Source organism: Streptomyces sp. NPDC017225 (assembly GCF_044331465.1).
Classification (GTDB): Bacteria; Actinomycetota; Actinomycetes; order Streptomycetales; family Streptomycetaceae; genus Streptomyces.
In genome coordinates this window covers 181915-237697 of record NZ_JBIRNE010000010.1, presented here as the reverse complement: position 1 = coordinate 237697, position 55783 = coordinate 181915, and the positions used below count along the sequence as shown (strand labels likewise).

General features: G+C 72.0%; 51 protein-coding genes and 1 tRNA gene (1 of these 52 cut by a window edge). 22 read left to right on the top strand and 30 right to left on the bottom strand.

From position 1 onward, the window contains the following. Positions 1-20: 20 nt before the first annotated feature. Positions 21-1481 carry a GH1 family beta-glucosidase gene (locus tag ACH4NX_RS22960; protein ID WP_351396639.1) on the top strand — a complete coding sequence of 487 codons (1461 nt, stop codon included), beginning with the start codon at positions 21-23 and terminating at the stop codon, positions 1479-1481. Between the two features lie 180 nt (positions 1482-1661). After that, the gene (locus ACH4NX_RS22955) at positions 1662-2720 is read left to right on the top strand and encodes a LacI family DNA-binding transcriptional regulator (RefSeq protein WP_351396642.1); all 1059 of its coding nucleotides are present in this window, start codon (positions 1662-1664) and stop codon (positions 2718-2720) included. A gap of 143 nt (positions 2721-2863) precedes the next feature. Here ACH4NX_RS22955 and ACH4NX_RS22950 read toward each other — a convergent pair whose 3' ends face one another. Next, on the bottom strand, positions 2864-4645 hold the full coding sequence (locus tag ACH4NX_RS22950) for a siderophore-interacting protein (protein ID WP_398128586.1): 1782 nt from the start codon (positions 4643-4645) through the stop codon (positions 2864-2866). Next, positions 4645-5631, bottom strand: a complete 987-nt coding sequence (locus ACH4NX_RS22945) for an ABC transporter substrate-binding protein (protein WP_398128587.1) — start codon at positions 5629-5631, stop codon at positions 4645-4647. Before ACH4NX_RS22945 ends, ACH4NX_RS22950 begins: the two co-directional genes overlap by 1 nt. A 138-nt stretch (positions 5632-5769) precedes the next feature. On the opposite strand from ACH4NX_RS22945, the gene ACH4NX_RS22940 reads away from it, so the two are divergent. From ACH4NX_RS22940 to ACH4NX_RS22930, 3 genes are all read left to right on the top strand, one after another. Further along, positions 5770-6516: a helix-turn-helix domain-containing protein gene (locus ACH4NX_RS22940; RefSeq protein WP_351396651.1), complete on the top strand. Its 747-nt coding sequence runs from the start codon at positions 5770-5772 to the stop codon at positions 6514-6516. Between the two features lie 100 nt (positions 6517-6616). Next, entirely contained in the window at positions 6617-7666 is a 1050-nt protein-coding gene (locus tag ACH4NX_RS22935) for an iron chelate uptake ABC transporter family permease subunit (RefSeq protein ID WP_351396654.1), read from the top strand. Then, a complete protein-coding gene (locus tag ACH4NX_RS22930; protein WP_398128588.1) occupies positions 7663-8697 on the top strand; it encodes a FecCD family ABC transporter permease in 1035 nt (344 codons plus the stop codon). Before ACH4NX_RS22935 ends, ACH4NX_RS22930 begins: the two co-directional genes overlap by 4 nt. 109 nt (positions 8698-8806) lie before the next feature. On the opposite strand, the gene ACH4NX_RS22925 is transcribed toward ACH4NX_RS22930, so the two are convergent. The 4 genes from ACH4NX_RS22925 to ACH4NX_RS22910 form a co-directional block, all read right to left on the bottom strand. Further along, a tRNA-His gene (locus ACH4NX_RS22925) sits at positions 8807-8879 on the bottom strand. An 88-nt stretch (positions 8880-8967) separates the two neighbouring features. Continuing rightward, positions 8968-9570, bottom strand: a complete 603-nt coding sequence (gene orn / locus ACH4NX_RS22920; RefSeq protein ID WP_351396661.1) for an oligoribonuclease — start codon at positions 9568-9570, stop codon at positions 8968-8970. 153 nt (positions 9571-9723) lie between these two features. Then, on the bottom strand, positions 9724-10911 hold the full coding sequence (locus ACH4NX_RS22915) for a helix-turn-helix domain-containing protein (RefSeq protein ID WP_351396664.1): 1188 nt from the start codon (positions 10909-10911) through the stop codon (positions 9724-9726). Between the two features lie 387 nt (positions 10912-11298). Beyond that, complete coding sequence (locus tag ACH4NX_RS22910; RefSeq protein ID WP_398128589.1) at positions 11299-11697, bottom strand: hypothetical protein; 399 nt, start codon at positions 11695-11697, stop codon at positions 11299-11301. A 294-nt stretch (positions 11698-11991) separates the two neighbouring features. On the opposite strand from ACH4NX_RS22910, the gene ACH4NX_RS22905 reads away from it, so the two are divergent. Then, complete coding sequence (locus ACH4NX_RS22905; RefSeq protein ID WP_279559544.1) at positions 11992-12519, top strand: universal stress protein; 528 nt, start codon at positions 11992-11994, stop codon at positions 12517-12519. Positions 12520-12595: 76 nt separating this feature from the next. Here the strand turns inward: ACH4NX_RS22905 and glmS are convergent, their stop codons facing one another. The 3 genes from glmS to ACH4NX_RS22890 form a co-directional block, all read right to left on the bottom strand. Further along, a complete protein-coding gene (gene glmS, locus ACH4NX_RS22900) occupies positions 12596-14413 on the bottom strand; it encodes a glutamine--fructose-6-phosphate transaminase (isomerizing) (RefSeq protein ID WP_398128590.1) in 1818 nt (605 codons plus the stop codon). 32 nt (positions 14414-14445) lie between these two features. After that, positions 14446-14703: a hypothetical protein gene (locus ACH4NX_RS22895; protein WP_279559542.1), complete on the bottom strand. Its 258-nt coding sequence runs from the start codon at positions 14701-14703 to the stop codon at positions 14446-14448. 88 nt (positions 14704-14791) lie between these two features. Then, on the bottom strand, positions 14792-15706 hold the full coding sequence (locus ACH4NX_RS22890; protein WP_398128591.1) for a DUF4429 domain-containing protein: 915 nt from the start codon (positions 15704-15706) through the stop codon (positions 14792-14794). A 117-nt stretch (positions 15707-15823) separates the two neighbouring features. On the opposite strand from ACH4NX_RS22890, the gene ACH4NX_RS22885 reads away from it, so the two are divergent. Next, positions 15824-17434, top strand: a complete 1611-nt coding sequence (locus tag ACH4NX_RS22885) for a beta-N-acetylhexosaminidase (protein ID WP_398128592.1) — start codon at positions 15824-15826, stop codon at positions 17432-17434. 64 nt (positions 17435-17498) lie between these two features. On the opposite strand, the gene ACH4NX_RS22880 is transcribed toward ACH4NX_RS22885, so the two are convergent. The 10 genes from ACH4NX_RS22880 to ACH4NX_RS22835 all read right to left on the bottom strand — a co-directional run bounded on the left by ACH4NX_RS22880 (position 17499) and on the right by ACH4NX_RS22835 (position 30508). Then, entirely contained in the window at positions 17499-19271 is a 1773-nt protein-coding gene (locus ACH4NX_RS22880) for an IucA/IucC family protein (RefSeq protein WP_398128593.1), read from the bottom strand. Continuing rightward, complete coding sequence (locus ACH4NX_RS22875) at positions 19268-19798, bottom strand: GNAT family N-acetyltransferase (protein WP_351396682.1); 531 nt, start codon at positions 19796-19798, stop codon at positions 19268-19270. The genes ACH4NX_RS22880 and ACH4NX_RS22875 overlap by 4 nt, the downstream gene beginning before the upstream one ends. Continuing rightward, the gene (locus ACH4NX_RS22870) at positions 19795-21075 is read right to left on the bottom strand and encodes a lysine N(6)-hydroxylase/L-ornithine N(5)-oxygenase family protein (protein ID WP_351396685.1); all 1281 of its coding nucleotides are present in this window, start codon (positions 21073-21075) and stop codon (positions 19795-19797) included. Before ACH4NX_RS22870 ends, ACH4NX_RS22875 begins: the two co-directional genes overlap by 4 nt. Next, the gene (gene desA, locus ACH4NX_RS22865) at positions 21059-22501 is read right to left on the bottom strand and encodes a lysine decarboxylase DesA (RefSeq protein WP_398128594.1); all 1443 of its coding nucleotides are present in this window, start codon (positions 22499-22501) and stop codon (positions 21059-21061) included. The genes ACH4NX_RS22870 and desA overlap by 17 nt, the downstream gene beginning before the upstream one ends. A gap of 188 nt (positions 22502-22689) precedes the next feature. Continuing rightward, entirely contained in the window at positions 22690-23553 is an 864-nt protein-coding gene (locus ACH4NX_RS22860; RefSeq protein WP_351396691.1) for a siderophore-interacting protein, read from the bottom strand. Positions 23554-23579: 26 nt separating this feature from the next. Continuing rightward, a complete protein-coding gene (locus tag ACH4NX_RS22855; protein WP_398128595.1) occupies positions 23580-24626 on the bottom strand; it encodes an ABC transporter substrate-binding protein in 1047 nt (348 codons plus the stop codon). Positions 24627-24788: 162 nt separating this feature from the next. Next, a complete protein-coding gene (locus ACH4NX_RS22850) occupies positions 24789-25949 on the bottom strand; it encodes an acyl-CoA dehydrogenase family protein (RefSeq protein WP_351396697.1) in 1161 nt (386 codons plus the stop codon). 5 nt (positions 25950-25954) lie between these two features. Further along, positions 25955-26920, bottom strand: a complete 966-nt coding sequence (locus ACH4NX_RS22845; RefSeq protein WP_398128596.1) for a hydroxymethylglutaryl-CoA lyase — start codon at positions 26918-26920, stop codon at positions 25955-25957. Next, entirely contained in the window at positions 26917-28854 is a 1938-nt protein-coding gene (locus ACH4NX_RS22840; RefSeq protein WP_398128672.1) for an acetyl/propionyl/methylcrotonyl-CoA carboxylase subunit alpha, read from the bottom strand. Before ACH4NX_RS22840 ends, ACH4NX_RS22845 begins: the two co-directional genes overlap by 4 nt. 37 nt (positions 28855-28891) lie before the next feature. Beyond that, positions 28892-30508: a carboxyl transferase domain-containing protein gene (locus ACH4NX_RS22835; RefSeq protein ID WP_351396702.1), complete on the bottom strand. Its 1617-nt coding sequence runs from the start codon at positions 30506-30508 to the stop codon at positions 28892-28894. Positions 30509-30621: 113 nt separating this feature from the next. On the opposite strand from ACH4NX_RS22835, the gene ACH4NX_RS22830 reads away from it, so the two are divergent. The 4 genes from ACH4NX_RS22830 to ACH4NX_RS22815 all read left to right on the top strand — a co-directional run bounded on the left by ACH4NX_RS22830 (position 30622) and on the right by ACH4NX_RS22815 (position 34393). Next, the gene (locus ACH4NX_RS22830) at positions 30622-31257 is read left to right on the top strand and encodes a TetR/AcrR family transcriptional regulator (RefSeq protein WP_351396705.1); all 636 of its coding nucleotides are present in this window, start codon (positions 30622-30624) and stop codon (positions 31255-31257) included. A 97-nt stretch (positions 31258-31354) separates the two neighbouring features. Then, positions 31355-32512: an acyl-CoA dehydrogenase family protein gene (locus ACH4NX_RS22825; RefSeq protein ID WP_351396708.1), complete on the top strand. Its 1158-nt coding sequence runs from the start codon at positions 31355-31357 to the stop codon at positions 32510-32512. 10 nt (positions 32513-32522) lie between these two features. After that, on the top strand, positions 32523-33395 hold the full coding sequence (locus ACH4NX_RS22820; RefSeq protein WP_398128597.1) for an acyl-CoA thioesterase: 873 nt from the start codon (positions 32523-32525) through the stop codon (positions 33393-33395). A gap of 5 nt (positions 33396-33400) precedes the next feature. Further along, positions 33401-34393 (top strand): cation diffusion facilitator family transporter, encoded by a 993-nt coding sequence (locus ACH4NX_RS22815; protein WP_398128598.1) that lies wholly within the window; start codon positions 33401-33403, stop codon positions 34391-34393. A gap of 13 nt (positions 34394-34406) precedes the next feature. Here the strand turns inward: ACH4NX_RS22815 and ACH4NX_RS22810 are convergent, their stop codons facing one another. Next, positions 34407-35195 (bottom strand): phosphatase, encoded by a 789-nt coding sequence (locus ACH4NX_RS22810; RefSeq protein ID WP_351396716.1) that lies wholly within the window; start codon positions 35193-35195, stop codon positions 34407-34409. Positions 35196-35480: 285 nt separating this feature from the next. On the opposite strand from ACH4NX_RS22810, the gene speB reads away from it, so the two are divergent. The 3 genes from speB (at position 35481) to ACH4NX_RS22795 (ending at position 38512) form a co-directional block, all read left to right on the top strand. Next, entirely contained in the window at positions 35481-36452 is a 972-nt protein-coding gene (gene speB / locus ACH4NX_RS22805; protein WP_351396719.1) for an agmatinase, read from the top strand. Further along, entirely contained in the window at positions 36449-38134 is a 1686-nt protein-coding gene (locus tag ACH4NX_RS22800; RefSeq protein ID WP_351396721.1) for a thiamine pyrophosphate-binding protein, read from the top strand. Before speB ends, ACH4NX_RS22800 begins: the two co-directional genes overlap by 4 nt. A gap of 123 nt (positions 38135-38257) precedes the next feature. Beyond that, on the top strand, positions 38258-38512 hold the full coding sequence (locus tag ACH4NX_RS22795; protein WP_351396724.1) for a sortase domain-bontaining protein: 255 nt from the start codon (positions 38258-38260) through the stop codon (positions 38510-38512). Positions 38513-38516: 4 nt separating this feature from the next. On the opposite strand, the gene ACH4NX_RS22790 is transcribed toward ACH4NX_RS22795, so the two are convergent. From ACH4NX_RS22790 to ACH4NX_RS22770, 5 genes are all read right to left on the bottom strand, one after another. Further along, a complete protein-coding gene (locus tag ACH4NX_RS22790) occupies positions 38517-39341 on the bottom strand; it encodes an endonuclease (RefSeq protein WP_351396727.1) in 825 nt (274 codons plus the stop codon). A gap of 168 nt (positions 39342-39509) precedes the next feature. Continuing rightward, entirely contained in the window at positions 39510-39731 is a 222-nt protein-coding gene (locus ACH4NX_RS22785) for a hypothetical protein (RefSeq protein WP_351396730.1), read from the bottom strand. 9 nt (positions 39732-39740) lie between these two features. Continuing rightward, the gene (locus tag ACH4NX_RS22780) at positions 39741-40346 is read right to left on the bottom strand and encodes a hypothetical protein (RefSeq protein ID WP_351396733.1); all 606 of its coding nucleotides are present in this window, start codon (positions 40344-40346) and stop codon (positions 39741-39743) included. A gap of 91 nt (positions 40347-40437) precedes the next feature. Next, entirely contained in the window at positions 40438-40629 is a 192-nt protein-coding gene (locus tag ACH4NX_RS22775) for a DUF397 domain-containing protein (RefSeq protein WP_398153364.1), read from the bottom strand. Between the two features lie 28 nt (positions 40630-40657). Next, positions 40658-41194 carry a Scr1 family TA system antitoxin-like transcriptional regulator gene (locus tag ACH4NX_RS22770; protein WP_398128600.1) on the bottom strand — a complete coding sequence of 179 codons (537 nt, stop codon included), beginning with the start codon at positions 41192-41194 and terminating at the stop codon, positions 40658-40660. Between the two features lie 117 nt (positions 41195-41311). Between ACH4NX_RS22770 and ACH4NX_RS22765 the strand changes: the two genes are divergently transcribed. The 3 genes from ACH4NX_RS22765 to ACH4NX_RS22755 all read left to right on the top strand — a co-directional run bounded on the left by ACH4NX_RS22765 (position 41312) and on the right by ACH4NX_RS22755 (position 43143). Beyond that, complete coding sequence (locus tag ACH4NX_RS22765) at positions 41312-41665, top strand: hypothetical protein (RefSeq protein WP_398128601.1); 354 nt, start codon at positions 41312-41314, stop codon at positions 41663-41665. Beyond that, the gene (locus ACH4NX_RS22760; RefSeq protein WP_398128602.1) at positions 41662-41943 is read left to right on the top strand and encodes a hypothetical protein; all 282 of its coding nucleotides are present in this window, start codon (positions 41662-41664) and stop codon (positions 41941-41943) included. The genes ACH4NX_RS22765 and ACH4NX_RS22760 overlap by 4 nt, the downstream gene beginning before the upstream one ends. A gap of 171 nt (positions 41944-42114) precedes the next feature. Beyond that, a complete protein-coding gene (locus tag ACH4NX_RS22755) occupies positions 42115-43143 on the top strand; it encodes an esterase-like activity of phytase family protein (protein ID WP_398128603.1) in 1029 nt (342 codons plus the stop codon). Here the strand turns inward: ACH4NX_RS22755 and ACH4NX_RS22750 are convergent. Then, entirely contained in the window at positions 43136-43492 is a 357-nt protein-coding gene (locus ACH4NX_RS22750; RefSeq protein ID WP_351396745.1) for a hypothetical protein, read from the bottom strand. The two genes, ACH4NX_RS22755 and ACH4NX_RS22750, sit on opposite strands and share 8 nt — an antisense overlap. 201 nt (positions 43493-43693) lie before the next feature. Here ACH4NX_RS22750 and ACH4NX_RS22745 point away from each other — a divergent pair, with 201 nt between their 5' ends. The 3 genes from ACH4NX_RS22745 to ACH4NX_RS22735 all read left to right on the top strand — a co-directional run bounded on the left by ACH4NX_RS22745 (position 43694) and on the right by ACH4NX_RS22735 (position 49456). Further along, on the top strand, positions 43694-47431 hold the full coding sequence (locus ACH4NX_RS22745) for an ABC transporter ATP-binding protein (protein ID WP_398128604.1): 3738 nt from the start codon (positions 43694-43696) through the stop codon (positions 47429-47431). Between the two features lie 137 nt (positions 47432-47568). After that, positions 47569-47913 carry a hypothetical protein gene (locus tag ACH4NX_RS22740; protein ID WP_351396903.1) on the top strand — a complete coding sequence of 115 codons (345 nt, stop codon included), beginning with the start codon at positions 47569-47571 and terminating at the stop codon, positions 47911-47913. Positions 47914-48031: 118 nt separating this feature from the next. Beyond that, positions 48032-49456: a S28 family serine protease gene (locus ACH4NX_RS22735; RefSeq protein WP_351396749.1), complete on the top strand. Its 1425-nt coding sequence runs from the start codon at positions 48032-48034 to the stop codon at positions 49454-49456. A gap of 47 nt (positions 49457-49503) precedes the next feature. Here ACH4NX_RS22735 and ACH4NX_RS22730 read toward each other — a convergent pair whose 3' ends face one another. Together ACH4NX_RS22730 and ACH4NX_RS22725 are read right to left on the bottom strand one after the other, a co-directional pair. Beyond that, positions 49504-50187, bottom strand: a complete 684-nt coding sequence (locus ACH4NX_RS22730) for a hypothetical protein (RefSeq protein WP_398128605.1) — start codon at positions 50185-50187, stop codon at positions 49504-49506. Between the two features lie 180 nt (positions 50188-50367). Beyond that, entirely contained in the window at positions 50368-52215 is a 1848-nt protein-coding gene (locus ACH4NX_RS22725; protein WP_398128606.1) for a glycoside hydrolase family 3 protein, read from the bottom strand. A 488-nt stretch (positions 52216-52703) separates the two neighbouring features. On the opposite strand from ACH4NX_RS22725, the gene ACH4NX_RS22720 reads away from it, so the two are divergent. Continuing rightward, positions 52704-53366, top strand: coding sequence for a GNAT family protein (locus ACH4NX_RS22720; RefSeq protein ID WP_351396758.1), 663 nt, complete (start codon positions 52704-52706; stop codon positions 53364-53366). Here the strand turns inward: ACH4NX_RS22720 and ACH4NX_RS22715 are convergent. Both ACH4NX_RS22715 and ACH4NX_RS22710 read right to left on the bottom strand, forming a co-directional pair. Then, complete coding sequence (locus tag ACH4NX_RS22715) at positions 53350-54150, bottom strand: sugar phosphate isomerase/epimerase family protein (RefSeq protein WP_351396761.1); 801 nt, start codon at positions 54148-54150, stop codon at positions 53350-53352. The two genes, ACH4NX_RS22720 and ACH4NX_RS22715, sit on opposite strands and share 17 nt — an antisense overlap. 218 nt (positions 54151-54368) lie before the next feature. Then, entirely contained in the window at positions 54369-55415 is a 1047-nt protein-coding gene (locus tag ACH4NX_RS22710) for a LacI family DNA-binding transcriptional regulator (protein ID WP_398128607.1), read from the bottom strand. A gap of 300 nt (positions 55416-55715) precedes the next feature. On the opposite strand from ACH4NX_RS22710, the gene ACH4NX_RS22705 reads away from it, so the two are divergent. Continuing rightward, a protein-coding gene (locus ACH4NX_RS22705; protein ID WP_351396767.1) for a Gfo/Idh/MocA family oxidoreductase crosses the window boundary here: on the top strand, positions 55716-55783 show its beginning. It continues 1084 nt past the right edge of the window; only the first 68 of its 1152 coding nucleotides appear in the window; the start codon lies at positions 55716-55718; its stop codon lies beyond the right edge, outside the window.

The following is a 55783-nucleotide window of genomic DNA, read 5'->3' as shown; positions in this document are numbered from 1 at the left end:
CATTTGGGAGCGTTCTCACCATGACCGCCGTACGACCCGAGACCACTGCCCAGTCGGCCTCCGACACCTCCTTCCCGACAGGTTTCGTCTGGGGCACCGCCACCGCCGCCTACCAGGTGGAGGGCGCCGCCGCCGAGGACGGCCGCACGCCCTCCATCTGGGACACCTTCAGCCACACCCCCGGCAAGGTCCGCAACGGCGACACCGGTGACATCGCCGCCGACCACTACCACCGGTACCGCGACGACGTGGCGCTGATGAAGGACCTCGGCCTGAAGGCGTACCGCTTCTCCGTCTCCTGGTCCCGGGTCCAGCCCACCGGCCGGGGCCCCGCCGTCGAACGCGGCCTGGACTTCTACCGCCGCCTGACCGACGAGCTTCTGGAGGCGGGGATCACCCCCGTCGCCACCCTCTACCACTGGGACCTGCCCCAGGAGCTGGAGGACGCCGGCGGCTGGCCGCACCGCGACACCGCCGACCGGTTCGCCGACTACGCCGGCATCATGGCCCGCGCCCTCGGCGACCGCGTCGGCGTGTGGACCACCCTCAACGAGCCGTGGTGCAGCGCCTTCCTCGGCTATGGCTCCGGCGTGCACGCCCCCGGCCGCACCGACCCCGCCGCCACCCTGCGCGCCGCCCACCACCTCAACCTGGCCCACGGCCGCGCGGTCGGCGCGCTGCGCACGATCCTGCCGGCGTCCGCCCAGACCTCCATCACGCTCAACCTGCACCAGGTCCGCCCCCTCACCGACGCCCCCGGGGACATCGAGGCGGCCCGCCGGATCGACGCGGTCGGCAACCGGGTCTTCACCGGCCCGATCCTCGACGGCGCCTACCCCGAGGACCTGATCGCCGACACGTCGCACCTCGTCGACTGGAACGAGCTGGTCCGCGACGGCGACCTGGCCGAGATCTCCCGGCCCATCGACGTGCTCGGCGTCAACTACTACTCGCCGACCGTGGTCTCCCGGCCTGCGGACGGCGCCGGCGCCACCCACAACGACGGCCACGGCGCCAGCGACCACACCCCGTGGACCGGTGCCAAGGACGTCGCCTTCCACCTCGCCAACGACGACGTCACCGCGATGAACTGGGCCATCGACGCGGACGGGCTGCACACCCTGCTGACCGGCCTGGCGAAGTCCCACCCGGGTCTGCCGCTGATGGTCACCGAGAACGGTGCCGCCTTCGACGACTACATCTCCCCCGAGGGCCGGGTGAACGACCCGCAGCGCGTCGCCTACCTCCACTCCCACCTGGACGCCGTCCGGCGGGCCATCGCCGACGGGGCGGACGTCCGCGGGTACTTCCTGTGGTCCCTGCTGGACAACTTCGAGTGGTCGTACGGCTATTCCAAGCGCTTCGGTGCCGTCTACGTCGACTACTCCACCCAGCGCCGCATCCCCAAGACGAGCGCCCACTGGTACGCCGACGTGATCCGGCACAACGCGCTGCCGGCCGCGGCCGGCGGCAAGGGCTGACGCTCTGGTCCGCCTCCGCCGGGGGGAGCGCCGCCGCTGGCCGGCCGCGCCCCCTCGTCCGCCACCGGCACGGCGGGGGAGGACCGTCCCGGCCCCGGCACGGAACCAACGGGGTCGGGGAGGGCAGCGCCGGGGCTGTTACATTCCAGGCCTGACAGCTGCGAAGGGAAGGCGACGACCATGGCGGTCAAGGGTGGGGGGAGCCGGGGCGTCAGACGTCCGACCCTGGAGGAGGTCGCCGCCCGGGCCGGTGTCGGCCGTGGCACCGTCTCCCGGGTGATCAACGGCTCGCCCCGGGTCAGCGACACGACCCGGGCGGCCGTCGAGGCGGCCGTCGCCGAACTCGGCTACGTCCCGAACACCGCCGCCCGTGCCCTGGCCGCCAACCGCACCAACGCGATCGCGCTGGTGGTCCCCGAGCCGGAGACCCGCTTCTTCGCCGAGCCGTACTTCTCGGACATGCTGCGGGGCGTCGGCGCGGAGATCTCCGACACCGACATGCAGCTGCTGCTGATCTTCGCGGGCAGCGACCGGGAGCGGCAACGGCTCGCCCAGTACCTGGCCGCGCACCGCGTGGACGGCGTCCTGCTGGTGTCGGTGCACGCCGACGACCCGCTGCCCGACATGCTGGCCCAGCTGGAGATCCCCGCGGTCATCAGCGGCCCGCGCTCGGCCCGGGAACCGCTGGCGTCGGTGGACTCGGACAACTACGGCGGCGCCCGCTCGGCCGTCGAGCACCTGCTGTCCCGCGGACGGCGCCAGATCGCGCACATCACCGGACGCCTCGACGTCTACGGTGCCCAGCGGCGCGCCGACGGCTACCGCGCGGCCCTGCGCGACGCCGGCCACCCGGCGGACGAACAGCTCATCGAGGCGGGGGACTTCAGCGAGGAGGGCGGGCGCCGCGCGATGGCGGAACTGCTGCGCCGCCGGCCCGACGTGGACGCGGTCTTCGCCGCCTCGGACGTCACCGCGGCCGGCGCCCGTCAGGCCCTGCGCGAGGCGGGCCGGCGCATCCCGGACGACGTGGCGCTGGTCGGCTACGACGACTCGGCCATCGCCCGCCACATGGAGCCGCCGCTCACCAGCGTGCGGCAGCCCATCGAGGAGATGGGCCGCGCGATGACGGACCTGCTGCTGACCGAGATCGCGGACCGCCGTCCGGCGGCCTCGCGGGGGCCGGAGCAGCGGCACCAGACGGTGCTGGCGACGGAGTTGGTGGAGCGGGCGTCGTCGTGACGCCGCCCGGACCGAGGACGGGGCGCGGACCGTCCTGACAGGGCCGGCGCCCAGGGCGGAACCTCTCGGCCGGTGACCTCTGGCGAGGACACCGGCTGACGTGTGGGTGGCCGAGTGGGCAGGAGGGTCGGGCTCGCGGGGCGTCAGGCGCGGCGCAGCACCGTGGCCTCCGTGCCCCAGCCGAGGGCGACGACACGGTCGACGTACCAGCCCGTCCGCTCCGCGAGAGCGGCGATCGCGGCGGAGTCGCGCAAGGGAGCGCCGGTCGCGGCGTACGCCTGAAGGGCCGCCTCGGCCGCGTGCGGGCTCAGGCCGTCGGGGCGGGAGGCCTCGACGACGACCGCCGTCGCCGCCCAGCCGGCCAGCTCCGTGAGCAGGAGCGCGGCCTCGTGATCGGTCCGGTACGCGAGGGCCTTCGCGGCGACGGCGACGTCGGCGGGCCCCGCCGTCCAGTCGATCCGCTCCGGTGCCTGGACGGCCTCGCGCAGGACCGCCGCGGGCACGTCACCTTCCGCGACACGCAGCCGTGGCCGGCGTCCGGCGTCGTCGAGGGCGGCGGCGACGGACGCGCTGCCCGGCCCGGTGAGCAGACAGGTGTCGACGCCCTCCCAGAGGGGGTCGGCCGTGAGGCCGGTCAGGAGGAAGAGCAACTGCTCGCACTCCTCGACCAGTTCACCGTAGCGGTCCGCGTCCTGGGCCACGGCGTCGCGCAGGGTCGTGTGCGAGGCCTCCCGCCAGGACGAGGTGCCGTTTCGCAGCGCGGGGGCCAACCGGGCCAGCGAGAGCAGCAGTTCTGCCTCCTGGCCCGCGTACTCCTCGCGCTCGTGGTCGTCGAGCAGCTCCTCGCCCGCCGGGCCGAGCCGCAGCCCGGTCTCGTCGCCGACGACCACGCCGTGCGCGGTGAGCAGGGGCAGCAGCGCGCCGACACCCGCCGCGGGCACGCCCACGTGGGACGCGAGCGCCCCGAGCGTGACGCCCGGCGCGTCGGCGACCGCGTCGATCACGCCGAGCTGCACCGCGGCCCGCGTGACCAGCCACGGCAGCGGTGACGGAATACGCGCCGGTACTTCCGCGACAACCTTCCCCGCGTCTCCCGAAGTCCCCGCTGCCCCCGGTTCCGCCGTGCCGGGCTCCTCGTGGTGCCAGTAGCCCGTGATGTTCAGGCGGTCCTTGGCGAGTTTACGCTCGCGTCGCAGGTAGCGGCGTACCGGCAGCAGCGCCCGGCTCTCCGCCGCCGCCCAGGCGTACCCCTCGCCCGCCGGAACCGGCAGCGCGCGCACGGCGGCCTCCAGCGCCGCCGCGTCACCGGGCTCGGCGGTCACCCAGGTGACCGTGTCGCCGTCCCGCAGGGCCGGCTCCTGGCGCGCTGAGTCGTCCGGGACGGTCACCAGGACGTGGGCCGGCGCGTCGAGCGGACGCTCGTCGAGGAAGCGGCCGATCGCGGGCAGCGCGGTCTCGTCCCCGATCAGCCAGATCCAGTCCAGCCGCTCCGGCAGCCGCAGCGACGACTTCGGCCCCACGAACCACAGTTCGTCGCCGACCCGCGCCGACGCCGCCCAGGCCGACGCGGGGCCGTCGCCGTGCGCCACGAAGTCGAGGTCGAACTCGCCCGCCTCCACGTCCACCCGCCGGGGCGTGTAGTCGCGGGTCAGCCGGTTCCCGGCCGGTGTCCACTCGATGCCGTGCGGCAACTGGGCGGGCAGCGCCGCCCGGACGTCCCCGTCCGAGGCCAGGATCACCTTGATGTGATCGTCGAACCCGGGCGCCGCGAAGGCCGGGTGCTCGATCCCGTCCCGGGTGAACGAAGCGAGCTGGTCGCCGCCGAGGACGACGCGCCGCATCCGGGGCGTCACCTCCTGGACGCGGCGGACCGTGACCCGGCGCAGGACGAGCGGATGCGTCGTGTACGCGCGTTGGGCGGCCATCAGGCGAACCGCTTCTCGATGATGTCGAGCAGGGCCATCGACTCGTCGTAGTCGCCGCGCAGCACCCAGTACGGCAGGTCGTAGGCGTGGTGCGACCTGAAGGCGGGCAGCGCGCCGTAGACCGGGTTCTTCCTGAGCGTGGCGACGTCGGTCGTGTCGCCGTTGAAGCCCATCACGAACACGGACGGCTGGGTGATGGTCTGCCCGGCCTTCTCCGTCGACAGCTCGAACATGTCGCCGCCCCCGCCGTACACCTCGAAGCCGCCCTCGGCGAAGACCGGCGCCGGCTCGATGCCGACCTTCTCGAACTCGCTCGGCAGGCCCACGTTCTCCACCAGGCCGTAGGCGGTGCCGTCCCCGGTGAAGGCCAGGAAGGACACGGGGCCGGGCGGCGGTGTGATCGCCGCCTTCACCTCGGTGACCCGCTCGTCGTAGGCGGCCAGGTGCCGGTCGTAGACGTCGACCTTGCCGAACACGTCGTCGGCGAGGAAGGAGAACTGACTCCGCCAGTCGCCGAGCTTCTTGCCGACCAGCACCGTCGGAGCGATGTCGGAGAGGTCGTCGTACACCTTCTCCGCCTGGAACAGCGGGAAGCCGATACCACCGCCGACGATGAGGTCGGGGTCAAGGGCGAGGATCGCCTCCAGGTCGAAGCCGTCGACGCTCCACGGCAGGAACGTCGTACCGTCCTCCTTGGCCTCCCTGGCCCAGTGCGGGGAGAACTCGCCCTTGCCGTCGGCGTCCTCGGGGATCGTGGCCCGCACCGGTACGTCGAGGTCGTAGAGGTATCCGGCGAGCGCGTGGTTCAGGACGACCACCCGCTCCGGCTCGGTGGGCACCTTCACCTCGCCGTAGTCGGTCCTGACCGTACGGGTCTTCGCGGCGGACGCCTTGTCCCCGTCGCCCGAGGAGTCGGAGGCGGCGCAGCCGGTGAGGGCCAGCGCGGCGACGAGGGCGACGGCGAGCAGGCGGGCAGGAGCAAGCATGGGACCTCACGTGGCTGGGCAGGAGCGACTGTTGAGCTGTTGGGTAAGGTGAGGCTAACCTCGCTGGGTCCGTGGCGTCGATCCGAGTGCGACATCGCCGGTGACGGACACGACACATCGCAGGTACGGGAGGCACGCTTGCCGGTGACATCGCTCGGCACCGTGGTCGCCGAGAACGCCATCCGCTTCCTCGGCCACGACACGCACCAGCACGACGAGCCGCACCTCGTCTACGTCGTGACCGGGACCGCCCTCCTGCTGGCCGACGGCGAGGAGTGGCGGCTCGGGCGCCAGGAGGCCGTGTGGATCGCTCCCCGCGTGCCGCACGCGCTGCGCATCGACGGCGGCGGCATGGCGCTCGGCCCCACCCTCACCCCCGACGACCGGCCACGATGCCGTGTGCAACCGCTCGGGGTGGTCCCCGCGATCATCGAGATCATGACCACCGCGCTCGGCGCCGCGCCGGCCACGACGGAGGAGGTACGGCCGTTCCGCCAGGCCATCGGCCATGTGCTGCGGGGTATCTCCCGGCAGTACTTCCCGGTGGTCCTGCCCACCCATCCCGCGGTGCGCGCACTCGCCCGGGAGGCCCTGCGCACCCCCTCCCTGACGCTCGAGCGGCTCGCCGCACAGCACCGGATGAGCCCTCGTCAGGTACAGCGCGTCCTCCTCGACGAGACCGGGCTTCCCTTCACACGGTGGCGCAACCGGGCCAGGATGAACGCCGCCGTCGAGCACATACTCGGCGGTGGCGAGCTGACGGCGGCTGCCAGGGCGGCCGGCTACGCGACCCGGGCCGGGCTGCTGCGCGCGCTGAGCCGCGAGTCCGGCGTCCCGGTGAGCGCGCTCACGGCGGACGCGGTGGGGGCGCTCGGCGGCCGCTGAAGCGGGATCAGGTCCAGATGTTGTGCGATTTTCCAGTGTGTCGCGCGTGTTCTCCAGTAGTCCGGGCTGTCCGGATCACCGAGCGGATCAAGGAGGTCGGATGGCACAGGTGCTCGCGACGAAGGCCGCGCGTCCGCCGGCCCGGTCGTCGCGCCCCACGGCACGCCGCTTCCTCGGCCTGGGCGCCGCCGTCGGCGTGCTCCTGGCGGCGGTGCTGCTCAGCGTGGCGATCGGCTCGGCGATGCTCCCCCCGGACGTGGTGTGGCAGGCCCTCACCGACCCGGACGGCTCCGCGTCCCACGCCACCGTCAGCGACGCCCGCGTGGACCGCACCGTGCTCGGCGTCCTCGTCGGGGTCTCCCTGGGCGTGGCGGGGGCGCTCATCCAGGCGCTCACCCGCAACCCGCTCGCCGACCCCGGAGTCCTCGGAGTCAACGCGGGCGCCGGCTTCGCCGTCACCCTGGGCGTGGCCGTCTTCGGGGTCACCCGCATCGAGCAGTACCTGCCGTTCGCGTTCGCCGGGGCGATCGCCGGTGCGGCGGTGGTCCACCTCGCCGCGAGCGGCGGACGGGGCGGCCTCTCGCCCCTGCGGCTCATCCTCGTCGGGGTGGCCTTCACGGCGGTGCTGTCCGGCATCTCCGAGACCCTCGCACTGATCGACACGGAGACCTTCGACCGCATGAGGTTCTGGGGAGCGGGCACCATCACCGACCGCCCGACGGGCACCGCCGCGGCGGTCGCGCCCTTCGTCCTGGCCGGCCTGCTGGCCGCCGTCTGCTGCGCGCGCCCGCTCAACGCGATCGCGCTCGGCGACGACGCCGCGCGAGCCGTCGGACTGCGGGTCGGCGCGACCCGGTCCGGCGTCGTGATCGCGGTGACCCTGCTGTGCGGGGCGGCGACGGCCGCGGCGGGCCCCCTGCTGTTCGTCGGCCTGATGGTGCCGCACGCCGTGCGGTGGCTCACCGGGCCCGACTGGCGCTGGATCCTCGCCTACTCCGCCGTCCTCGCCCCGGCGATCGTGCTGGTCGCCGACGTCCTGGGCCGGCTGATCGTGAGCCCCGCCGAACTGCCGGTCGGCGTGATGATGCCGCTGATCGGCGCGCCCGTACTGGTCATGCTGGTGCGCACGAGCCGGGCGAGGGGACTGTGAGCGGGATGTTCGTCCTCAGAGCGGGCCCGCTGAGCCTGCGGGTGGCGCGCCGCGCGGTCGTGGTGTGCGCGGTGCTGGGGCTCGTACTGATCGCGCTGGCCCTGTGGGCCTTCACCCTGGGCAGTTATCCCCTGAGCCTCGGCGACCTGGCCTCCGTCCTCACGGGGACCGCGGACCGCGGTGTCCGCACGGTCGTCCTGGAGTGGCGGGCGCCGCGCATCGCCGCCGCCGTGCTCTTCGGGGCCGCCCTCGCCGTGGGCGGCGCGGTCTTCCAGTCCCTCACCCGCAACCCGCTCGGCAGCCCCGACGTGATCGGCTTCACCACCGGCTCGTACACGGGGGTGGTCGTCGGCCTGCTGGCCGGGGCGACCAGCTACTCGGTGCTGGCGGCGGGGGCGCTCGCCGGGGGCCTGATCACCGCCTTCGCCGTGTATCTGCTGGCGTTCCGGCGGGGTGTGCAGGGCTTCAGGCTCATCATCGTGGGCATCGCGGTGGGCGCGCTGCTCCACTCGCTCAACACCTGGTTCCTGGTGAAGGCCGACGTCGACACGGCACTGCGCGCCGCGGTGTGGGGCGCCGGCTCGCTGAACGCCGTCGGCTGGCCCGCCATCGCCGTGGCGGCCCTCGTGCTGGCGGCGGTCGCGGCAGCGGCCCCGGTGGCGCAGCGCAGGATGCGGCGGCTCGAACTCGGCGACGACACGGCGGCGATGCTCGGCGTACCGGTCGAGCGTACGAAGGTGCTGCTGGTCGTCCTCGGTGTGGTCGCGACGGCCGCGGTGACCGCCGCGGCGGGCCCCATCGCGTTCGTCGCGCTGGCGGCACCGCAGATCGCCCGCCGCCTCACCGGTCACGGCACCTCCGTGGACCTCGCCGGTTCGGCGCTCGTCGGCGCGGTGCTGCTGCTCGCCGCCGACCTCGCGGCGCAGCACGCGATCCCGGACGTGCTCCTCCCGACCGGCTCGGTCACCGTGTGTGTCGGCGGTGCGTATCTGCTGGTGCTGCTGGCGCGGGAGAGCCGGCGCGGGTTCTAGGGCCGGTCCGACGGGCTCTGGCCCGTCTCCTGCCGGAAGGGGGTGGCGGGGCGCCCCCACAACGCCGTCAGCCGGTGGCCTCTCGCGAGGCCACCGGCTGACGTGTCAGGGTGAGTGACGGGACTTGAACCCGCGGCCACCTGGACCACAACCAGGTGCTCTACCAACTGAGCTACACCCACCAAGGCCGGTACTGGAATCCCGCGAGGCGGTTCCCCGACCGGCTGAGAAAAAGTGTACAGGGTCCGAAGGGGTGCTTGCGCACGCCTTTTACCGGGCGGTCACGACGTGCTTCGCGGCGATCGCCTTCGCGGTGTCGGTGTCGGGTCCGGGCTGCGGGACGAAGACCGCTTCCCGGTAGTAGCGCAGTTCGGCGATGGACTCGCGGATGTCGGCGAGCGCGCGGTGGTTGCCGTTCTTCTCGGGGCTGTTGAAGTACGCCCGCGGGTACCACCGGCGGGCCAGCTCCTTGACCGAGGAGACGTCGACGATCCGGTAGTGGAGGTAGCCCTCCAGGGTCGCCATGTCCCTCAGCAGGAAGCCGCGGTCGGTGCCGACCGAGTTGCCGCACAGCGGGGCCCTGCCCGGCTCCTTCACGTGCTCCCGCACATACGCCAGGACCTGCGCCTCGGCGTCCGCCAGCGTCGTGCCGCCGTCGAGCTCCGCGAGCAGGCCGGACGCGGTGTGCATCTGACGCACCACCTCCGGCATCGTCTCAAGGGCCCGCTCCGGCGGACGGATGACGATGTCGACACCCTCGCCGAGGATGTTCAGCTCGGAGTCGGTGACGAGGGCGGCAACCTCGATGAGCGCGTCGTCGGACAGCGAGAGGCCGGTCATCTCGCAGTCGATCCACACCATGCGATCGTTCATGCGGACAGCCTACGGCTGACGTCGGCCGTCCGGTCCCCCGGCGCCGGTGTGGGCCTCGCCGGGGGCTGCCGCCCCCGGGCCCCCGCTTCGGCCCGGACGGCCTCGTCCTCAAACGCCGGACGGGCTGAAATGCCCGTCCGGCGTTTCACGGATTCAGGGCGCGCCGCGCTGCCCCGGCAGGCTCGCCGCCGCGGCGGGCAGCGGTGCCGCGGTGCGGCGGGACTGGAACGGGACCGCGTTCTCCGCCGACAGCGGGACCGGCTCCGGCGGTGCGCTGTGCCGTGGGCCACCGGACGACTCCGGGTCCACCGCGCGGTCGCCCTGCGGACGGCGGGCCCGGTACGCGGCCCGGTAGGCGGCCGGGGACGAGCCGAGCTGGCGCCGGAAGTGGCCGCGCAGCGCCACCGGCGAACGGAAGCCGCAGCGGCCCGCGACCTCGTCCACCGAGTAGTCGGACGTCTCCAGCAGACGCTGCGCCTGGAGCACCCGCTGGGTGATCAGCCACTGCAGCGGCGCGCTGCCCGTCAGCGAGCGGAAGCGGCGGTCGAAGGTGCGGCGGCTCATGTACGCGCGGGCCGCCAGCGTCTCCACGTCGAACTGCTCGTGGAGGTGCTCCAGCGCCCAGGCGACGACCTCGGCGAGCGGGTCGGCGCCGATCTCCTCCGGTAAAGACCGGTCGAGGTAGCGCTCCTGACCGCCCGAGCGGCGCGGCGGGACCACCAGGCGGCGGGCCAGCGCGCCGGCCGCCTCGTTGCCGTGGTCCGTGCGCACGATGTGCAGGCACAGGTCGATGCCGGCCGCCGTGCCCGCCGACGTCAGCACGTCGCCGTCGTCCACGAACAGCTCGCGCGGATCGACGTGCACCGACGGATAGCGCTTGGCCAGCGTCGGCGCGTACATCCAGTGGGTGGTGGCGGGGCGGCCGTCCAGCAGCCCGGCCGCCGCGAGCACGAAGGCGCCGGTGCACAGCCCGACTATGCGGGCACCCTCCTCGTGCGCCCGGCGCAGTGCGTCGAGCGCGTCCTCCGGTGGCGGAGAGGTGATCGACCGCCAGGCGGGCACCACGACGGTGCCGGCCCGTGAGATCGCCTCCAGGCCCTGGGGCGCGGTGAGTTCCAGGCCCCCGGTGGTGCGCAGCGGGCCGTCCTCGCCGGCGCACACCAGCAGCCGGTAGCGCGGCACGCCGGCGTCCTGGCGGTCGATCCCGAACACCGACAGCGGTATGGAACTCTCGAAGATGGGGCCGCCGCTGAACAGCAGCACCGCGACGATCTCCTTGCGGCGTCGCCCGGTGAGCTTCCGGGCCGTGGTTTCCGGCGCGGCGGTGGAGTCGTGGCTCATAACCGCTAAGCCCCCCTCGGTGGTCGCGGCGCCCTGTTCCCTTCGGGTCTGTCGCTCCAACACGTTTCCCCTCGGTCCTGCACGAGTCCCCCGCCGTAGACAGTCAAGATCGAATCTACTGCGTCCCGTCGAGCCGAGGTGGCCGGTTCGGCACTTGGGACATTATCGACATGGCAACTTGGCGTGAAGCAGTCGATCACGAAGCGTTGCACTCTGGGGCGCCCCAGGGAAGTGCGCCTTGTGTCAGTGGCCAATCCCCGTAGGGTGCGCGGGGCCCTCGGGACCCTTTCCGTGCAGGTGAAACGGTGTTTTGGGGGTAGTGGGGGCCAGGGATGAGCCACCGGTGGAAGTTGGCTGAAAAGAAGCGGACGCGTGCGCGGAAACCGGTCAGTCGACCGGTGTCTTTCGCCCCGCGTGCCGTCCGCGCCCGCGGGCCGGCCGTCCGGCCCGGTGCCGGCGCCCGGCCCGTCCCGTGCGATGGTCGCCGGCCGGCCGGGCCGCGCCGCGCTCGGACCGGCGCAGCAGCAGCCGGCAGGCGCCGGTGACGGCGGCCAGGCCGAGGGCGGTGCCGGCGGTGCCGGCGAAGGAGGTGCCGTACCAGAGGAGCACGACCGGGACGAGGAAACAGCTGAAGGCCGCCCAGCGGACGAGGTCGGTGACGCCGTCCCGGAGCGGCGCGGTCGGTTCCGGGCCGTCGGGAGCGGCAGGGGCGGCAGGGGCGGCGGGGTCGCGGGGTGTGCGAGGGGTGCCGGACGGCGGCTCGACGGGCTGGTGCGGTCCGGACATGCGGGCTCCCTGGGCTGACGGCATGGGGATCAACGCCCGTGCGACGCGTCGGTCACGACTGATCACGGACAGTTGAATCCCGTGCAAACCGCCTGTACAACGCAGCAACCATTGCGTTACGGGCGCCCCCTCGGGCATGCTCCGGGGAACCCGCGGCGGACCCTGCGCGGGATCTGGGCGAAGGAGGCGTGGCGCCGTACCCTTGGGGGTATGGGCTTGGGAAGATGATTCCCGGACACACAGATCCGCCGCACACTGTTGTCCCCCATAGAGGATAAAAACGCCGAGACAGCCATGGCCGGTCACGAATTCTTCGAACCCGCGGACCGCAAGCGGCCCGTCGCCGAACCTACGGCGGCCGAGCCCCTGGCGGCCGAAGAGCCACGCCAGTCGTGCGACCCAGCCTTCAAGCACGGTGTCGTCGTCGGCTTCGACGGCTCCACTTCCAGTGAGCGTGCCCTCGCGTACGCCATCGGCATGGCACGCCGGCTCGGCTCGGGCCTGGTCATCGTGCATGTCGCCAACCGGCTGCCCACCACCGTGTGGGCGGGCTGCGAGCCCCCCGTCTTCGTCGACGTACCGGACCACCGCACCGAGGTGCTGGGTCTGGAGCTGGCGTGCGCGGACTACCTCACCGAGGTGCCCTGGATCCTGGTCGAGCGCGGTGGCGACATCTGCCACGAACTCGAGGAGGTGGGGCGGGAGTACGAGGCGGACGCCATCGTCGTCGGCTCCAGCCACGGCCTGGTGGGCCGTCTCTTCGGCTCCGTCGCCGGCCGGCTCGCCAAGCGCGCGAAGCGGCCCGTGGTGGTCATTCCCTGACGCGCCCGGCGTACCGGAGCGGCCCCCGTGTGCCGGGGGCCGCTCCGGTGGGTCCTGCGGAAGAGGACGCCCCGCCCTACTCCACCGTCACCGACTTGGCGAGGTTGCGGGGCTTGTCGATGTCCCGGCCGAGCGCCAGCGCCGTGTGGTAGGCGAGGAGTTGGAGCGGGATGCCCATCAGGATGGGGTCGAGTTCGTCCTCGTTCTTCGGGACGACGATGGTGTGGTCGGCCTTCTCCTGCTCCTGGTGGGCGACGGCGAGGATCTGGCCGCTGCGGGCCTTGATCTCCTCCATGGCCGCGCGGTTCTTCTCCAGCAGGTCGTCGTCCGGCACGATCGCGACCGTCGGCAGGGCCGGCTCGATCAGGGCGAGCGGGCCGTGCTTCAGCTCGGAGGCCGGGTAGGCCTCGGCGTGGATGTAGGAGACCTCCTTCAGCTTCAGGGAGGCCTCGCGGGCGACCGGGTAGCCCCGCACGCGGCCGATGAAGAGCATCGAGCGGGCGTCGGCGTACTGCGCGGCCAGCTTCTTGACGTTCTCCTCCTGCTCCAGCATCTCGGCGATCTGCGCGGGCAGCTTGCGCAGGCCCTCGATGATCCGCTTGCCGTCGCGCACGGACAGGTCGCGGGTGCGGCCCAGGTGCAGGGCCAGCAGCGCGAAGGCGACGCAGGTGTTGGTGAAGCACTTGGTGGAGACGACGCAGACCTCGGGGCCGGCGTGCACGTACATGCCGCCGTCGGCCTCGCGGGCGATCGCCGAGCCGACCACGTTGACGATGCCCAGGACGCGGGCGCCCTTGCGCTTCAGCTCCTGCACGGCGGCCAGCACGTCGTACGTCTCACCGGACTGGGAGACGGCGATGTACAGGGTGTCGGGGTCGACGACCGCGTTGCGGTAGCGGAACTCGGAGGCGGGCTCGGCGTCCGCGGGGATGCGGGCCAGCTCCTCGATCATCTGGGCGCCGATCTGGCCCGCGTGGTACGAGGTGCCGCAGCCGAGGATCTTCACCCGGCGCACGGCACGCGCGTCGCGGGCGTCCAGGTTCAGGCCGCCGAGGTGCACGGTGGAGAAGCGGTCGTCGATCCGGCCGCGCAGCACGCGGTCCACGGCCTCGGCCTGCTCGTGGATCTCCTTGTGCATGTAGGTGTCGTGGCCGCCCATGTCGTAGGAGGCGGCCTCCCACTCCACGGTGGTGGGCTCCGAGGTGGTACGGGTGCCCTCGGTGGTGTACGTACGGAAGTCGTCGGCCTTGAGGGTGGCCATCTCGCCGTCGTCGAGGGTGACTATCTGGCGGGTGTGGGTGACCAGCGCGGCGATGTCCGAGGCGACGAACATCTCCTTCTCGCCGATGCCGAGGACGACCGGCGAGCCGTTGCGGGCGACGACGATGCGCTCGGGGAAGTCGGCGTGCATCACGGCGATGCCGTACGTGCCCTCGATCACCCGGAGGGTCTCGCGGACCTTGTCCTCGAGCTTGACGGCCTCGGAGCGGGCGATGAGGTGGACGAGGACCTCGGTGTCGGTCTCGGAGAGGAACTCGACGCCGTCCGCCTCCAGTTTGCGGCGCAGGTCGGCGGCGTTGTCGATGATGCCGTTGTGCACGACGGCGACCTTGTGGTCGGCCGACATGTGCGGGTGGGCGTTCTCGTCGGACGGGGCGCCGTGGGTGGCCCAGCGGGTGTGGGCGATGCCGGTGGTGCCCTTGAAGCGTGCCGGGACCCTGGCCTCCAGGTCACGGACCCGGCCCTTGGCCTTGACCATCTTCAGGCCGGCCGCCTTCGGGGACGTGACGACGATGCCCGCCGAGTCGTAGCCGCGGTACTCCAGGCGCTGGAGGCCCTCCAGCAGCAGGGGCGCGACGTCACGCTTGCCGATGTATCCGACGATTCCGCACATGTATACGTAAACCTCGTGTCCTCTTCGGCTTCTCAGCCGTAGACGATGCGGCGCAGCTGGCGGAGCGACAGCTCCGGCGGTGCGACCGCCCGGTATTTCAGGTCCGCCTCGATCTGTTCGAAGATCACCGCGTTCACCAGGCCCTGGGCCTGGAGCTCGCGGTGGCGGCGACGGACGAATTCCTCGGTCGTCTCGTCGAAGTAGGCGAGCACGTCCTGGATCACGCGCAGTGCCTCGCCCCGGTTCAGGGGAGTGGACCGCGTCAGGTGATCAACGAGTTCGTCGTGCACTCGGTAGATCCTGAGGTACGGGGGAGGGTTTCGCAAGAATCCTGCCCGATTTCGGGCAGGCGGGCCGGATGCGGGTCGACCGGTATGTCTACATGCGCTTCAGGACCGCCTGTTTGGCCAGGGCGAACTCCTCGTCCGTCAGTACTCCGGAGCGGTGCAGGTCGCCCAGTTCACGCAGCCGCCGCAGCAGCGCGTCGTGATCGTCCTCGGCGGGGGCGGCGGGGGACGCGGGAGCGGCGGGCACCGGAGCGGGCGCGTCCCCGGGCGGCGGGGCGTCGCCCAGGGCGGCGGGGGCGGCCGGTGCGGACGGGTGCGGGAGACGGGCCTGCACGGCCGCGGCCACCAGCGCCATCAGCGGGTCCCTCTTGAAGCCCCACAGCTCCACCGCGTTCGGGTCGTACTTGGGCGGCGCCTTGGTCGGCGCCGCCCGCACGGTGAAGCGGAGGTGGCCGTTCTCCAGCCCGACCGTCGGCTGCCACTCCACCGCGGCGATGTCCGACAGGGGCAGGGTGCGCGGGCCCCCGGCCGACTTGGCCTCCTCCGCCTGCCACTTCCACTCCAGGCGCACCCGCTCACCGTCGAAACTGGCGACCCCGTCCCCGGCGGACACCGACAGCGGGACCGAGGGGCCGGGCAGCAGGTAGGCGTCCACCGGGCCGGACGGGACCTGGTCGAGGAGCAGGGCGTTGCGCACCTCGTCCACGAAGTACTCGGCGACCCCGTACCGGTCGGAGTCCACGGTCAGCCGGTAGGGGTCGTGCGGCTCGGCCAGCCGGCCGGCGGTCGCGTGCAGCAAGGGGTCGGCGCCGTCCCGCAGGCGCAGCCGCAGCCGCCCCGACTTCTTGCCCTGTTCGAAGGATATGCCCGCCAACGCCGACAGGGGGACGAGCAGTTCACCCAGTTCCTTGCGCAGCAGGCTGACGTTCTTGTCCCGTCCGGGAGTCAGCCGCAGGGTGTCGCCGTCGAAGACCCACGTTCCGTCCTTCTGGATGATTTCCGCCATGCGGGGATTGTTCCACCGCTTCTGCGTACGGCGGTTGTGAGGGAAAGTGGTCCTGCCCACCGCCCGCACCCGCCCACCGCCCACACCCATCCGCGCACCATCGTGAAGGGAGCGCCCGTGACACCTCACCGACGGCACCACAGAACGGCTCCCCGCCTGCCCCGGCTGCTGGGGTCGCTGCTGCTGGTGGCGACGGTCGGCGCCATGACCACCGGCGCCGGACCGGTCCGGAAGACGGCCGCGACCCCCCTGGACCGGGTGATCCCGGCCCCCGCCTCGGTCGACCCGGGCGGTGCCCCGTACCGCGTCACCCGCTCCACCCGGATCCGTGTCGACGACTCCAGCGAGGTCCGCCGGGTCGGCGACTACCTCGCCGAGATCCTGCGGCCCTCCACCGGCTACCGGCTCCCCGTCACCTCCGACGGCCACGGCGGCATCCGGCTGCGCCTGGCCGAGGGCCCGTACGGCGACGAGGGCTACCGCCTCGACAGCGGGAGCGACGGCGTCACCATCACCGCCCGCGAGGCCGCCGGTCTCTTCCACGGCGTCCAGACCCTCCGCCAGCTCCTGCCCGCCACCGTCGAGAAGGACTCCGTGCAGAGCGGCCCCTGGCTGGTCGCGGGCGGCACCATCGAGGACACCCCGCGCTACGGCTGGCGCGGCGCCATGCTCGACGTCTCCCGGCACTTCTTCACCGTCGACGAGGTCAAGCGCTACATCGACCGGGTCGCCCTCTACAAGTACAACAAGCTCCACCTGCACCTCAGCGACGACCAGGGCTGGCGCATCGCCATCGACTCCTGGCCGCGCCTGGCGACGTACGGCGGCTCCACCCAGGCCGGCGGCGGCCCAGGCGGCCATTACACCAAGGACGACTACAGGGAGATCGTCCGCTACGCCGCCTCCCGCCACCTGGAGGTCGTCCCCGAGATCGACATGCCGGGCCACACCAACGCGGCCCTCGCCTCCTACGCAGAACTGAACTGCGACGGCGCGGCGCCGCCGCTGTACACCGGCATCGAGGTCGGCTTCTCCACGCTGTGCGTGGACAAGGACGTCACGTACGACTTCGTCGACGACGTCGTGCGCGAACTCGCCGCGCTCACCCCGGGCCGCCACCTCCACATCGGCGGCGACGAGGCGCACTCCACCCCGCCCGAGGACTTCGCGGCGTTCATGGACCGGGTGCAGCCGATCGTCGCCGAGTACGGCAAGACGGTCATCGGCTGGCACCAGCTGGCCGCGGCGGGCCCGGCCAAGGGCGCGCTCGTCCAGTACTGGGGCCTGGACGGCACCAGTGCCGAGGAGAAGGCCCGGGTCGCCGAGGCCGCGCGGAACGGGACCGGGCTGATCCTGTCCCCGGCCGACCGGACGTACCTGGACATGAAGTACACCGAGGACACCCCGCTGGGCCTGGACTGGGCGGGCCACGTGGAGGTGCGGCGGTCCTACGACTGGGATCCGGCCGCCTATCTGCCGGGCGCCCCGGACTCCGCGGTCCGGGGTGTCGAGGCGCCGATGTGGACGGAGACCCTCGCGACCCCGGACCAGCTCGACTTCATGGCCTTCCCCCGGCTGCCGGGCGTCGCCGAACTGGGCTGGTCCCCGGCGAGGACGCACGACTGGGACACCTACAAGGTGCGGCTCGCCGAGCAGGCGCCGCGCTGGGAGGCGCTCGGGATCGACTACTACCGGTCGCCGCAGGTGCCCTGGGCGCCTGAGGCGTAGAAACCCGACGGGCACCCCGGAGGACCGTCCCCGGGGTGCCCGCCCGTCTGTACGGGGCCCTTCGCTACAGGCCCGCGATCGGGTTCTTCAGGTTGCCGATGAGCTGGAGCGCGCCGGACGGGTCCGCGAGGTCCACCATCTGCTCGTTGTCGCGCAGTTGCAGCCGGTTGAGGCAGGACAGCGCGAACTCGGGCGCGAACATGTCGTACCGGTCGAACTTCTCGGCCAGCTCCGGCACCGACTCCTGGTACTCGCGGGTGACCTCCGCGACCGTGCGCCAGAAGTCGTCCTCCTCCACGATCCCCTCGCCGGCGAGGTTCGCGGCGAGGAAGCGGAAGAAGCAGTCGAAGACGTCCGTGAAGATCGACAGGAGCTTCTTGTCCTCGGGCACGTCCACCGCGATGCGGGAGACCTCCGGCGGCAGCACCGCGTCCGGGTCCATCACCGCGATCTCCTCGGCGATGTCCTTGTAGACCGCCCGCCGCACCACCCCGCCCTCCAGCACGAGGATCACGTTCTCGCCGTGCGGCATGTAGACCAGGTCGTAGGCGTAGAAGCTGTGCAGCAGCGGCACGAAGTAGGCCCGCAGATAGTGCCGCAGCCACTCGGTGGGCGCGAGCCCCGACCGCTCGATCAGCGCGCCCGCGAAGGAGGCGCCCTCGTGGTCGACGTGGACCAGCGAGGCCATGGTGGCCAGTGTCTCGCCGTCCTTCAGGGACGGGACGGGGCTCTCCCGCCACAGCGCCGCCAGCATCTTGCGGTACGGCGAGTAACGGTCGGTGGCCTGCTCGTACTCCAGGTGCCGGTAGCCGACGGCCGCCCGCTCCCGGATGATGGACAGCCCCGTCGACTTCAGCACCGGGTCGCCCTCGATGAGCCGGGCGAGCCAGTCGTTGATGGCCGGGGTCGCCTCCATGTACGCCGCCGACAGGCCGCGCATGAAGCCCATGTTGAGGACGGACAGGGCCGTCTTCACGTAGTGCTTCTCGGGGTGCGAGGTGTTGAAGAAGGTGCGGATGGACTGCTGCGCCAGGTACTCGTCGTCGCCCTCGCCGAGGCAGACCAGGTGCCCGCGGGCTACCTCGGCGGCGAAGGTGACGGTGAGCTTGTTCCACCACTGCCACGGGTGGACCGGGATGAACAGGTAGTCGGCCGGGTCCAGGCCCCGCTCGCGCAGCACGCCGTGGAAACGGTCGACGGTCGCCTCGCCCAGCTCGTCGCGTACGAAGGACTCGTACTCGATGCCCACGCCCGCCGTGAACGCCGCCCGGGAGCGGTGCGCGGCCAGCCACACCAGCCGGACCGGGCTCGCGGTCTCCGGGGCGTACGACAGGTACTCGTGGACGCCGAAGCCGAGCCGCCCGTTGTTGGCGACGAAGCAGGGATGGCCCTCGGTCATCCCGGTCTCGACGGCCTGGAAGCCGCTGCCGGCCAGCTCGGCGGAGGTGAGCCTCGGTTTGGTGAGCTTGTAGCAGGTGCCGGAGAGGGTGGAGGAGATCTCCTCCAGGTAGACGGGGAGGATCTTGTCGCTCAGGCCCAGCGACTCCTTCAGCTCGACGAAGAAGTCCAGGGCGGCGAGCGGGAGCTCGGTGCCGTCGCGATGGCGGGTGATCGAGTCCGCGTCCACCTGCCAGTGGTCCAGGGCGCGGACGGTGGCGGTGAAGCGGTACTCGGTCTTGCCGTCGTCGCCGCGGACGACGTACGCGTCACCACCGGAGGGTTCCGGCGTGATCAGCCGCTCGTGCGTGAACTCGGCCAGCGCCTTGCGGACCAGGAGGCGGTTGGCCTGCTCCCAGCGCTCGGGGGAGAGGTGGGCGACGGCGTCGGCGAGGCTCATGCGGACACCGCCGTCGCCGCGAGGAACCGCTCCCGGGTGCAGAAGCTGAGCAGGGCCCGCTTCTCGGGCTTGTCGATCTCGCGCTCCGGCACGAAACCGACTGCCTCGTTCAGGGCGTGCACGGCCGTGTTGTGGACGTCGGGTTCGACGACCACCCGCAGGGTGGCCGGGTCCTCGAAGAGGTGCGCCATGACGGCGGTGATCACGGAGCGGGTGAACCCCCGTACCGGCCGGTCCGTCGGGGGCGTGAGGAAGTGCATGCCGACGTCCCCGGGCAGCGGGGTGTACAGGCCCACCAGTTCGCGGTGGGCGGGGTCGTACTTCTCCATCAGGAAGGCGGGCTCGCCGTCCTGGAGGCCGAGCAGCGCGTGGTGGTGCTCGTCGGCGGCCATCTCCATGTACGCGCGCTCGACGTCCTCCAGCTTCGCGCCCTGCATCATCCAGAAGGCGGCCTTGGGGTGGGTGACCCAGGTGTGCAGGAGCTCGGCGTCCTTCAGCGGGTCGAGGGGGCGGAACGTGAAGGTCATACGGAGAACTCCTGGAACGCGATGGTCTTCTCGACCGGGTAGTACTCGGTGCCGAGCAGCTCCCGGATGATGCAGCTGTTGCGGTATGCGCCCATACCCAGGTCGGGACTGGTGATGCTGTGGGTGTGGACGCCGGCGTTCTGGAGGAAGACGCCCTGGCCGGTGACGTCGACGGCGTAGTTGCGGCCGACGTCGAAGCCGCCGTGGGCGTCGTACACCAGGCGGTCGCGGACCGGCTTCAGGAACTCCGGTTCGACGTACCGGTAGCCGGTGGCGAGGATCAGGCCGTCCGAGACCAGCTCGAAGTCCTTGCCCTGTTCCTCCTGCCGGAAGCCGAGCGTGTATCTGCCGTCCGCGTACCGGGCGCCGGTGAGCGCCGAGTTGGTGAGCAGGCGGGTGGGGACCGGGCCGCCGAGCCTCTTCTGGTAGAGCAGGTCGAAGATCTCGTTGATCAGGTCGCCGTCGATGCCCTTGAACAGGCCCTTCTGCTCGGCCGTGAGGCGGTAGCGGGTGTCCTCCGGGAGCGCGTGGTAGTAGTCCACGTACTCCGGGGAGGTCATCTCCAGCGTGAGCTTGGTGTATTCGAGGGGGAAGAAGCGCGGGGAGCGGGTCACCCAGTTGAGCCGGTAGCCGTGGACGTCGATCTCGCTCAGCAGGTCGTAGTAGATCTCGGCGGCGGACTGGCCGCTGCCGACCAGCGTGATCGACTCCTTCTTCTGGAGCTCGGCCTTGTGCCGCATGTAGCGGCTGTTGTGGAGGAAGTCGCCGGCCAGGCCCCGGCAGGCGTCGGGTATGTGCGGCGGGGTGCCGGTGCCGAGGACGAGGCGGCGGGCGCGGTAGGTGTCGCCGCCGGTCGTGGCGACGACGTACAGCTCCTCCGTCTCGTCGTACGTCACCTCGGTGACGGTGGTGGAGAAGCGGACGCCGCTCAGTCTGTTCGCGGCCCAGCGGCAGTAGTCGTCGTACTCGACGCGCAGCGGGTAGAAGTTCTCCCGGATGTAGAACGAGTACAGCCGGCCCTTCTCCTTCAGGTAGTTGAGGAAGGAGTACGGGGACGTCGGGTCGGCGAGTGTGACCAGGTCCGACATGAACGGCGTCTGGAGGTGGGCACCGTCCAGGAACATGCCCGCGTGCCACTCGAAGTCCGGCTTGGACTCCAGGAAGACGCCGTTCAGTTCGGCGATGGGCTCGGTGAGGCAGGCGAGGCCGAGATTGAAGGGGCCGAGGCCGATCCCCACGAAGTCGTACGGGGCACTGGCTTCAGGAAGCGCGGTCAAGGGACTCTCCCAGGTACTGCTCGGCGTGGCCGGCGATCAGGTCGAGGACGGCGGCGATGTCGGCCGTGGTCGTCTCGGGGTTGAGCAGGGTGAACTTCAGGTAGTGGCGTCCGGCCACCTTGGTGCCCGCGACCACGGCGTCGCCGGAGGCGAACAGGGCCCTGCGGGCGTACAGGTTGGCGCGGTCGATCTCGGCGGGGTCGGTGACGGCCGCCGGTACGTAGCGGAAGACCAGCGTGGACAGCGACGGCCGGACCACGACGTCGAAGCGGGGGTCGGCGGCGATCAGCTTCCAGCCCTCGGCGGCCAGGTCGCACACCTCGTCGAAGAGCTGCCCGATGCCGTCGGCGCCCATCACGCGCAGCGTCATCCACAGTTTGAGCGCGTCGAAGCGGCGGGTGGTCTGGAGGGACTTGTCCACCTGATTGGGGATACGTTCCTGCACCATGCGGCGCGGGTTGAGGTACTCCGCGTGGTAGGTGGCGTGGCGCAGGGTGGCCACGTCCCGCACCAGCACGGCGGACGAACTCACCGGCTGGAAGAAGGACTTGTGGTAGTCCACGGTGACCGAGTCGGCCCGCTCGATGCCGTCGATGCGGTCCCGGTACTTCAGGGAGGCGAGCAGCCCGCAGCCGTAGGCCGCGTCCACGTGCATCCACACGCCGTACTGCTCGCACAGCCCGGCGATCTCGGGCAGCGGGTCGATGGAGCCGAAGTCGGTGGTGCCGCCGGTGGCGACGACGGCCATGGGGACCAGGCCGTCCTCGGCGCAGCGCTCCAGCTCGCGGGCGAGGGCGACGGTCCGCATGCGCTTGTCCTGGTCGACGGGGATCGGCACGACGGCGTCGGGACCGAGGCCGAGCAGCTTCGCCGACTTCTTGACGCTGAAGTGGCTGACCTCGGAGGCGAAGACGCGCAGCTCGGCGAGGTTCTCGGACTTGGCCTCCTCGCGGGCCAGCAGCAGCGCCTGGAGGTTGGACTGGGTGCCGCCGGAGGTGAACACGCCGTCGGCCGCCGGGCCGAGGCCGATCCGGGCGGTCGTCCAGTCGATCAGTTTGCGCTCGATGAGCGTGCCGCCGGCCGACTGGTCCCAGGTGTCCAGGGAGGAGTTGACGGCGGACAGGACGGCCTCGCCGAGCACGGCCGGGATGACGACCGGGCAGTTGAGGTGGGCGAGGTAGCGGGGGTGGTGGAAGTAGACGGCGTCGCGGAGGTAGACGTCCTCCAGCTCGTCGAGGACCGCGGCCGTGTCGTGCAGCGGCCGGTCGAGGTCGATCTCGTCGATACGGGGGGAGAGGGCGTCGACCGTGACGCCGGTGAACGGGCGGTCGGTGGTGGCGATCCTGGCGGCCACCCGCTCGACTCCTTCGGTCACGGAGCGGCGGTACTGCTCCGCGGTGGTGTCGTTGAGCAGGTGCGAGCGCATGTGGGGGTCCTCCGGTGGGGACGGTCCGAGAGGGACGGGAGAGGGCAGGGCCCTGGCTTCAACTTAGGGTAGCCTAACCTAACTCATTCTGTTTCACACGCGTGCCTCTACGTGACTGCCGTCACTGGCGCCCCATCTGCGTGGCGCGGAGGGGGAGTTGAGGCGTCCAGGGTCCTGAGGGGCGGGCGTCAGCCCTGTTCGCGGAGTTGCTCCTCCGTCAGGCCCTGGCGCCAGTAGCCGACGAAGGTGACGCGGCGGCGGTCGACGCCGCGTTCGCCCACGAAGTGCCGGCGCAGCCGCTTGACGCGGCCGGACTCGCCGGCGATCCAGACGTACGGGTGCTCGGCGGGCGGCAGTTGGGCCGCGCGGAGGGCGGCGAGGGTCGACTCGGGTCCGCTGGTGACGTCCTTGACCAGCCAGTTGATCTCGGCGTCCGCCGCCGTCCTCAGCTCCTGCGCGTCCTCGGGGTGCGGCACCTCCAGCCAGACCCGGGCGCGGGTGCCGGCCGGCAGCGACTCGACGATGGCGCAGGCGGCCGGCACGGCGGTCTCGTCGCCCCAGATCACCACCAGGTCGGTGTCCTCGGGTGGCCGGAAGCGGATCGCCCTGTTGTCGGCGACCGCGGGGCCGAGCAGTACGACCCGGTCGCCGGGGGCTGCGTCGGCGGCCCAGCGGGAGGCGGGGCCGGCCTGGAGGTCGTCGGCCCCCGGCCCGACGCCGTGCAGTACGAAGTCGATGTCTATCTCGACGGTGTCTCCGTCGCCGTCCCGGCGCAGCGCCCGCAGCGTGTACGAGCGCATCACCGCCCGTACGTCGTCCGGCAGTTCACGCCAACCCTGCCACCAGCCGTCCCCCAGCTCGACGGGCACCGCCGGCTCCGGCTGCCCCGGGTGCGGCAGGAACAGCGACAGGGACTGGTCCTGTCCGTCGGAGTGGAAGGCGCGCAGGTCGGGCCCCGCGAAGGTGACCCGGGCCAGAGACGGGCCGAGCCGCCTCGTCCGTACGACCTGGAGGGAGAAGAAGCGGAACGGGGCGGCTACGGCCGTCGTCATGGAGGGCTCCGGGAGGAAGGGGAGGGTCAGCCGACCTTCTTGGCGTTCTCGATCGCCTCTGCCAGGTTGTCGAGCAGCGGCGTGCACTTGTCGTAGGACAGGATCGGTTCGGGGGAGCGGGAGATGACCTGGCCGGCCTTGACCGCGGGCAGCTGCTTCCAGGTGCCCTCGGTGATGTCCGCGGGCTGGATGGTCGAGGCGCGGTCGTCCATGATGATGACGTCGGCCGGGTACTTGTCGACGTTCTCCCAGCTCAGGCTCTCGAACCAGCCGCCGGTCGCCTTCTTGGCCTCCTCGGAGGGCTCGACGAAGTTGACGCCGAGGGCCTTGAAGTACTCCAGGTCGACGGAGAGGTTGGTGCCGGAGACGTAGAAGAGCTCGGCGCTCGCGGAGCCGGCCAGCACCCTGATCTCGGGCTTGGCCTTCGCGGCGGCGCGCAGCCGGGCCGCGGCCTTCTCGAAGGCGGCCTTGGCGTCGGTGACCTTCTTCGCCTTCATGTCCGCGCCGAGCGACTCCGCCAGCTCCCACATGCGCTGGAGCGGCTGGGTGAGCTGGCGGTCGAAGACGGAGACCGCCACGCTCGGGGCGAGCTTGGCGACCTTGTCCTTGGATTCCTCGGGGACGGACCAGAGGGTGCCCGCGGTGTCGAACGTCGTGGTGACGAGCAGCTCGGGGGCGAGGGTGGCGTACTTCTCGACGTTGAGCTTGCCCCACTCGTTGCCGAGCACGGTGACCTTGTCGACGTCGAGGTCGCCGGCCTGGACGTCGGGCTTGCCGTCCTTGGTCGTGGTGGGCCCGAAGACGCCCTTGACCTGGACGCCGTAGTCCCACAGGGCGGCGGCGACACCGGTGAAGGCGACGATGTTCGTCGGGACCTCGTCCAGCTTCACGGTCGTGCCGCGGTCGTCCTTGAAGGACCAGGGGCCGGACTTGGCCGCCCCCGACTCCTCGCCGGAGCCACCGCCGTTCGCGTCGTCGTCACCGCAGGCCGCGAGCACGGCACCGAGGCCGACGGCACCGCCTGCGGCGAGGATTCCGCGTCGGGTCGGATGGGTAGCTCTGGCGTTGAACATGGCGTGGCTGCTTTCGAACGGTGCGGAGCATCCGCGGGACAAGTCGAAGGTAGGTTAGCCTAACCTCAGATCTTGTCCAGGGGGCGGGCCGGGGGCGGGCCGCGGCCGACCCCGCCCGGACCGGCCCGGACCGGCCCGGACCGGCCCGGACCGGCGTGGACCTCAGCTCACCAGGCCCAACTCCCGCGCGATCAGCATCCGCTGGACCTCGCTCGTGCCCTCGCCGATCTCCAGGATCTTCGCGTCCCGCCACATGCGCGCCACGGGGTACTCGTTCATGAAGCCGTAGCCGCCGTGGATCTGCGTGGCCTCCCGGGCGTTGTCCACCGCGACCGTCGACGAGTACAGCTTCGCCAGGGCCGCCTCCTTCTTGAAGGGATCGCCCGTCACCAGCCGGGACGCCGCGTCGCGCCACGCGAGCCGGGCCGTGTGGGCCTTCATCTCCATGTCGGCGATCTTGAACTGGATGGCCTGGTTGGCGCCGATCGGCCTGCCGAAGGCGTGACGTTCCTTCGCGTACTTGACCGACTCGTCCACACAGCCCTGCGCGAGCCCCGTGCCCAGCGCGGCGATGGCGATCCGCCCCTCGTCGAGGATGCGCAGGAACTGGGCGTAGCCGCGGCCCTGTTCACCCAGCAGGTTCGCCGCCGGGACCCGGACGTCGGAGAAGGACAGCTCACGGGTGTCCGACGCGTTCCACCCGACCTTCGAGTACGGCGCGGCCACCGTGAAGCCCGGGGTGCCGGACGGGACGATGATCGCCGAGATCAGGGGCCGTCCGTCCGGCCCCCGGCCGGTGACCGCGGTGACCGTCACCAGGCCCGTGATGTCCGTGCCCGAGTTGGTGATGAAGCACTTGGTGCCGTTGATGACCCATTCGTCCGTCGCCTCGTCCAGGCGGGCCGTCGTACGCGTCGCGCCCGCGTCCGAGCCGCCGTCGGGCTCGGTCAGGCCGAACGCGCCGAGCATCTCGCCGGAGCACAGCCGGGGCAGCCACTCGCGCTTCTGCTCCTCGGTCCCGAACAGGTGGAGCGGCATCGCGCCCAGCGAGACGCCCGCCTCCAGCGTGATCGCCACCGACGAGTCGACCCGGGCCAGCTCCTCCAGGGCGATGCCGAGCGCCAGGTAGTCGCCGCCCATGCCGCCGTACTCCTCCGGGAACGGCAGGCCGAACAGGCCCATGCGGCCCATCTCCCGGACGATCTCGTACGGGAACTCGTGCCGCTCGTAGAAGTCGCCGATCTTGGGCGCCACGACGTCGTGCGCGAACGCCTCCACCGTGCGGCGGAGGTCCTCCAGCTCGGGGGAGAGCTTGTGGTCCATGGTTGTCAGTGCTCCTTGTGGGAGTCGTCGCCCGAGCCCGCGAGGGCCCGAACGGTGCGGGACGGGCTGGGTCGGCCCAGGTGGGCGGCCATCCAGACGCTGGTGGCGACGAGAGAGCCGAGGTCGACCCCGGTGTCGATGCCGAGGCCGCGCAGCATCCACACGAGGTCCTCGGTGGCGAGGTTGCCGGTGGCGGACTTCGCGTAGGGGCAGCCGCCCAGTCCGCCGGCGGAGGCGTCGACGGTCGTCACGCCGTGCCGGAGGGCGGTGTATGTGTTCGACAGGGCCTGGCCGTAGGTGTCGTGGAAGTGGACGCCGAGCGCCTCCACGGGGACGCCGGCCTCGCTGAGCGCGGTGAGCAGCGCGCCGACGTGTCCCGGGGTCGCCACCCCGATGGTGTCGCCCAGGCTCAGTTCGTCGCAGCCCATGTCGAGCAGGGCCCGGCAGACCCTCACCACCTGCTCCACGGGGACCGCGCCCTCCCACGGGTCGCCGAAGCACATGGAGAGGTAGCCGCGGACGTGGACGTCCGACGACTTCGCCCGCGCCACCACCGGCTCGAACATGGCCAGGGCCTCGTCCAGCGTGCGGTTGAGGTTGGCCCGGGCGAAGGACTCCGTGGCGCTGGCGAAGACCGCGACGCGGCGGGCGCCGAGCGCCAGGGCCCGGTCGAGTCCGCGTTCGTTCGGCACCAGGACGGGGAGGTCGACCGGCAGGTCCGCGACCGCCGGGAACAGCTCCTCCGCGTCCGCCAGCTGGGGCACCCACCTGGGGTGCACGAAGCTCGTCGCCTCGATGGTGGTCAGACCGGTGCCGGCCAGGCGGCGGACGAACTCCGCCTTCACCACCGCCGGGACGGTCGCCTTCTCGTTCTGCAGGCCGTCACGCGCGCCGACCTCGTGGATCCGGACGCGGGCGGGCAGGCCGCCCGCCGGTACGGTCATGGGCAGGCCCGGACCGGGAGTGTTCACTTCGTCTCCTCCGTCCCGTCGTCGGGTGCGATGACCGCCAGCACCTGGTCCATGGCGACCGTCGTGCCCGGCGCCACGTCCAGCTCGGCGACCGTGCCGGCGTGCGGGGCGGAGATGACGTGCTCCATCTTCATCGCCTCCACGACCAGCAGGCTCTGCCCCGCGCTCACCTCGTCGCCGACGGCGACCTTCACCACCGTCACCGTGCCCGGCATCGGCGCGGTCAGCGAGTCGGCGCCCGCGTGGGCGGCGCCCGTGAGCGAGGCGGCGACCGGGTCGTGGTCGCGCACCTGCCAGGCGTCGCCGTCGCGGCCGAGCCAGTCGGCGGCGCGGTGGAAGGTGTGCCGGACGCCGTCCAGGGTCACCGACACCCGGTCCTCGGTGACGGTGTGCGTGCCGCGCGGGGTGTGTTCCACCGGATCGGTGACCCGCAGGTGGAAGGTGACGGGTTTCGGCTCGCCGCCCATGCGCCACCCGCTCGGCACCGAGAACGGGTCCGTCCACCCGTCGCCGCGCGGACGCAGCGCCTCCAGCCGTACGGCCGCCGCCGCCTCGTACACCTCCTCCGGTACGCCGGTGGCGACCAGGCCGTCGACCTCGCGCTCCACCAGTCCGGTGTCCAGCTCGCCCGCCACCACCGCCGGGTGGGCCAGCAGCCGGCGCAGGAACCCGGCGTTGGTCTGCACGCCCAGCGTGAGAGTCCGGGCCAGGGCCGCCCGGAGCTTGCGCAGAGCGGTGGCGCGGTCGGGTCCGTACGCGATCACCTTGGACAGCATCGGGTCGTAGAGGCTGCCGACCTCGCCGCCCTCGCTGAGCCCGGAGTCGGTGCGGACGCCGTCGCCCTCCGGCTCGCGCAGCAGCAGCACCGTGCCGCCCGAGGGGAGGAAGCCACGGGCAGGGTCCTCGGCACACAGCCGGGCCTCCACGGCGTGCCCGGTCAGCCGGACGTCCTCCTGCGCGAGACCGAGCGGCTCGCCCGCCGCCACCCGCAGCTGCCACTCCACCAGGTCCAGGCCGGTGACCAGCTCGGTCACCGGGTGCTCGACCTGGAGGCGGGTGTTCATCTCCATGAAGAAGTACTGCGAGGGGTCCTCGCCCGGCACGATGAACTCCACCGTCCCCGCGCCCCGGTAGCCGCACGAGCGCGCCGCCTGCACGGCCGCCTCGCCCATCGCGGCGCGGGTCGCCTCGTCGAGGAGCACGCTCGGCGCCTCCTCGATGATCTTCTGGTGCCGGCGTTGCAGCGAGCACTCGCGCTCGCCCAGGTGCACGACGTTCCCGTGGCCGTCGGCCAGGACCTGGATCTCGATGTGCCGGGGCCGGTCGATCCACCGCTCCACCAGCAGCGTGTCGTCGCCGAAGGAGGCGCGGGCCTCGCGGCGGGCGGCGGCGATCTCGTCGGCGAGCACGGCCTCGTCCCGCACCAGCCGCATGCCCTTGCCGCCACCACCGGCCGACGGCTTGAGCAGCACCGGCGTGCCGATCTCGCGGGCGGCGTCGGCGAGCTGCGCGTCCGTCAGTCCGCTGCCGCTGCTGCCCGGCACCACCGGCACCCCGGCCGCCTTCACCGTCTCCTTGGCGCGGATCTTGTCGCCCATCAGGGCGATGGCGTCGGCGGACGGCCCGATGAAGACCAGCCCCGCCTGCTCGCAGGCCCGCGCGAAGCCGGCGTTCTCGGCGAGGAAGCCGTACCCCGGGTGGACGGCCCGCGCCCCCGTCCTGGCCGCCGCGTCCAGCAGCCGCTCGACGGACAGATAGCTCTCCGCCGCCGGCGCCGGACCGATCCGTACCGCCTCGTCGGCCTCCCGCACGTGCCTCGCGTCCGCGTCGGCGTCGGAGAAGACCGCCACCGAGCGCACGCCCATCGAGCGCAGAGTCCGGATGACGCGCACCGCGATCTCACCGCGGTTGGCCACCAGTACCGTGTCGAACATCGAGCTCCCCATCGCGCTTCCCATCGAAGTCCCCTCCTCACATCCGGAAGACGCCGAACCGGGGCTCGCCCAGTGGCGCGTTGGCACACGCGGTCAGGGCCAGGCCCAGCACCTGCCGGGTGTCGGCCGGCTCGATCACCCCGTCGTCCCACAGGCGGGCACTCGCGTAGTAAGCGTTCCCCTGATGCTCGTACTGCGCACGGATCGGCGCCTTGAAGGTCTCCTCCTCCTCGGGCGGCCAGTCCTCCCCGCGCGCCTCCAGCTGGTCCCGCTTGACCGTGGCCAGCACGGACGCGGCCTGCTCGCCGCCCATCACCGAGATCTTGGCGCCCGGCCACATCCACAGGAACCGCGGCGAATACGCCCGCCCGCACATCGAGTAGTTCCCCGCGCCGTAGGACCCGCCCACGACGACCGTCAGCTTGGGCACGCGCGCGCACGCCACCGCCGTCACCATCTTGGCGCCGTGCTTGGCGATGCCCCCGGCCTCGTAGTCCCGGCCGACCATGAACCCGGAGATGTTCTGCAGGAACACCAGCGGGATGCCGCGCTGGTCGCACAGCTCGACGAAGTGGGCGCCCTTCTGGGCCGACTCGGAGAACAGGATGCCGTTGTTGGCGACGATCCCCACCGGGTGGCCGTGGACACGGGCGAAGCCGGTGACGAGGGTCTGCCCGTACTCGGACTTGAACTCGGCGAACCGGGAGCCGTCCACCACCCGCGCGATGACCTCGCGGACGTCGTAGGGGGTGCGGGAGTCGACCGGGACCGCGCCGGACATCCCCCGAGGGTCCACCTTCGGCTCGACGGCCGGCTCGACGCTCCAGGGCAGCGGGCCCCGCGCGGGCAGCGTGGAGACGATCTGCCGCACGATCCGCAGCGCGTGCGCGTCGTCCTCGGCCAGGTGGTCGGTCACCCCGGACACTCGCGAGTGGACCTCGCCGCCGCCCAGCTCCTCCGCCGTGACCACCTCGCCGGTGGCCGCCTTCACCAGCGGCGGGCCGCCCAGGAAGATCGTGCCCTGCCCGCGGACGATCACCGCCTCGTCGCTCATCGCCGGGACGTACGCGCCCCCCGCCGTGCAGGAGCCGAGGACGGCGGCGATCTGCGGGATGCCGGCGCCGGACATCCGGGCCTGGTTGTAGAAGATCCGCCCGAAGTGCTCGCGGTCCGGGAAGACCTCGTCCTGCATCGGCAGGAAGGCGCCCCCGGAGTCCACGAGATACAGGCACGGCAGCCGGTTCTCCAGCGCCACCTCCTGCGCCCGCAGGTGCTTCTTCACGGTCATCGGGTAGTACGTGCCGCCCTTGACGGTGGCGTCGTTGGCGACGATCACGCACTCCCGGCCGCTCACCCGCCCGATACCGGCGATGACGCCGGCGGCCGGGGCCTGTCCGTCGTAGAGCCCGTCGGCCGCGAGCGGCGCCAGCTCCAGGAACGGCGAGCCCGGATCGAGCAGCGTGTCCACGCGGTCGCGCGGCAGCAGCTTGCCGCGCGCGGTGTGCCGGGCCCGGGCCCGCTCGCCGCCGCCGAGCCGGGCGGCCGCGAGCTTGGCGCGCAGCTCCTCCACGAGGACGCGGTGCGCCTCCTCGTTGGCCCGAAAGGCCTCCGACGCGGGATCCGCCGCCGTCGTCAGCTCCGGTGCCTCGTGCATCCCGCGGTCCCCTCACCTGATGGTCGATCACTCGATCGCTCGATCGGTTAATGAGCGTTAACGCATTTCCCTCAGGTTAACGAGCGCTAACCCCTCTGTCTAGAATCGACTCCATGGCCACGAGAACCGACGCCCCCACCCGCCGCGAGCAGATCCTCAGGGAGGCCGCCCGGCTCTTCGCCGAGCGCGGCTTCCACGGCGTCGGCGTCGACGAGATAGGCGCCGCGGTCGGCATCAGCGGTCCCGGCCTCTACCGGCACTTCGCCGGCAAGGACGCGATGCTCGCCGAGCTGCTGATCGGGATCAGTGACTCGCTGCTGACCGGGGCGAAGCGGCGGCTGGCGAAGGCCGGCGAGGCGACCGGCTCCGAGGCGGTCCTCGACTCGCTGATCGAGGGACACATCGACTTCGCGCTCGACGACCGCCCGCTCATCACCCTGCACGACCGCGAGCTGGACCGCCTCCGGGACGCCGACCGCAAGATGGTGCGGCAGTTGCAGCGGCGGTACGTGGAGCTGTGGGTCGGGGTACTCCGCCAGGTCTACCCGGCCGTCGCCGAGCCCGCCGCCCGCTCCGCGGTCCACTCGGTCTTCGGCCTGTTGAACTCCACCCCGCACCTGGGCCGCCCCGGCTCCCTGCCCGGCCGCGCGGTGACGGCGTCGCTGCTGCACCGGATGGCGCGGGGGGCGTTCGCGGCGGTGGCCGAGGAGGGGGACGCGGAGGGGAGCGGGAAGGGGAGCGGGGAGTGACGAGGGTTACGTAGCGCCGACTCTGGACGCCCCTCCCTACCCGCCGGTACGGTGAAGTCTGAGCAAGCGCTTAGATACGTACCCTGGAGGTGGCGCGGTGCGCCGTACGGTGTTCAACGAGGACCACGAGGCGTTCCGGGAGACCATCCGCGCCTTCATCGAGGCCGAGGTCGTCCCCGTCTACGACGAGTGGTTCGCCGCGGGCCAGGCGCCGCGCGACTTCTACTACAAGCTCGGTGAGCTGGGCATCTTCGGCATCAACGTGCCCGAGGAGTTCGGCGGCGCCGGCATGGACAGCCACAAGTTCGAGGCGGTCCTCTACGAGGAGACCGCCCGCGCGGGCGTCCAGTTCGGCGGCTCCGGCGTGCACGTGCTGCTCGCCCTGCCCTACATCAACATGCTGGCCACCGACGAGCAGAAGAAGCGCTACCTGCCGAAGTTCGTCACCGGCGAGGAGATGTGGGCCATCGCGATGACGGAGCCGGGCACCGGTTCCGACCTCGCGGGCATGAAGTCCACCGCCAAGCTCTCCGAGGACGGCACCCACTACGTCCTCAACGGCGCCAAGACCTTCATCACCGGCGGCGTGCACGCCGACAAGGTGATCGTCTGCGCCCGCACCGACGCCCCCACGGCCGAGGACCGCCGCCACGGCATCTCCCTGTTCGCCGTGGACACCAAGTCCGAGGGCTACTCGGTGGGCCGCAAGCTGGACAAGCTGGGCCTGCGCACCTCCGACACCGCCGAGCTGGCCTTCGTCGACGTCAAGGTGCCCGTCGAGGACCTCCTGGGCGAGGAGAACAAGGGCTTCTCCTACCTCGGCCACAACCTCGCCTCCGAGCGCTGGGGCATCGCCTACGGCGCCTACGCGCAGGCCGCCGCCGCCGTCCGCTTCGCCAAGAGTTACGTGCAGGAGCGCACCGTCTTCGGCAAGCCGGTCGCCAGCTTCCAGAACACCAAGTTCGAGCTGGCCGCCTGCCAGGCCGAGGTGGACGCCGCCGAGGCCGTCGCCGACCGCGCGACCGAGGCCCTGGACGCCGGTGAACTCACCCCCGCCGAGGCCGCCAGCGCCAAGCTGTTCTGCACCGAGGTCGCCCACCGCGTCATCGACCGCTGCCTCCAGCTGCACGGCGGCTACGGCTACATGAACGAGTACCCGATCGCCCGCCTGTACGCGGACAACCGCGTCAACCGCATCTACGGCGGCACCAGCGAGGTCATGAAGATGATCATCGCGAAGAACATGGGCCTGTAACCCTCAGGGCATGAGCGAAGCACTCCAGTCCCTCCTCGACCTGCTCGATCTCGAGCGGATCGAGGAGGACATCTTCCGCGGCCACTCCCGCTCCGCCGTCGTCCCCCGGGTCTTCGGCGGGCAGGTGGCCGCCCAGGCCCTGGTGGCCGCCGGGCGCACGGTTCCCACCGACCGGCACGCGCACTCCCTGCACGCGTACTTCCTGCGCCCCGGCGACCCCGGCGCCCCCATCGTCTACAACGTCGACCGCCTGCGCGACGGCCGCTCCTTCACCACCCGCCGCGTGGTCGCCGTCCAGCACGGCAAGCCGATCTTCGGTCTGTCGGCGTCCTTCCAGACGTACGAGGAGGGACTCGACCACCAGGCCCCCATGCCGTCCGCACCGGACCCGGCGACCCTGCCCACCGGCGAGCACCGGCTGCGGAGCTACCCGCACCTGCCCGCCGAGACCGTCGAACGCTTCCTCGAGGCCCGCGCGGCCGTCGACCTGCGCTACGTCGACGACCCGCCCTTCGGCGACTTCGGCACCCCGCGCGAGCCCCACTCCCAGGTGTGGTTCCGCACCAACGGCAAACTCACCGACGACCCCCTTCTGCACGTCGTCCTCGCCACCTACGTCTCCGACATGACCCTCCTCGACTCGGTCCTGCTCGCGCACGGCCGCGGCGGCTGGGCCGTCGGCGACGTCGTCGGGGCCTCACTGGACCACGCGATGTGGTTCCACCGGCCCTTCCGCGCCGACGAGTGGCTGCTGTACGACCAGGAGTCGCCGTCCGCGTCCGGCGGCCGGGGCCTCGGCCAGGCCCGCATCTACACCCAGGACGGGCGACTCGCCCTCTCGGTCATCCAGGAAGGCGTGGTCCGCGTCCCTCGGGAACACTGAGGAGCATGGCGGAACCTGCACGGGAAGCACGGGAAGCACGGGACACGACGGGCGGCGGCGACAGCACCTTCACGGTGATCGTCGCCGCCCTCGCCAATCTGGGCATCGCCATCGCCAAGGCGGTGGCCGGTGTGCTCAGCGGGTCCAGCGCGATGCTGTCGGAGGCCGCGCACTCGGTCGCCGACACCGTCACCGAGGTCCTGCTGCTGACCTCCCTCAAACGCAGCACCCGCCCCGCCGACGAGGACCACCCCCTCGGCCACGGCCCCGAGCGCTACATCTGGGCGCTGCTCGCCGCCGTCGCCACCTTCGTCGGCGGCGCGGTCTTCGCCCTCTACGACGGCGTCCACGCCCTCACCCACGACGAGGAACCCGGCGACCCGCTGATCGCGTACATCGTCCTGGCCGTCGCCTTCCTCCTGGAGGGCTACTCCCTGCGCACCGGCCTGAGACAGGCGCGCGGCGAGGCCCGCCACTACAAGGTGCCCTTCGGCCGCTACCTGCGCCGCACCCCCGACACCGCCGTGAAGGCGGTCGTCATGGAGGACTCCGCCGCCCTCGCCGGACTGCTGCTTGCCGCGGCCGGCCTGCTCGGCGGGCAGCTCACCGGCTCCGGCGTCTGGGACGGCGTCGCCTCGCTCTGCATCGGCGCCCTGCTGCTGTACGTCGCCTGGGTGCTCGGCCGCTCCAACGCCGAGTTCCTCATCGGCCGCCCGCTGCCCCGCACCGTGCGCGACCGGATCAGGGCGGAACTGGTGGCCGTCGAGCACATCGAGGCCGTACTGGAGCTGACCACCCTCGTACAGGGCCCGCGGGAGGCGCTGGTCGCCGCCAAGGTCGACTTCCGGGACGTGGCGACGGCCGCGCAGATCGAGTGGGCGTGCGAGCGGGCCGAGCAGCGGCTGCGGGAGGAGTTCCCGGTGGTGCGCCGGGTCTATCTCGACCCGACGCCCGGGTTCGCGCAGCGCCGCTCGGAGGGACTCAACCCGTGGCCCTGACGGGCCGGCCGGGCTACTTCAGCCCCGCCTCCGTCAGCAGATACGCCGTCATCGGGTCGTAGTAGCGCGGGCTGACCACGTGGTCGTCCAGCGGCACCGCGACCTGGAGGGTGCCCTCGGACTCGGCGACGAAGAGCGCCGGGTCGTTGCAGTCCGCGTAACCGACGGAGTCGAGGCCGTGCTGGGCGGCGCAACCGGCCCAGCCGTGGTCGGCGACCACCAGGTCGGGCAGCGGACGGCCCGCCCGCTCCAGACCGGTCAGGATGGCCTTCATCGGTTCACCGGAATGGGTGTGCCACAGCGAGGCACCGTGCTCCAGCACGGCCACGTCCGCGAACTGCTGGACGTACCCCTCCTCCGTCGTCAGCCCCTCCGGGATCACGACGATCTCGCAGCCGGCGGTGCGCAGCGCGTCGGCCGTGGCGCGGTGCACGTCGAGCAGGCCGCCCGGGTGACCGGTCGCGAACAGCACCCGCTGCCCGCCGTCGGCCGCCTTGCGCAGCCGCCCGGCCATGCGTTCCAGCGCGGCCACGGTCAGCTCGGGGTCGATGGTGTCCTGGCCGTACCGGTATTCGGGGTCGTCGTTGACGCCGACCCGCTCCGCCATCACCGCGAGCACGTCCTGCTCGTCACTCCAGCGGTCGCCCAGTTCCAGGCCGAGCCAGAAGTTGCGGTCGCCGTTCGCCAGCTTCCGGTAGTGGGAGAGGTTGTTCTCGCGGGGAGTGGCGACGTCGCCCGCGATACGCGTTCTGACGAGGTGTTCGGCGAGTTCGGCGCGGCTGGGTGTCCCGGGTATCGGCATGGCTCCATTGTGAGGCAGCCACCGGTCGGCGTCTCGGGCATGTCCCACGCTGGGACGTGGGTCACCCTTCCGGTCGGCGCCATGGACGTTTCCTCCAGTCCCGAGGAGGCGTATGGACGGAACGTACATGTGCAGCCGCACGTCGGCCCCCTAGTCTGCGACCCGGCCCGGCGGCCGCGGTACGGACGGCCCCCGGAAACGGGTTCTCACCGGCGCTGCCCGCTCACCAGTAGAGTCGGACGACAGTAGTACATACGCGACGAAGCGTAAGAAGGAAGGCAGTACATGAGCAGCAACGAGACGCCCCGCGGCCCCGTCGACTCCTCCCGCGTCCCCCGGTACGCCGGTCCCGCGACCTTCGCCCGGCTGCCCCGCCTGGACGAGGTGGGCACCGCCGACGTCGCCGTGGTGGGTGTGCCGTTCGACTCCGGCGTCTCGTACCGGCCGGGCGCCCGCTTCGGTGGCAACGCCATCCGGGAGGCGTCGCGTCTGCTGCGCCCCTACAACCCGGCCCAGGACGCCTCCCCCTTCGCCCTCGCCCAGGTCGCGGACGGCGGCGACATCGCCGTGAACCCCTTCAACATCAACGAGGCCGTCGAGACCGTCGAGGCCGCCGCCGACGACCTCCTCGGCACCGGCGCCCGCCTGATGACCCTGGGCGGCGACCACACCATCGCCCTGCCGCTGCTCCGCTCGGTCGCCCGGAGGCACGGCCCGGTCGCCCTGCTCCACTTCGACGCCCACCTGGACACCTGGGACACCTACTTCGGCGCCGAGTACACCCACGGCACCCCGTTCCGGCGCGCCGTCGAGGAGGGCGTCCTCGACACGTCGGCCCTCTCCCACGTGGGCACCCGCGGGCCCCTGTACGGCAAGCAGGACCTCACCGACGACGAGAAGATGGGCTTCGGCATCGTCACCTCCGCCGACGTCTACCGCCGCGGCGCCGACGAGGTCGCCGACCAGCTCCGGCAGCGCATCGGCGACCGTCCCCTGTACATCTCCATCGACATCGACTGCCTGGACCCGGCCCACGCTCCCGGCACCGGCACCCCCGAGGCCGGCGGCATGACCTCCCGCGAACTGCTGGAGATCCTGCGCGGCCTGGCATCCTGCAACCTGGTGTCGGCCGACGTCGTCGAGGTGGCCCCCGCGTACGACCACGCGGAGATCACGTCGGTGGCGGCGTCCCACACCGCCTACGAACTGACCACGATCATGTCCCGCCAGATCGCCCAGGAGAAGGCCTCGAAGTGACCCACGACCACGACCTGGTGCTCCGTCCGACCGCCGCCCAGACGGAGGCCGCGCTGAACCCTCCCGGCGGACGCCACGGCGGGGACCTGGTCGTGGAGACCCTGGCCTCGCTCGGCGCCACCACCGTCTTCGGCCTGCCCGGCCAGCACGCCCTCGGCGTGTTCGACGCGCTGCGCCGCTCCGGCCTGCGCTACATCGGCCTGCGGATGGAGAACAACGCCGGTTTCGCGGCGGACGCGTACGGCCGGATCACCGGCGAGGCGGCCCCGCTGCTGCTGTCCACCGGTCCGGGAGCCCTCACCTCCCTGGCCGCGCTCCAGGAGGCGCGGGCGGCCTCCGCTCCCGTACTGGCGATCAGCAGCCAGGTCCCGACGGCCGGCCTGGGCGGTGGCCGCCGCGGCTACCTGCACGAACTCCCGGACCAGGCGGCGTCCTTCCGGGGCGTGGTGAAGTCCGTCCACACGGTCCGCGCCCAGTCCCAGATCCCGTCCGCGATCGCCGAGGCGTGGACGTCGGCGCTGACCGTCCCGCACGGCCCGGTCTGGGTGGAGATTCCGCAGGACGTCCTCCTGGCCGAGACACCGATCCCGGTGGTGACGGGCGGCGACACCTTCCCCGAGGAACTGCCCCCGCGCCCCGAACTGACGGCCCTCGCGGCCGACCTGCTCTCGCGCGCGGAGCGCCCCGCGGTCATCGCGGGCGGGGGAGTGGTCCGCGCGGACGCGTCGAAGAAGCTGCGGCAACTGGCGGAGCGGCTCCGGGCCCCCGTCGTCACGACCTACGGCGGCAAGGGCGCGTTCCCGTGGACCCACCCCCTGTCCCTCCAGTCCTGGCTGGAGGACCGTCACACGACGGACTTCCTGGAGGACGCCGACGTACTCCTGGTCGTCGGCTCGGGCCTGGGCGAACTCTCCTCGAACTACCACACGTTCAAGCCGCGCGGCCGGATCGTCCAGATCGAGGCCGACCTCGGCAAGCTCGAGTCCAACCACCCGGCCCTCGGCATCCACGCCGACGCCCGCCTCGCCCTCCAGGCGCTGCTGGAGACGGTAGAGGAGCGCACCGACCCCACCGCCCCGGAGCGCGTACGCACGGTCCTGGACCGGGTCCGCGAACGCATCGCCGCACAGGAGCTCACCCTGGAGCAGGACGTACTGGCGGCCGTCCGGAGGGCCCTCCCGGCCCGCGCCCCGTCCTTCTGGGACATGACCATCCTGACCTACTGGGCGTGGTCGGCCTTCGACGCCAAGGTGCCCAACACCATGCACTCGGCCCAGGGCGCCGGCGGTCTCGGCTACGGCTTCCCGGCGGCGCTGGGAGCCGCGGCCGCCGATCCCACCCACCCCGTCCTCGCGGTGTCCGGCGACGGCGGCGCCCTGTACTCCGTCGCCGAACTGGCCACCGCCCGCCAGTACGACCTGAACGTCACCTGGCTCATCGTCGACGACGGCGGCTACGGCATCCTGCGCGAGTACATGACGGACGCCTTCGGACAGCCGACGGGGACGGAACTGACCCGCCCCGACTACGTGGCACTGGCGGAGTCCTTCGGTGTGCCGGGCGTACGCACGTCACCGCGGACGCTGGAGGCGGACCTGGCGAAGGCACTGGCCGCACCGGGCCCGTCGGTCGTCGTCCTCCCCGCCGTACTGCGCATGTTCGCGCCGACGCATCTGGACTGACGGCAGCGCCATGTCCGCCGGCCGTCGTCGCGGCGTGCTCCGCGGAGCCGTCGGCACCGTAGCGGTGACCGGCGTCGCCCACACCTCTCCCTCGCCGACCGCCACCGCTGCCACTTCGACACGGTGGAGAGCCCGGCGGTCATGAGGAACGTCGACGAGATCAAGCCCGGCGACACGATCGACGTCGCCCGTGAGGACGGCACCCGCGCGGTCTTCGCCGTCACCGCGCTGGAACAGGCCGACAAGGACGCGTTCCCCACCGAGAAGGTCTACGGCAGGACCGACCGCCCCGAGCTGCGCCTGATCACCTGCGGCGGCGAGATCACCGACGGTCACCGCCCGGACGACATCATCGTCTACGCCGACCTCGTGGGCTGACCGTCTACCAGATCGCCTCGACCCACTCCGGGTGGTCGACGAACGGGTTGCGGTTGTGCTGGTAGGAGTCGTAGATGACCTGGTTGCGGCGCTCCTCGAAGGCGTCCGGCGGGTCCTCGTCGTTCCACGCCTTCAGTATGGAGAGCTTGCCGATGTACGGGCTGCTGCCGTTGTCGACGCTGCTGTTGACCTCCAGATCGGCCCAGCCGTCGCCGCCCTCGTAGCGGACCGCCATGTAGAAGATCATGCGGGCCACGTCGCCCTTGACGGCGTCGCGGGGCTCGAAGGAGTCGGAGTCGGTGAGGCTGCCTCCGCTGTCGGTGAAGCCGCTGCCGCCGTTGTCGAAGTCCTTGTTGCCCCGGACGCCGTTGACCCGGACGTCCTCGGGGCGCAGGTGGTGGATGTCGGTGCCGGGCCCGGTGGAGGTGCCGAAGTCACCGTGGGACTTGGCCCACACGTGCTCCCGGTTCCAGTCGCCGCTGTCGCCGCCGTTCAGCGACTTGCTGCGGGAGAGGCCCGAGTAGAGCAGGATCACGTTGCCGCTGTCGGCCGGGTCCTGGTCGGTGGTCTTCAACGCGTCCCAGACCGCCGAGTACGAGAGCTTCGTCTGGTCGCTGATGATCGTGTGGAGCGAGGACTTGAGGTCGGCGCCCGTCTTGCCGACCGCGTCCTTGTAGTACGTCGAGTCGTAGTCCGAGGCCGTGGCTGTCGCCGTGGACGTCGTCGCCGTGGCCTCAGTCGCGCTCAGGGTGGGGGCGGCGAGGCCGGCGAGGACGGCCGCCGTGGCAAGGGCCACCGCTTTCCGGCGCCGTATGCGTATCGCGAGCATGTGGGGTGTCCGATCTACGCGGGTTGAATGGAGCGGTTCAACGAGCGTGACATGGACATGTGGGAGGTGGGGTGTACGGAGGGTGACGATTCGGTGACGGCGCCCCCTGGTCGGACTGGCCGGGGGACGCCGTGCCGGATGTGCCCGGTGTGCCGGGTGTGGTGAGGCTCAGGCGACGTCCGACGGGTCCAACCGGTACACGGCCGACGTGTTTTCCGCCTGCGAGGCGGAATCGTCCCCGGGGACGCCGGACGAGGCGGAGGCGTCGGCGTACTCGCTCTCCTCGACGGCCGTGCCATGCTCCTGGATCCACTGGGTCATCTGGGAGCCGGCCCCGGAGCCACGGCCCATACCGCCGCCCATGCCGCCGCCGACCTGGACGTAGTGCAACTCGCCGTTCTAGGGAATGGACCAGGGGGCGAGCAGGTCGCGCAGCAGTTCGGTGAAGGCCCCGTCCAGGGTGGCTTCCCACTCCGGGTCGCCGACGGCCTCGGTGCACAGGGCGGCCGGCCGGGCGAGCCACATGATTTTCCAGGGCCGGGAATGCAGCGCGGGGTCGCTCCACACTCCGCCGTGCGGGGCGAGGGGGTGCAGCAGGTCGCTGACACACCCCGTCACCATCTGCACCAGGGGACCGTCGGTCGCCGTGTGCGCCTGGGCGAGCGCCCTGGAGGAGGTACGGGCGACGGCCGCTGTCGTCGGATGGCGTCGGACGACGCGTACGACCTGCGACAGATGCTTGACGATTCCCCGGACGGTGCCGTCACTGGGGTGCGTGCGGTCCGCGGCGTCGAAGGCGTGCGCGAGTTCGGTCTCCAGTGCGCGCAGATGAAGGGCGGAGGCGGTCTTCCAGTTCTGGTAGAGGTAGTTGCGCGAGACGCCGCAAGCGCGGGCGATGGAGGGGAGGGACACGTTCAGTCCGTCGGTGCGCATGAGTGTGCGCGTCGTGCTGATCACATGTCCGGTGCTGAGAGGGTCGCGGTCGTGCCAGGGGGCCGGGCTCATGCACCCATGGTCCGGAAAAGCGTGAACTTTTGAGGGCGTTCGTCCTTGGGGCACTCAGATGAGCGACTTGAGGACAATTGGGCCGGATAGTTCACGCTTTTGAGGGGGAGGGGTGCCCCTTGAGGGCCGTGATGAACGACGACCAGCCGACGGCCGAGAACACCAACGCCGCCCCGCCCGGCACCTTGGAGGCCCGAACGGGTATGCCCGCGGGGTGGTCGTCCACCACTTCCAGGCAGCTGCCGGCTTCGTTGTCGCTGTGAGTGGACTTGCGCCAGCCCACGAGGACGGCCGCGTTCGGAATGAGGGGCTCAGGCAGTGTCTTCGTAGTCCTTCGCTGACGACTTGAGCAGGGCAAGCGATTCGCGTAGCGACAGTGCGTCACTCAACGCGTGGTAGCAGGCGCCCTGCAACCGCTCGACGACGGCTGGACTGTCGTGGACCTTGGCGACTTGGATGCAGCGATACAACAGCGCATCGTCCAGCAGCCCCCGGAAGGCAGGAGTGATCGGGTCATCGAGGATCTTGGCCCGCTCGAGGCGTGTGACAAGGCGTCTGTCACATTGCTCGTCGGTCAACGGAGGGTAAGTGGTGCCGATAACCGCACGTGCGTACGGCCGCGTTTGGAGGAGTCCCGGGAAGAACGTCACGGCTGACTCCCGGATTGCCACCGCCTGTGACTCCAGGAGCCGCGCTGCCTCGAAATAGTCCGCGACCGCCGCCTCCTCCTCCGGAAGGAAGCTGCTCAGCACATCCCCCGTGTTCAGGGCCGTGTCCAGCCGCCGCGCGTCCTCCTTCGACGGCACCCGCCTCCCGGCCTCGATATGGGCGATGTGCGACCGCGTCATGGGCGAGCCTAGCCCCGGCGGTCTCACTGTGTACGCGTATCGCCACACAGAGCGAGAATCCCCGCGACCGTCGCACCGGTCCGGGGGCATGGCCACCGACCACACGGAGCCGACGACATGCGTCACCGTATCGCCCGCCTCGCCGGGCTGCCCCTGCTTCCGCTGCTCAGCCTCCTCCTGCCGGGCTCGGGCCGGCGACGCCGACGACGCCGACGAAGCCCGCCGGCCACCGAGCACACCGCACCCCCGTACATCGCCGACGCCACCGCCCGCCGCCTCGGCACGCCCGCCCTGCGCGGCGAGGACAACGCGCTCGTACGCCCCTACCTCCTCGCACGCCGCTACCTCCTCGCCCACGAGCGACGCGAGGAGACCCGGCGGCAACGGGCCCGGCGACGCGCGCTGTGGTTCGCGGCGCACCGCATCGACCTCGGCCCGCGTGTGATCCACGGCGTGGAGGTGGCCCGATGAGCGACGGCACGCGCCCGCCCCGGCTGCTGCCCTGGACGGGCTCCGAGGGCAAGCCCTGCTACCTGCTGACCGACGGCGGCGGACCGCTGTCCCGGCTCGCCGACGTCATCGGGACCACCCGACTCGAGATGGCCGAGGACCTGCTGGAACACGCCGCCGACCTGCTCGCCGACGCGCGGGCGACGCCCGAGCAGCTCCGTTTCCTCCTGACCCTGATGTGCGAGGCGCTGACGGACGTGCACCGCATCGCGGAGAGCCGGGACACGCGGTCGCGCTGAACGCGCGCTGTCATGAGAACGGCCCGTTCCGGAGCGCCGAGGTACGCGTCGAGGGCGACGTCCCACGGAGGCACCCGGGCAGCCGTCGCGCCCGCCACCCCGAAGCGGCCCGCACGCACACTTCGGGAAGCGGTCAACTTCCGTCCACCCCTCCCTCCTAGGGTGACGCGCATGCGCCCGAGAACCCTCCGAACCGCCCTCGCCACCCTCACCGCGGGCCTCGCGGCGGCCGGCTGCCTGACCGCCGCCGGACCCGCCGCCGCGCAGGAGGGGCCGCCGGGGAACGACTGCTCGCCCTCCGTGTCCCTCACCGGCTTCTCCGACGTCCTCGACAAGACCACCCACGACGGCACCTACGTCGGCAACCTCTCCGCCCTCGCCCGCGACCGAGGCGGTGCCGTCGCCGCCCTCTCCGACCGGTCCGCACTGTTCCGGCTGGACGGGCGCACCCTGAGGCCGCGAGGCGTGATCCCGCTCGCCGACGAGAACGGCGCGGCTCTCGACTCCGAGGGGCTGGTCGTCGACCTCCCCCACTCCGGGCTCCGCTCGAGCGGGGCAACCCCCACCGGCACGTACCTCGTCTCCTCCGAGAACGAGCCGTCCGTCCGCCGCTACTCCCGCACCGGCGAGATCCTCGGCCGCCTCCCCGTGCCGGACGTCCTGCGCACCGCCCCGGCGGGCCGCGCCCAGGCCAACGGCAGCTTCGAAGGGCTCACTCTGCTTCCCGGCGGCCGGACCCTGATCGCCTCCATGGAGTACCCGCTCGCCGGCGACCCGGCCGATCTGGTCCGTTTCCAGAGCTGGCAGCGGGCGCGGCACGGGAGCTTCCGGCTCGGCGCCCAGTACACCTACCGGACGGACACCGGCCTCGGCGTCTCCGAGGTCGCCGCGACCCCCGACGGGCGCCTGCTCGTCCTGGAGCGCGGCTTCACCTCCGGCGTCGGCAACACCGTCCGCCTCTACCTGGCCGACCGGAAGGGCCCCGCGCTGGGCAAGACCCTCCTCGGCGACCTCGCCGACTGCCCCTCCCTCGGTGCCACGGCCAAGCAGCCCCAGCCCAACCCCCTCCTCGACAACATCGAGGGCATGACGGTCACGGGCCGTGCCAAGGGCCGCCTCAACGTCCTCCTGGTCAGCGACGACAACCAGAACGCCGTACAGACGACCCGCCTCTACGAGCTGCGCGTACGCGTCAGGTGAGCAGCTTCTTGTAGGCGGCGTCGTACTCCGCCTTCTGGATGCCGTGGCCGCGCAGGAAGTCCTTCTGCTGGGGTTCACCCTGCGTGGCGGGTGGCGCTTCGGCGGCCGGGTGGAAGTCCGCCAGCGCCCGGAACACCTCGGCCGCCGCGTCCGCGTACGCCGTGCCCCGGCGCTTGGCCCTGCCCAGGTGCCGGTAGGCCTTCACCAACTGGTCGCCGAACTCGGCCTGCGGCCGCTTCGCGGCCTCGAACCGTGCCGCGTCCAGCTTCCCGTCCTCCCCGGCGAGCACTCGCAGCATGTGCAGGCCCGCATAGAACTGCCCCCACCGGTAGGCGTCGCTGTCCGTCATGACTCTCCCCTCCCGCCCGGCCCCACCGGGCTCCGCGTGGCACTGACTACCCAGGCCAGGCACGCCGCGAACTTTGTCGCATCGGGATGAAAACGCCGCTCGCCCGTGTTGGTGCCTTGCGGTAGATCAGGTGGACCAGACCGATCAGACCGATGGGACCGATCGGACCACCGATCAGGACGACCGACCGGAGGGCACGGCGTGGAAGCGCAACGGGGATGGGCACGACGACTGACGGGCTACGCCTGGCGCTATCCCAAGGACGTCGTCCTCGCTCTCGGCGCCTCGCTGGGCGGCATGGCCGTCATGGCCCTCGTCCCACTGATCACCAAGGTGATCATCGACGACGTGATCGGCGACAAGACCAGGGACATGGCCCTCTGGGCCGGTCTCCTCATAGGGGCCGCGGTCGTCGTCTACGTCCTGACCTACATCCGCCGCTACTACGGCGGACGGCTCGCCCTCGACGTCCAGCACGACCTGCGCACCGACATGTACGGGACGATCACCCGGCTCGACGGGCGGCGCCAGGACGAGCTGTCCACGGGACAGGTCGTCGGGCGGGCGACCAGTGACCTCCAGCTGATCCAGAGCCTGCTGTTCATGCTCCCGATGACCATCGGGAACGTGCTGCTCTTCCTGATCTCCCTGGTGATCATGGCGTGGCTGTCCCTGCCGCTCACGCTCGTCGCCCTCGCCGTCGCCCCCGCGCTGTGGTTCATCGCCCGCCGCAGCCGCACCCGCCTGCACCCCGCCACCTGGTACGCCCAGGCCCAGGCCGCCGCCGTCGCGGGCGTGGTCGACGGCTCGGTGAGCGGCGTACGCGTGGTGAAGGGCTTCGGGCAGGAGGAGCAGGAGACCGGGAAGCTCCGGGAGGTGGGGCGCAGGCTCTTCGCCGGGCGGCTGCGGACGATCAGGCTGAACGCCACCTACACCCCCGCGCTCCAGGCCGTCCCCGCCCTCGGCCAGGTCGCCATGCTCGCCCTCGGCGGCTGGCTGGCCGTACGCGGGAACATCACACTCGGCACCTTCGTCGCCTTCTCCACCTACCTCGCCCAGCTCGTCGGCCCGGTCCGCATGCTCGCCATGGTCCTCACCGTCGGCCAGCAGGCCCGCGCCGGCACCGAGCGCGTCCTGGAACTGATCGACACCGAGCCCGGGATCGAGGACGGCACCACGGACCTGCCCGCCGACGCGCCCGCGACCGTCGAGTTCGACGACGTCGCCTTCGACTACGGAACGGGCTCGGAATCCGGGAAGAGCAGGCCGGTCCTGGACGGTCTCTCCTTCGAGATCCGCGCGGGCGAGACCCTCGCCGTCGTCGGCTCCTCCGGTTCCGGCAAGTCCACGGTCTCGCTGCTCCTGCCGCGCTTCTACGACGTGACGCGCGGCGCCGTCCTCATCGGCGGCCACGACGTGCGCGAGCTGACCCTGGACTCGCTGCGGGCCGCCATCGGGCTCGTGCCCGAGGACTCCTTCCTCTTCTCGGACACCGTGCGCGCCAACATCGCCTACGGCCGTCCGGACGCCACCGACGAGGAGATCGAGGCCGCGGCCCGGGCCGCGCAGGCACACCGGTTCATCACCGAGCTGCCCGACGGCTACGACACCACCGTCGGCGAGCACGGCCTGACCCTCTCCGGCGGCCAGCGCCAGCGCGTCGCCCTGGCCCGCGCGATCCTCACCGACCCCCGGCTGCTGGTCCTCGACGACGCCACGTCCGCCGTGGACGCCCGCGTCGAGCACGAGATCCACGACGCGCTGAAGCAGGTCATGCGGGGCCGCACCACGCTCCTCATCGCCCACCGCCGTTCCACCCTGAACCTCGCCGACCGCATCGCCGTCCTCGACCGGGGCCGCCTCGCCGACCTCGGCACCCACGAGGAGCTCCAGGAGCGCTCCGCCCTCTACCGGCGCCTGCTCACCGACCCCGACGAGCTGGGCGGGGTGTCACCGGGACACGCCCGGCCCGCCGCACCCGCCGAGGACACCTCCGTACGCGACGAGCTGGACGCCGAGTTCGACGCCGAGCGCGGCCTCACCCCACGGCTGTGGACCGGCGACCGCGTGCCGAAGGACACCGCCCTCGCCGGGACCCCCGCCACGCCGGAGCTGCTCGCCCAGGTCGACGCGCTGCCCCCGGCCGACGGGACCCCGGACATCGACGAGACACGGGCCGTCGAGCCGGAGGAGTCGTACGGCCTGCGCCGCCTGCTGCGCGGCTTCCGCACCCCGCTGCTAATCAGCCTCGCCCTCGTCGCCGTGGACGCCGGCATGGGCCTGCTGCTGCCGGTGCTGATCCGGCACGGCATCGACGAGGGCGTCACGCAGACCGCGATCGGCGCGGTCTGGGCGGCCTCGCTGCTGGGCCTGCTCGCCGTGCTCGCCCAGTGGACGGCGCAGACCGGTGAGATCCGCATGACCGGCCGGACGGGGGAGCGGATCCTGTACTCCCTGCGGCTGAAGATCTTCGCCCAGCTCCAGCGGCTCGGCCTCGACTACTACGAGCGCGAGCTGACCGGCCGGATCATGACCCGGATGACGACGGACGTGGACGCGCTGTCGACGTTCCTGCAGACCGGCCTCGTCACCGCGTTCGTCTCGGTCGTCACCTTCTTCGGGATCATGGTCGCCCTGCTGGTGATCGACGTGGAACTCGCGCTGATCGTCTTCGCGACCCTGCCGCCGCTGATCGTCGCCACCTACTTCTTCCGCAGGGCCAGCGTGAAGGCGTACGAACTGGCCCGGGAGCGGGTCTCCTCGGTCAACGCCGACCTCCAGGAGTCGGTGGCCGGGCTGCGGATCGTGCAGGCCTTCGGGCGCGAGCACGACGGCGGGCGGCGGTTCGCCGAGCGCAGCGACAGCTACCGGCAGGCCCGCATCCGGGGCCAGTGGCTGATCTCGGTCTACTTCCCGTTCGTACAGCTGCTGGCCTCCGCCGCCACCGCCGCCGTACTGATCGTCGGCGGCGCGCGGATCGACAACGCCACGCTGACGACCGGCGCGCTGGTGGCGTACCTGCTGTACATCGACCTGTTCTTCGCGCCCGTCCAGCAGCTCTCCCAGGTCTTCGACGGCTACCAGCAGGCGTCCGTCTCCCTCGGCCGCATCCAGGAACTGCTGCGGGAGCCGACCTCGACCAAGGCCTCCGAGAAGCCGCTCGACGTCGCGTCCCTGCGCGGCGAGATCGCCTTCGAGGACGTGCGCTTCAAGTACGGCAACGACGAAGAGGCGCTCAGCGGTATCGACCTGCGCATCCCCGCCGGGCAGACCGTCGCCTTCGTCGGAGAGACCGGCGCGGGCAAGTCGACCCTGGTCAAGCTGGTCGCCCGGTTCTACGACCCGACGGGCGGACGGGTGACCGCCGACGGGCAGGACCTGCGCACCCTCGACCTCACCTCCTACCGGCACCGCCTGGGCGTCGTCCCGCAGGAGGCGTACCTCTTCCCCGGTACCGTCCGGGACGCCATCGCCTACGGCCGCCCGGACGCCACCGACGCCCAGGTGGAGGCGGCGGCGCGAGCGGTCGGCGCACACGAGATGATCGCCACGCTGGAGGGCGGCTACCTCCACGACGTCGCCGAACGGGGCCGCAACCTCTCCGCCGGACAACGGCAGCTGATCGCGCTGGCCCGAGCCGAGCTGGTCGACCCCGACGTACTGCTCCTCGACGAGGCGACGGCGGCCCTGGACCTGGCCACCGAGGCACAGGTAAACCAGGCCACCGACCGCATCGCGGGCCGCCGTACGACGCTCGTCGTCGCGCACCGGCTGACCACGGCCGCCCGCGCCGACCGCGTCGTCGTCATGGACGGCGGACGGGTCGCCGAGGACGGCACACACGACGAGCTGCTGGCCCTCGACGGACGGTACGCGCGACTGTGGCGGACCTTCGTCGGCGCGGCCGAACCGGAGGAGCCGGTCGGCGCGCTGCACTGACACCCGCGCAACCATGCGACACCCGTCGCGCGTCCGTACACCCGTACGTCGGTGATCGCCGTACGACGGAGGCGGAGGGGACCGCGGTGAGCCAGAGTGGTGCTGGAATACGCGGGCGGCTGGCGCTCGGCACGGCCATGCTGACCGTGGCCGGGCTGCTCGCCGTCGCGGTGCCGCAGGAGGCACAGGCCGCCGCCGCGGCGTGCCCGGGGCGCAAGGCCCGCACGCTGCAGTTCGCCACCGGGTCCGTCCTTCTCCACAAGCGCGGCGGCTACGTCTGCGCCGTCACCGTCCCCAGGAAGCCCGGCACCAAGCGGCAGATGTCCGTCAGCGTGCAGGCGCGCGGCGGCCGGCCGGTCGTGGACGCGGGACGGTTCGCCCACCGGGCGGGACCGGTGACCGTGCACGCCGGGAAGCGCTGCGTGCGGGTGAGGGGCACGGTGTCCGGGCACTCGGCCGGCTCCGCCTGGATCCTCTGCTGAACCGGCTCCCGGCGGCCGTCTCCTCAACTCCTTCCTCAACTCCTTTCCCGTCTCCCCTGGTGTGCGGGTGTCCCGCTCCGATAGCTTCCGGCGCACATCCGTTTCACAGGGAGGGTGCATGCGCAAGGCGCTCAGATGGCTGCTGGCGCTCGTGGTGCTCGTGGGCACCGTCAGCACGGCGGGCGCGGCCACCGCCGCCGAGCCGAAGGCCGTCGACATCAAGGACAGGCTGCTGTCCATACCGGGCATGAGCCTGATCGAGGAGAAGCCGTACACCGGCTACCGCTTCTTCGTCCTCAACTACACCCAGCCGGTCGACCACCGGCGCCCGTACAAGGGCACGTTCCAGCAACGGATCACCGTGCTGCACAAGGACGTGAACCGCCCGACGGTCTTCTACACCGGCGGCTACAGCGTCTCCACGAACCCGAGCCGCCGCGAGCCGACCCAGATCGTGGACGGCAACCAGGTCTCCATGGAGTACCGCTACTTCACCCCGTCCCGTCCCGAGCCGGCCGACTGGTCCAAGCTGGACATCTGGCAGGCGGCCGGCGACCAGCACCGCATCTTCAAGGCGCTCAAGCCGCTCTACTCCGAGAACTGGATCTCCACCGGCGGCTCCAAGGGCGGCATGACCGCCACCTACTACGAGCGTTTCTACCCGCGCGACATGGACGGCGTCGTCGCCTACGTCGCCCCCAACGACGTGGTGAACCGCGAGGACTCCGCCTACGACCGCTTCTTCGCCCGCGTCGGCACCGAGGAGTGCCGCGACCGGCTGAACGGGGTGCAGCGCGAGGCACTGGTGCGCCGGGCGCCGCTCAAGGAGAAGTACGAGGCGTACGCGGCCGAGAACGGCTACACCTTCGACACCATCGGCAGCCTCGACCGCGCGTACGAGGCCGTCGTCCTCGACTACGTCTGGGGCTTCTGGCAGTACAGCACCGTGAAGGACTGCGCCGGGATCCCGGCCGACGCGAAGAACGCGACGGACGACGAGATCTGGAACTCCGTCGACACGATCTCCGGCTTCTCCTTCTACACGGACCAGGGCCTCGCCCCGTACACGCCGTACTACTACCAGGCGGGCACGCAGCTGGGCGCGCCGACGATCCACTTCCCGCACGTCGAGAAGAAGTACATCCGCTACGGCTACCAGCCGCCACGCAACTTCGTGCCCCGGTCGATCGACATGAGGTTCGAACCGTGGGCGATGCGGGACGTCGACCGCTGGGTACGGCACAACGCCGACCAGATGCTGTTCGTGTACGGCGAGAACGACCCGTGGGGTGCCGAGCCCTTCCGCCTCGGGCACGGCGCGCGTGACTCCTACGTCCTCACCGCGCCGGGCATGAACCACGGAGCCAACGTCGCCGGTCTGGTGCCCGAGGAGAAGGCCCTCGCCACGGCCCGCATCCTCGACTGGGCGGGCGTCGCCTCCGCGAAGGTCCAGGACAACCCGTCGGCGGCCAGGCCGCTGGCGACGTTCGACGCCAGGCTGGACAAGCGGGACGTGCGGCGCGAGCCGGTGCTGCGCCCGTAGGACGGTGGCTGGGTCCGGCCGCGGTGAGGCGTGAGCCTTTGAGGCACTCACAGCGGCCGGGCGCAGCCCACCGGGCGTTCGCCGCCGAGGCGGACGTAGAGGGCGGTCGAGGCGGGGCAGTCCGCCCGGGCGGCGACCGCCTCGACCACTTCGAACTGGGGCTTCCTCTCGCCCTTGCCGTCGCACGCGGTCTCGCGGACCTTGCCGCTCCCGGCGTCGTAGACGCAGTCGCCGACGATGGTGCGCGGGCCGCCTCCGCCGCCCGGATCGCCGGGGTGCGGCGGCTGGAGCGCCCGCATGCAGGCGTAACCCTGGGGCACGGCCCCGTCGCCGTCCTCGTCGGCGGAGGGACGCTGCTCGCTGATGTGCAGCACGAAGTCGGTGGTGGCGGGGCACGGCGGCCCGTCGTCCGCGCGGCCGTCCTCCCGTGCCACGACCCGCGCCGCCGCCCGCTCACTGCCGCACGGCACCTCGGTGAAGCTGACCGTCCCGAACGAGCTGCACTCGTCGATCGCCAGGAACACCGCCCCGTACCCGGACGGCCGGACGTCGGCCCGGGCGGACCCCGACGCGGCCTCCCCACCGAGCCGTCCGTCCCCGTCCCCGTACCCGTTCCCGCTCGCGCCACCGTCCCCGCCCGCCAGGCCCGCCGGGCTCTGGCAGCCCGTCAGCAGCACGGCGCACAGCGCCGACAGCGCGCAGAACACCCCCACGGCCCATCTCTCACGCATCGCCATCCCCCCGGGTCCCCGGTCCAGCGTGACCCGCCGCGGCGGGTCACGCCAGACGCGCGGGGGTGCATTGCGCACGCGCGCCGGGAGCGCCCCCGGCGCGTGGCGTAGACCGCGCTACGTCCCGCGACCTGTCCCAGGACCGTCCTCCGACCGTCCTCCGACGGTCCCGGGACAGTCCTACGACCGGTACGACAGCCCGTGACCGAGGGGGAACAGCACCGTCTCCGGATCGTCCGCCCGCACCACCGGCACGGGCAGCTTCCCGCGCGGCCGCACCCGCCCGGCGATCACCCGGGCCGCCGCCCGTACCTCGACGTCGGTCCAGGAGTAGGCGGCGAGGTGGGCGGGGACGTCCGGCAGCTGGGCCACGTCGTACGGATTGCGGACGGCGACCGCGACGACCGGCTTCCCCGTCTCCAGCAGCCGTGCGACCAGGGTGCGCTGACCGCTGCCCGCGGTGACGTTGTACGTGGCGACCACCACCGCGTCGGCGTCCCCGGCCGCCGCGACCGCGCGGTCGATGACGGCGGCGGACGGGGCGGTGCCCGTGGACAGGGCGGTGGCCGCGAAGCCCAGCCCCGTCAGCTCACCCGCGAGAACGCCCGTGGGCGGCCCGGTCGTGCCCGAGGGGGAAGCCGGGTCGGCGCCCACGACGAGGACCTTGCGGTGCGTCCTGCGGGACAGCGGAAGCAGCCGCCCCTCGTTGACCAGCAGCGTGGTGGTCCGTTCGGCGATCCGGTCGGCCGCGGCCAGGTGCCCCCGGGTGCCGACGGTGCGGTCGACGTCCCGCCGGCTGGTGTAGGCGTCCTCGAACAGCCCCAGCTTCGCCTTCAGCCGCAGCACGCGCAGGATCGATTCGTCGAGCCGCGCCTCGGTGAGTTCACCCTCCCGTACGGCCGTCAGGACCGCGTTCCAGGCGAGGTCCAGGTGCGGCGGGTTGAGCAACTGGTCCACGCCGGCCTTCAGCGCGAGCACCGGCACCCGCTCGTCGCCGTACTTCGTCCGTACGCCCTGCATGCCGAGGGAGTCCGTGACCACCACGCCGTCGTAGCCCAGTTCCTCGCGCAGGATGCCGGTGAGGATGGGGCGGGAGAGGGTGGCCGGGTCGCCGGAGTCGTCGAGCGCCGGGACCATGAGGTGGGCGGTCATGATCGCGTCGATACCGGCGTCGATCGCCGCGCGGAAGGGCGGTGCGTCCAGTTCCTCCCACTGCGCGCGGCTGTGCGTGATCACCGGGAAACCGGTGTGGCTGTCGGTTGCGGTGTCGCCGTGCCCGGGGAAGTGCTTGGCGCACGCGGCGACCCCGGACCGCTGGTACCCCGTCACCTCGGCGGCCACCATCCCCGCCACCGCCCGCGGGTCGGCGCCGAAGGAGCGTACGCCGATCACGGGGTTGGCCGGGTTGACGTTCACGTCGGCGACGGGGGAGTAGTCCTGGCGGATGCCCATCGCGTGCAGCTCGGCGCCCGCGATCCGGCCGAGGGTGCGGGCGTCGGACCGCGACCCGCCCGCGCCGACGGCCATCGCGCCCGGGAAGAGGGTCGCGGGCTCGCCCACGCGGGCCACGATCCCGTACTCCTGGTCGGTGGAGATGAGCACCGGAAGGCCGCGTGGCAGCTCGAGCGACGCCTTCTGGATGCCGTTGGACAGGTCGGCGATCTGGTGCGGGTCGCGGGTGTTGTGCGCCCAGGCGAAGTAGATGACGCCGCCGACCCGGTACTTGGCGACCAGCTCGGCCGCGGTGCGGACGCCGATCTCCTCGAGGTTGGCGTCGATGTCGGCCTGGTCGGGGTCGGTGGCGGAGTGCCCGTAGACCCGCATGACGAAGAGCTGGCCGACCTTCTCCTCCAGCGTCATGCGGGAGATGAGGGCGCGGAGCCGGTCGTCGTCGGGCCTGCGGGCGCCGGCGTGCGCGGTGCCGCCGCCGGCCGCCAGGGCCGCGGTGACGACCGCGGTCGCGGTGAGGACGGTACGTCTGGAGGGGTGTGCGGTGCTTCCCGGGCCGGCCGTGCTGCTGTGGTGCACGTGCGCTCCTTCCGGAGTGATCCGCTGGGGAATCGCTGGCGAGCTGCTGAAGGAAACTTCCAAGGAGTCACCAATATCCGGGAAGTTTCTGCCAGTCAAGGGAGCGCACAGGAGTCGTCCGAAGCGGTGACGGGCGAACCGGGAAGGGCCGCGGGGCGGACCCGGGAGGGGGCGCCGTCGGCGCCAGGGAGGGGGCGCGCCGACGGCGGCGCTGCCGGCCGCGGTACGGCTGGAGAGGGTGGTCAGCGGTCGCAGCCAGCAGCGAGGCCGACACCGCACCGCGAAGACTCCCCGGCAGCGTGCGGATTGGACGGCCGGGGCGGGGGCGGGGTTCCCGGTTCGGCCGGTTTTCCCGAAGTCGGTACCCGTGGGGTCGTGGGGAGGCGTGAGAACCGGGGGCGGCGGACGCGAGGGGGCGGCGCACCCGGCGTACCCGCCCGGCCGGAAATCGTTGGACGGCCTCCCGCGACGGCGGAAGGATCCGTGGGATGACGTTCGCATTGAAGGGCCCCGCCCTCGAGGGCACGCTGGTACGCCTGGAGCCGCTGGGCCCGCGGCACGCGGCCGACCTCGCGGTGGCGGCGGAGGAGGAGCGCGGCACCTACGCGTTCACATGGGTGCCCCGGGCCGACGAGGTCGGCTCCTACATCGACGCCCAGCTGGCCCGGGCGGCCGCGGGACGGCTGGCGCCCTACGCGCAGGTGTCCCTCGCCACCGGCCGGGCGGTCGGCGCCACCGCCTACTGGGAACCCCGTTCCTGGCTGACGGACGACGCCCTCGACGCGGTCGAGGTGGGTTTCACCTGGCTGGCCCGCTCGGCGCAGGGCACCGGTGTGAACGCCGAGGCCAAACTCCTCCTCCTCCGTCACGCCTTCGAGGTCTGGCAGGTGTCCCGGGTCGACCTCAAGACCGACGCCCGCAACAGCCGTTCCCGCGCCGCGATCGAGTCGGTCGGCGCCCGCTTCGAGGGCGTCCTGCGCAACTGGTCCCGCTCCTGGGCGCCGGGCGAGGAGGGCCGGTTGCGTGACTCCGCGATCTACTCGGTGACGGCGGCGGAGTGGCCTCGGTGCCGGGAGCGGCTGGAACACCGGGTGCGGTGCGCGACGACGTCCCCGTCCCGGCCCGGGACCCCGCTCACGCCGCGTCGCTGAGCAGCCGGGCGAGGTGTTCGCGGCCGGCGTCCAGCAGCTCGGGCAACGGGGCGGCCGACTCGTACCACCGCTTCTCGTACTCCCAGCACAGCCAGCCGTCCCAGCCGTGCCGGGACAGGACGTCCACCACCTCGGTGAGCGGCAGCACGCCGGTGCCCAGCGGCAGCGGGGTCGTGTCGTCGGCGGAGGCGATGTCCTTGACCTGGACGTACCCGAGGTGCGGGGCGAGGGCCAGATAGCTCTCCGCGGGCTGCTCGCCGCCCAGCCAGGTGTGCATCACGTCCCACAGGGCGCCGACCCGGCGGTGCCCGACCAGGCCGAGGACGCGCATCGCGTCGGCGCCGGTGCGGTGCGAGTCGTGGGTCTCCAGCAGGATGCGTACGCCCAGGTCGGCGGCGTACTCGGCGGCGGTGCCCAGCCGGCGGGCGGCCGTCGCGTCGGCCTCCTCCACGTCCTGCTCCGTGCCGCCGCCGGGGAAGACCCGGACGTACGGGGCGCCCAGGTCGCGGGCGAGGTCCAGCAGGCCGCGGATCTCGGCGATCACGGCGTCGTCGTCACCCGGCGCGGCGACCCGCGCGTACCCCGCGAGGCCCAGCAGTTCGACGCCGGCCGTCTTGAACCCGGCCGCGACCGCGGCCCGTTCGTCGGGAGTCAGGCCCGGGTGCACCGGTTCCTCCGGGTGGGCGCGCAACTCGACACCGTGGTAGCCGTGCGCGGTCGCGAGACCCAGCACGTCGGTCAGGGGCAGGCCGGGGACACCGAGGGTGGAGAACGCCAGCTTCATGACCACGGAGCGTACCCGCCACCGCCTCCCCCACTCCTCCCGCCGGCCGGGTGTCGCCGCCCCGCCCCGGCCGGCGCCTGCTCAGGGGCGTGGCGGGGGCCGACCCGGCCCGTCCGGCGTTTGAGGACGAGGCCGTTCAGGCCGAAGCGGGGGCCTGGGGGCGGCAGCCCCCAGCGAGGCCCACACCAACGCGGGGCGCCCCGAGAACACCGGCGCGCTTACGGACGCGGCCCTCCGGAGGACCCCCGCACCATCAACTCCCCCCGCACCGTGGCGATCCCCCCGGGCGGCGCCTCCTCCCGCCCCATCGCGATCCGCCCCGCCCGCGCCCCCGCCTCCGCCAGCGGCAGCCGGACCGTCGTCAGCGCGGGCACCGCGTCGATGCTGAACGGCAGGTCGTCGAAGCCGGCCACGGACACGTCGTCCGGGATCCGCAGCCCGGACTCGCGCAGCGCGGCGCAGGCGCCCAGCGCCACGGAGTCGTTCGCGGCGACGACGGCGGTCAGGTCCGGGTCCCTGCGCAGCAGTTCGAGCGTTGCCTCGTAGCCGGACTGCCGGTCGTAGCGGCCGTGCACCGTCCAGCGGGGGTCCTCCTCGATGCCGTGCGCGTCCAGCGCGGCGCGGTGGCCCTCCAGCCGGTGCCGGGTCGTGGTGCGCTCCTGAGGGCCCGCGATGTAGCCGAGCCGCCGGTGGCCGAGCCCGATGAGGTGATCGGTCAGCTCCCGGCCGCCCCCGCGGTTGTCGAAGGTCAGCGCGATCGCCCCGGTGGCCGGCGCGGGCGGCCGTCCGCACAGCACCACCCGCGTCCCGGCCTCGGCCAGCCTGCGCAGCTTCGCCGCCACGGCGGCCTGGTGCGCCGCGTCCTCCATCGCCCCGCCGGTCAGCACGACGGCCGCCGCCCGCTGCCGTTGCAGCAGGGTGAGGTAGGTCAGTTCGCGCTCCGGGGTGCCGCCGGTGTTGCAGACCACGGCGAGTCTCTCGCCGCCCGCTCTGCCGCCCGGCCCGCCGATCTCGGACTGGATCGCGCCGGCCATGATGCCGAAGAAGGGGTCGGCGATGTCGTTGACCAGGATGCCCACCAGGTCGGACGTCGCCGCCGCCAGCGCGCTCGCGGGCCCGTTGAGCACGTAGTCCAGGTCGTCGACGGCCTTCAGTACCCGCTCCCGGGTGGAGGCCGCCACGGGGTAGTTCCCGTTCAGCACGCGCGAGACCGTCGCGGGGGAGACCTGGGCGCGGGCCGCCACGTCCGCCAGTGTCACCGTCATGTCCTCGTCCTCCGCCTCGCCCGTGTGTACCGGACGCCGTCGCAGTCATCTGTCCCGGCGATCCGTCCCAGCCGTCTGTCCCGGCAGTCCCGGGTGACCTTACGGCCACCGCCCGCCGCCGTTCGCCCCCTCGAACAACTCGCCCGGAACACGGTCTTGTCCAGACCACCGTTCACAGGCTAGCTTCGTCCTACATAGAAAGCGCTTGCTGTACCGCTGTTGTACCGCTGCCGTACCTCTGCCGTGCCGCTGTCGTATCGCCGCGGTGCCGCAGCCTCATCGCCGTACGAAGGGAATGACGTGACACGCAAGACGGTGCGTATCGCCATGAACGGTGTGACCGGACGCATGGGCTATCGCCAGCACCT

Excerpts from the sequence above, each read along its gene's own strand:
- ACH4NX_RS22910 (WP_398128589.1), bottom strand. The coding sequence starts at position 11,697 with ATGTCCGGACCGCACCAGCCCGTCGAGCCGCCGTCCGGCACCCCTCGC.
- ACH4NX_RS22780 (WP_351396733.1), bottom strand. The coding sequence starts at position 40,346 with ATGAGCCCGGCCCCCTGGCACGACCGCGACCCTCTCAGCACCGGACAT.
- ACH4NX_RS22765 (WP_398128601.1), top strand. The coding sequence starts at position 41,312 with ATGCGTCACCGTATCGCCCGCCTCGCCGGGCTGCCCCTGCTTCCGCTG.
- desA (WP_398128594.1), bottom strand. The coding sequence starts at position 22,501 with ATGCGCTCGCACCTGCTCAACGACACCACCGCGGAGCAGTACCGCCGC.
- ACH4NX_RS22770 (WP_398128600.1), bottom strand. The coding sequence starts at position 41,194 with ATGACGCGGTCGCACATCGCCCATATCGAGGCCGGGAGGCGGGTGCCG.
- ACH4NX_RS22815 (WP_398128598.1), top strand. The coding sequence starts at position 33,401 with ATGGCGGAACCTGCACGGGAAGCACGGGAAGCACGGGACACGACGGGC.
- ACH4NX_RS22715 (WP_351396761.1), bottom strand. The coding sequence starts at position 54,150 with ATGAAGCTGGCGTTCTCCACCCTCGGTGTCCCCGGCCTGCCCCTGACC.
- ACH4NX_RS22835 (WP_351396702.1), bottom strand. The coding sequence starts at position 30,508 with ATGCACGAGGCACCGGAGCTGACGACGGCGGCGGATCCCGCGTCGGAG.
- ACH4NX_RS22720 (WP_351396758.1), top strand. The coding sequence starts at position 52,704 with ATGACGTTCGCATTGAAGGGCCCCGCCCTCGAGGGCACGCTGGTACGC.
- ACH4NX_RS22875 (WP_351396682.1), bottom strand. The coding sequence starts at position 19,798 with ATGACCTTCACGTTCCGCCCCCTCGACCCGCTGAAGGACGCCGAGCTC.
- speB (WP_351396719.1), top strand. The coding sequence starts at position 35,481 with ATGAGCAGCAACGAGACGCCCCGCGGCCCCGTCGACTCCTCCCGCGTC.
- ACH4NX_RS22750 (WP_351396745.1), bottom strand. The coding sequence starts at position 43,492 with ATGACGGACAGCGACGCCTACCGGTGGGGGCAGTTCTATGCGGGCCTG.
- ACH4NX_RS22755 (WP_398128603.1), top strand. The coding sequence starts at position 42,115 with ATGCGCCCGAGAACCCTCCGAACCGCCCTCGCCACCCTCACCGCGGGC.
- orn (WP_351396661.1), bottom strand. The coding sequence starts at position 9,570 with ATGAACGATCGCATGGTGTGGATCGACTGCGAGATGACCGGCCTCTCG.
- ACH4NX_RS22860 (WP_351396691.1), bottom strand. The coding sequence starts at position 23,553 with ATGACGACGGCCGTAGCCGCCCCGTTCCGCTTCTTCTCCCTCCAGGTC.
- ACH4NX_RS22710 (WP_398128607.1), bottom strand. The coding sequence starts at position 55,415 with ATGACGGTGACACTGGCGGACGTGGCGGCCCGCGCCCAGGTCTCCCCC.
- ACH4NX_RS22855 (WP_398128595.1), bottom strand. The coding sequence starts at position 24,626 with ATGTTCAACGCCAGAGCTACCCATCCGACCCGACGCGGAATCCTCGCC.
- ACH4NX_RS22830 (WP_351396705.1), top strand. The coding sequence starts at position 30,622 with ATGGCCACGAGAACCGACGCCCCCACCCGCCGCGAGCAGATCCTCAGG.
- ACH4NX_RS22820 (WP_398128597.1), top strand. The coding sequence starts at position 32,523 with ATGAGCGAAGCACTCCAGTCCCTCCTCGACCTGCTCGATCTCGAGCGG.
- ACH4NX_RS22790 (WP_351396727.1), bottom strand. The coding sequence starts at position 39,341 with ATGCTCGCGATACGCATACGGCGCCGGAAAGCGGTGGCCCTTGCCACG.
- ACH4NX_RS22955 (WP_351396642.1), top strand. The coding sequence starts at position 1,662 with ATGGCGGTCAAGGGTGGGGGGAGCCGGGGCGTCAGACGTCCGACCCTG.
- ACH4NX_RS22880 (WP_398128593.1), bottom strand. The coding sequence starts at position 19,271 with ATGAGCCTCGCCGACGCCGTCGCCCACCTCTCCCCCGAGCGCTGGGAG.
- ACH4NX_RS22730 (WP_398128605.1), bottom strand. The coding sequence starts at position 50,187 with ATGCGTGAGAGATGGGCCGTGGGGGTGTTCTGCGCGCTGTCGGCGCTG.
- ACH4NX_RS22740 (WP_351396903.1), top strand. The coding sequence starts at position 47,569 with ATGCTGACCGTGGCCGGGCTGCTCGCCGTCGCGGTGCCGCAGGAGGCA.
- glmS (WP_398128590.1), bottom strand. The coding sequence starts at position 14,413 with ATGTGCGGAATCGTCGGATACATCGGCAAGCGTGACGTCGCGCCCCTG.
- ACH4NX_RS22960 (WP_351396639.1), top strand. The coding sequence starts at position 21 with ATGACCGCCGTACGACCCGAGACCACTGCCCAGTCGGCCTCCGACACC.
- ACH4NX_RS22735 (WP_351396749.1), top strand. The coding sequence starts at position 48,032 with ATGCGCAAGGCGCTCAGATGGCTGCTGGCGCTCGTGGTGCTCGTGGGC.
- ACH4NX_RS22810 (WP_351396716.1), bottom strand. The coding sequence starts at position 35,195 with ATGCCGATACCCGGGACACCCAGCCGCGCCGAACTCGCCGAACACCTC.
- ACH4NX_RS22760 (WP_398128602.1), top strand. The coding sequence starts at position 41,662 with ATGAGCGACGGCACGCGCCCGCCCCGGCTGCTGCCCTGGACGGGCTCC.
- ACH4NX_RS22935 (WP_351396654.1), top strand. The coding sequence starts at position 6,617 with ATGGCACAGGTGCTCGCGACGAAGGCCGCGCGTCCGCCGGCCCGGTCG.
- ACH4NX_RS22915 (WP_351396664.1), bottom strand. The coding sequence starts at position 10,911 with ATGAGCCACGACTCCACCGCCGCGCCGGAAACCACGGCCCGGAAGCTC.
- ACH4NX_RS22945 (WP_398128587.1), bottom strand. The coding sequence starts at position 5,631 with ATGCTTGCTCCTGCCCGCCTGCTCGCCGTCGCCCTCGTCGCCGCGCTG.
- ACH4NX_RS22890 (WP_398128591.1), bottom strand. The coding sequence starts at position 15,706 with ATGGCGGAAATCATCCAGAAGGACGGAACGTGGGTCTTCGACGGCGAC.
- ACH4NX_RS22950 (WP_398128586.1), bottom strand. The coding sequence starts at position 4,645 with ATGGCCGCCCAACGCGCGTACACGACGCATCCGCTCGTCCTGCGCCGG.
- ACH4NX_RS22905 (WP_279559544.1), top strand. The coding sequence starts at position 11,992 with ATGGCCGGTCACGAATTCTTCGAACCCGCGGACCGCAAGCGGCCCGTC.
- ACH4NX_RS22840 (WP_398128672.1), bottom strand. The coding sequence starts at position 28,854 with ATGTTCGACACGGTACTGGTGGCCAACCGCGGTGAGATCGCGGTGCGC.
- ACH4NX_RS22850 (WP_351396697.1), bottom strand. The coding sequence starts at position 25,949 with ATGGACCACAAGCTCTCCCCCGAGCTGGAGGACCTCCGCCGCACGGTG.